The 42,189-nt window shown below is 59.3% G+C and carries 36 protein-coding genes, 1 rRNA gene and 2 pseudogenes; 25 read left to right on the top strand and 14 right to left on the bottom strand.

What is annotated here, in order from left to right; genetic code table 11:
• The first annotated feature begins 122 nt into the window (after nucleotides 1–122).
• Nucleotides 123–238, top strand: a 5S ribosomal RNA gene (gene rrf / locus IC37_RS25970).
• Nucleotides 239–303: 65 nt separating this feature from the next.
• On the opposite strand, the pseudogene IC37_RS25975 reads toward rrf, so the two are convergent.
• Nucleotides 304–975, bottom strand: a pseudogene (locus IC37_RS25975) (PepSY domain-containing protein); the annotation flags it as partial.
• Between the two features lie 253 nt (nucleotides 976–1,228).
• On the opposite strand from IC37_RS25975, the gene IC37_RS25980 reads away from it, so the two are divergent.
• Entirely contained in the window at nucleotides 1,229–3,109 is a 1,881-nt protein-coding gene (locus tag IC37_RS25980) for a methyl-accepting chemotaxis protein (protein ID WP_030128615.1), read from the top strand.
• Nucleotides 3,110–3,254: 145 nt separating this feature from the next.
• Here the strand turns inward: IC37_RS25980 and IC37_RS25985 are convergent, their stop codons facing one another.
• The 5 genes from IC37_RS25985 to IC37_RS26005 all read right to left on the bottom strand — a co-directional run bounded on the left by IC37_RS25985 (nucleotide 3,255) and on the right by IC37_RS26005 (nucleotide 10,354).
• Nucleotides 3,255–3,722: an SRPBCC family protein gene (locus IC37_RS25985; RefSeq protein WP_030128614.1), complete on the bottom strand. Its 468-nt coding sequence runs from the start codon at nucleotides 3,720–3,722 to the stop codon at nucleotides 3,255–3,257.
• 29 nt (nucleotides 3,723–3,751) lie between these two features.
• The gene (locus IC37_RS25990; protein ID WP_030128613.1) at nucleotides 3,752–7,168 is read right to left on the bottom strand and encodes a non-ribosomal peptide synthetase; all 3,417 of its coding nucleotides are present in this window, start codon (nucleotides 7,166–7,168) and stop codon (nucleotides 3,752–3,754) included.
• A 13-nt stretch (nucleotides 7,169–7,181) separates the two neighbouring features.
• A complete protein-coding gene (locus IC37_RS25995; protein ID WP_030128612.1) occupies nucleotides 7,182–8,111 on the bottom strand; it encodes a diiron oxygenase in 930 nt (309 codons plus the stop codon).
• On the bottom strand, nucleotides 8,108–8,884 hold the full coding sequence (locus IC37_RS26000; RefSeq protein WP_030128611.1) for a DUF3050 domain-containing protein: 777 nt from the start codon (nucleotides 8,882–8,884) through the stop codon (nucleotides 8,108–8,110). Before IC37_RS26000 ends, IC37_RS25995 begins: the two co-directional genes overlap by 4 nt.
• Before the next feature lie 759 nt (nucleotides 8,885–9,643).
• A complete protein-coding gene (locus IC37_RS26005) occupies nucleotides 9,644–10,354 on the bottom strand; it encodes a GntR family transcriptional regulator (protein WP_030128610.1) in 711 nt (236 codons plus the stop codon).
• Between the two features lie 198 nt (nucleotides 10,355–10,552).
• On the opposite strand from IC37_RS26005, the gene lapG reads away from it, so the two are divergent.
• The 3 genes from lapG to IC37_RS26020 all read left to right on the top strand — a co-directional run bounded on the left by lapG (nucleotide 10,553) and on the right by IC37_RS26020 (nucleotide 13,962).
• Nucleotides 10,553–11,245, top strand: coding sequence for a cysteine protease LapG (gene lapG / locus IC37_RS26010; RefSeq protein WP_030128609.1), 693 nt, complete (start codon nucleotides 10,553–10,555; stop codon nucleotides 11,243–11,245).
• A 14-nt stretch (nucleotides 11,246–11,259) separates the two neighbouring features.
• Nucleotides 11,260–13,206: a cyclic di-GMP receptor LapD gene (gene lapD, locus IC37_RS26015; RefSeq protein ID WP_030128608.1), complete on the top strand. Its 1,947-nt coding sequence runs from the start codon at nucleotides 11,260–11,262 to the stop codon at nucleotides 13,204–13,206.
• Between the two features lie 480 nt (nucleotides 13,207–13,686).
• Nucleotides 13,687–13,962 (top strand): DUF6124 family protein, encoded by a 276-nt coding sequence (locus IC37_RS26020; RefSeq protein ID WP_030128607.1) that lies wholly within the window; start codon nucleotides 13,687–13,689, stop codon nucleotides 13,960–13,962.
• Nucleotides 13,963–14,117: 155 nt separating this feature from the next.
• Here IC37_RS26020 and IC37_RS26025 read toward each other — a convergent pair whose 3' ends face one another.
• Both IC37_RS26025 and IC37_RS30140 read right to left on the bottom strand, forming a co-directional pair.
• A complete protein-coding gene (locus tag IC37_RS26025) occupies nucleotides 14,118–14,456 on the bottom strand; it encodes a hypothetical protein (RefSeq protein WP_019582912.1) in 339 nt (112 codons plus the stop codon).
• Between the two features lie 147 nt (nucleotides 14,457–14,603).
• Entirely contained in the window at nucleotides 14,604–14,789 is a 186-nt protein-coding gene (locus IC37_RS30140) for a hypothetical protein (RefSeq protein WP_030128606.1), read from the bottom strand.
• Here IC37_RS30140 and IC37_RS26030 point away from each other — a divergent pair.
• Nucleotides 14,758–15,170, top strand: a pseudogene (locus IC37_RS26030) (sulfotransferase family protein); the annotation flags it as partial. The gene IC37_RS30140 and the pseudogene IC37_RS26030 sit on opposite strands and share 32 nt — an antisense overlap.
• 119 nt (nucleotides 15,171–15,289) lie before the next feature.
• On the opposite strand, the gene IC37_RS26040 reads toward IC37_RS26030, so the two are convergent.
• Both IC37_RS26040 and IC37_RS26045 read right to left on the bottom strand, forming a co-directional pair.
• On the bottom strand, nucleotides 15,290–16,048 hold the full coding sequence (locus IC37_RS26040) for a slipin family protein (protein ID WP_030128605.1): 759 nt from the start codon (nucleotides 16,046–16,048) through the stop codon (nucleotides 15,290–15,292).
• 2 nt (nucleotides 16,049–16,050) lie between these two features.
• Nucleotides 16,051–16,599 carry an NfeD family protein gene (locus IC37_RS26045; protein WP_030128604.1) on the bottom strand — a complete coding sequence of 183 codons (549 nt, stop codon included), beginning with the start codon at nucleotides 16,597–16,599 and terminating at the stop codon, nucleotides 16,051–16,053.
• Between the two features lie 212 nt (nucleotides 16,600–16,811).
• Here IC37_RS26045 and IC37_RS26050 point away from each other — a divergent pair, with 212 nt between their 5' ends.
• Together IC37_RS26050 and IC37_RS26055 are read left to right on the top strand one after the other, a co-directional pair.
• Complete coding sequence (locus tag IC37_RS26050) at nucleotides 16,812–17,279, top strand: aminoacyl-tRNA deacylase (RefSeq protein ID WP_007899556.1); 468 nt, start codon at nucleotides 16,812–16,814, stop codon at nucleotides 17,277–17,279.
• Between the two features lie 135 nt (nucleotides 17,280–17,414).
• A complete protein-coding gene (locus IC37_RS26055) occupies nucleotides 17,415–17,660 on the top strand; it encodes a DUF2789 domain-containing protein (RefSeq protein ID WP_030128603.1) in 246 nt (81 codons plus the stop codon).
• A 3-nt stretch (nucleotides 17,661–17,663) separates the two neighbouring features.
• Here IC37_RS26055 and IC37_RS26060 read toward each other — a convergent pair whose 3' ends face one another.
• Nucleotides 17,664–17,945, bottom strand: a complete 282-nt coding sequence (locus IC37_RS26060; protein ID WP_030128602.1) for a type II toxin-antitoxin system RelE/ParE family toxin — start codon at nucleotides 17,943–17,945, stop codon at nucleotides 17,664–17,666.
• Nucleotides 17,942–18,220 (bottom strand): hypothetical protein, encoded by a 279-nt coding sequence (locus IC37_RS26065; RefSeq protein ID WP_030128601.1) that lies wholly within the window; start codon nucleotides 18,218–18,220, stop codon nucleotides 17,942–17,944. Before IC37_RS26065 ends, IC37_RS26060 begins: the two co-directional genes overlap by 4 nt.
• Before the next feature lie 197 nt (nucleotides 18,221–18,417).
• On the opposite strand from IC37_RS26065, the gene IC37_RS26070 reads away from it, so the two are divergent.
• The 11 genes from IC37_RS26070 (at nucleotide 18,418) to pgaD (ending at nucleotide 32,770) form a co-directional block, all read left to right on the top strand.
• Nucleotides 18,418–18,846 (top strand): MarR family winged helix-turn-helix transcriptional regulator, encoded by a 429-nt coding sequence (locus IC37_RS26070; RefSeq protein WP_030128600.1) that lies wholly within the window; start codon nucleotides 18,418–18,420, stop codon nucleotides 18,844–18,846.
• Nucleotides 18,843–20,915 carry an FUSC family protein gene (locus tag IC37_RS26075; protein ID WP_030128599.1) on the top strand — a complete coding sequence of 691 codons (2,073 nt, stop codon included), beginning with the start codon at nucleotides 18,843–18,845 and terminating at the stop codon, nucleotides 20,913–20,915. Before IC37_RS26070 ends, IC37_RS26075 begins: the two co-directional genes overlap by 4 nt.
• Nucleotides 20,912–21,121 carry a DUF1656 domain-containing protein gene (locus IC37_RS26080; protein ID WP_030128598.1) on the top strand — a complete coding sequence of 70 codons (210 nt, stop codon included), beginning with the start codon at nucleotides 20,912–20,914 and terminating at the stop codon, nucleotides 21,119–21,121. The genes IC37_RS26075 and IC37_RS26080 overlap by 4 nt, the downstream gene beginning before the upstream one ends.
• Nucleotides 21,118–22,005, top strand: coding sequence for an HlyD family secretion protein (locus IC37_RS26085; protein ID WP_030128597.1), 888 nt, complete (start codon nucleotides 21,118–21,120; stop codon nucleotides 22,003–22,005). The genes IC37_RS26080 and IC37_RS26085 overlap by 4 nt, the downstream gene beginning before the upstream one ends.
• Nucleotides 22,002–23,450 (top strand): efflux transporter outer membrane subunit, encoded by a 1,449-nt coding sequence (locus tag IC37_RS26090; protein ID WP_030128596.1) that lies wholly within the window; start codon nucleotides 22,002–22,004, stop codon nucleotides 23,448–23,450. The genes IC37_RS26085 and IC37_RS26090 overlap by 4 nt, the downstream gene beginning before the upstream one ends.
• 81 nt (nucleotides 23,451–23,531) lie before the next feature.
• A complete protein-coding gene (locus IC37_RS26095) occupies nucleotides 23,532–24,167 on the top strand; it encodes a hypothetical protein (RefSeq protein ID WP_030128595.1) in 636 nt (211 codons plus the stop codon).
• Between the two features lie 298 nt (nucleotides 24,168–24,465).
• The gene (locus IC37_RS26100) at nucleotides 24,466–25,977 is read left to right on the top strand and encodes a YdgA family protein (RefSeq protein WP_030128594.1); all 1,512 of its coding nucleotides are present in this window, start codon (nucleotides 24,466–24,468) and stop codon (nucleotides 25,975–25,977) included.
• Between the two features lie 421 nt (nucleotides 25,978–26,398).
• On the top strand, nucleotides 26,399–28,879 hold the full coding sequence (gene pgaA, locus IC37_RS26105) for a poly-beta-1,6 N-acetyl-D-glucosamine export porin PgaA (RefSeq protein ID WP_030128593.1): 2,481 nt from the start codon (nucleotides 26,399–26,401) through the stop codon (nucleotides 28,877–28,879).
• Between the two features lie 12 nt (nucleotides 28,880–28,891).
• A complete protein-coding gene (gene pgaB, locus IC37_RS26110) occupies nucleotides 28,892–30,889 on the top strand; it encodes a poly-beta-1,6-N-acetyl-D-glucosamine N-deacetylase PgaB (protein WP_030128592.1) in 1,998 nt (665 codons plus the stop codon).
• A gap of 1 nt (nucleotide 30,890) precedes the next feature.
• Nucleotides 30,891–32,246 (top strand): poly-beta-1,6-N-acetyl-D-glucosamine synthase, encoded by a 1,356-nt coding sequence (pgaC, locus tag IC37_RS26115; protein ID WP_030128591.1) that lies wholly within the window; start codon nucleotides 30,891–30,893, stop codon nucleotides 32,244–32,246.
• Complete coding sequence (gene pgaD, locus IC37_RS26120; RefSeq protein WP_030128590.1) at nucleotides 32,243–32,770, top strand: poly-beta-1,6-N-acetyl-D-glucosamine biosynthesis protein PgaD; 528 nt, start codon at nucleotides 32,243–32,245, stop codon at nucleotides 32,768–32,770. Before pgaC ends, pgaD begins: the two co-directional genes overlap by 4 nt.
• Nucleotides 32,771–32,925: 155 nt before the next feature.
• Here pgaD and IC37_RS26125 read toward each other — a convergent pair whose 3' ends face one another.
• Entirely contained in the window at nucleotides 32,926–34,455 is a 1,530-nt protein-coding gene (locus tag IC37_RS26125; protein ID WP_030128589.1) for an FAD-dependent oxidoreductase, read from the bottom strand.
• A gap of 138 nt (nucleotides 34,456–34,593) precedes the next feature.
• Between IC37_RS26125 and IC37_RS26130 the strand changes: the two genes are divergently transcribed.
• From IC37_RS26130 to IC37_RS26150, 5 genes are all read left to right on the top strand, one after another.
• Nucleotides 34,594–35,154 (top strand): YbhB/YbcL family Raf kinase inhibitor-like protein, encoded by a 561-nt coding sequence (locus tag IC37_RS26130; protein WP_030128588.1) that lies wholly within the window; start codon nucleotides 34,594–34,596, stop codon nucleotides 35,152–35,154.
• A gap of 87 nt (nucleotides 35,155–35,241) precedes the next feature.
• Nucleotides 35,242–36,990: a VWA domain-containing protein gene (locus IC37_RS26135; protein ID WP_030128587.1), complete on the top strand. Its 1,749-nt coding sequence runs from the start codon at nucleotides 35,242–35,244 to the stop codon at nucleotides 36,988–36,990.
• A gap of 17 nt (nucleotides 36,991–37,007) precedes the next feature.
• A complete protein-coding gene (locus IC37_RS26140) occupies nucleotides 37,008–37,589 on the top strand; it encodes an RNA polymerase sigma factor (protein ID WP_030128586.1) in 582 nt (193 codons plus the stop codon).
• The gene (locus IC37_RS26145; protein WP_030128585.1) at nucleotides 37,586–38,206 is read left to right on the top strand and encodes a hypothetical protein; all 621 of its coding nucleotides are present in this window, start codon (nucleotides 37,586–37,588) and stop codon (nucleotides 38,204–38,206) included. Before IC37_RS26140 ends, IC37_RS26145 begins: the two co-directional genes overlap by 4 nt.
• A gap of 21 nt (nucleotides 38,207–38,227) precedes the next feature.
• Complete coding sequence (locus tag IC37_RS26150; protein ID WP_256580793.1) at nucleotides 38,228–38,494, top strand: hypothetical protein; 267 nt, start codon at nucleotides 38,228–38,230, stop codon at nucleotides 38,492–38,494.
• Nucleotides 38,495–39,833: 1,339 nt separating this feature from the next.
• On the opposite strand, the gene IC37_RS26155 is transcribed toward IC37_RS26150, so the two are convergent.
• Entirely contained in the window at nucleotides 39,834–40,994 is a 1,161-nt protein-coding gene (locus IC37_RS26155) for a helix-turn-helix domain-containing protein (RefSeq protein ID WP_030128583.1), read from the bottom strand.
• Between the two features lie 483 nt (nucleotides 40,995–41,477).
• Here IC37_RS26155 and IC37_RS26160 point away from each other — a divergent pair, with 483 nt between their 5' ends.
• Nucleotides 41,478–42,023, top strand: a complete 546-nt coding sequence (locus IC37_RS26160; RefSeq protein WP_051414798.1) for a hypothetical protein — start codon at nucleotides 41,478–41,480, stop codon at nucleotides 42,021–42,023.
• Nucleotides 42,024–42,189: the final 166 nt, after the last annotated feature.

A 42,189-nucleotide genomic window follows, 5' to 3' on the forward strand; every position in this document is an offset into this window, starting at 1 on the left:
AGGTCATCGTCAAGATTGAATTCCGAAACCCCTATCTGCGTATGCAGGTAGGGGTTTTGTTTTAGTAGAAGTCACCGATTTTGCTGGCACGTTACCGCTGTAACGGGCTGGTCACAGAATTTCTTGACGACCATAGAGCATTGGAACCACCTGATCCCATCCCGAACTCAGCAGTGAAACGATGCATCGCCGATGGTAGTGTGGGGTTTCCCCATGTGAGAGTAGGTCATCGTCAAGATTGAATTCCGAAACCCCTGTCTGCTTATGCAGACAGGGGTTTTGTCTTTCTGGGCTATAGGAACTTCAATCCCGTATGGGGTACATCCCGCTCTTACGTGCCTTGCTACTCCTGAGAGCCAGCAACTTGCGCCACCAGATATAGATTCCCGTCACCGACAGTACTGCAAAAACACCCAACAACGCGATCATCACTTGCCCGGTGATTTCCTGCCCCAGTAAACGCCCGTCCGTGCCATGGAAGAGGCCTCGGTATCATGTAGCCCAAACCCTGCCCCATAAAAGTTGTACTCAAAGCTGTAATACAACTTTCCGATCGCAGCTGTCAGCCCCAGCCTTTGTCCTTCCTGCAATGCACGTTCATAAGCCTGTTGATAACTCAGCCGCGTAACTCCCAGCTCCTCGGCAGGCATGCGCCCGCGAGCCTCATAGACGCTCGGTTCAATCGGGGAAAACAGTGATACCGCAGGCTTGAAGACCTGGCTCGGCAGGTTCATGGCGACACTGCTGACAGCGATCGGCAACGGCAATAACCACAGCCACAAACCACCCGCCCGATGCAGATCGAAGTTCAGTCGGTAGGCATGCCCGCCTTTGATCTTCCAGGCCGTCGACCACTCTTCCAGAACGGTTGCCCTCGTGGAAGGGTCAGCCAAAGCGCAATGAAACAATCGACAACCAGGCGATCGCGACCAGTCCCATTAACAACAACCCCCAGTTATCCGGCAGGACCAGGTTGTTGTCATCAAGGGTCGCAAAATTTGCAACTGCCGTTCGAGCAACCACCAGCAACCACTGCTATTCGGGCGCTCTAGCACGCCGTTCAGCGGGTATCTGACGAAATCCCTAAGATTTCTCCCACTCGTGCCGACAGATTGGTGAGACATGTGTGCACCAAAGTAGAGCGGCTCCAGAATGCCGTCTGCGCGGTTACATGGAATGTTGCAAACCCGGAACGCATCCCCACTTTTTGCATAAGAAGTCCCATGAAATGAATCTCAAGTTCAGCCATAAAATCCTGCTGGCCGCTTCAGGCGTCGTGGTGCTGGCTTTTGCGTTGTTCACTTTGTACAACGACTATCTGCAGCGAAACACCATCCGACAAAACCTCGAGTCTTCCGTTGAGCAAGCCGGAGAGCTGACCGCCAGCAGCGTGCAGAACTGGATGAGCGGCCGCGTGCTGGTCCTGGAAAACCTCGCGCAGAACGTCGCTCATCAAGGCGCCAATGCCGATTTGCCGGGGCTGGTCGATCAACCCACCCTCACCTCGAACTTCCAGTTCACCTACGTCGGGCAGTCCAATGGTGTGTTCACCCAGCGCCCTGACGCGAAGATGCCGGACGGCTACGATCCGCGTCAGCGCCCCTGGTACAAACAAGCGGTGGTCGCCGACAAGACCATGCTGACTCCGCCCTACATGGCTGCGGTAGGCGGGTTGGTGGTGACCATCGCCATGCCGGTGAAAAAGCAAGGTGAACTGCTGGGCGTCGTCGGCGGCGACCTGAGTCTGGAAACCCTGGTGAAGATCATCAACTCGGTGGACTTCGGTGGCATCGGTCACGCATTCCTCGTCAGCGCCGACGGTCAGGTGATCGTCAGCCCGGACAAGGATCAGGTGATGAAGAACCTGAAAGACATCTATCCGGGTTCCAGCGTCCGAATCGGGAAAGGCATCCAGGAAGTAGAACTGAACAAGCAGGACCGCATCCTCTCGTTCACGCCGGTAAGTGGTTTGCCGAATGCCGAGTGGTACATCGGTCTGTCGATCGACAAGGCCAAGGCCTACGCACCACTGAGCCAGTTCCGCACCTCGGCGTTGATCGCGATGTTCATCGCCGTGACCGCCATTGCAGTGCTGCTGAGTCTGCTGATTAATGTGCTGATGCGTCCGCTGACCACGATGGGCCGTGCGATGCAGGACATCGCTCAGGGCGAGGGCGACCTGACCCGTCGTCTGATGGTAGAAAGCAAAGATGAGTTCGGCGAGTTGGGCGGTTCCTTCAACCAGTTCGTGGAGCGGATTCACGCGTCGATTTGCGAAGTGTCCTCGGCGACCCGTCAGGTGCATGACCTGTCGCAACGGGTAATGGCATCGTCCAACGCTTCGATCATCGGCTCCGACGAACAAAGCGCCCGCACCAACAGCGTGGCCGCGGCGATCAACCAATTGGGCGCCGCCACCCAGGAAATCGCCCGCAACGCGGCCGATGCTTCGCAACACGCCAGCGGCGCGAGCGAGCAGGCTGATGATGGTCGTCAGGTGGTGGAAAAAACCATCCTGGCCATGACTGAGCTGTCGCAAAAAATCAGCCTGTCCTGCACGCAGATCGAAACCCTGAACGCGAGTACCGACAACATCGGCCACATTCTCGATGTGATCAAAGGCATCTCCCAGCAGACCAATTTGCTGGCACTCAACGCGGCAATCGAAGCAGCCCGTGCCGGTGAGGCCGGTCGTGGTTTTGCGGTGGTGGCGGACGAGGTGCGTAACCTTGCTCATCGCACTCAGGAATCGGCGGAAGAGATCCACAAGATGATCAGCTCGCTGCAGATCGGTTCTCGCGAAGCGGTGACCACGATGAATGCCAGTCAGGTGTCCAGCGAACAGAGCGTCGAAGTGGCGAACCAGGCCGGCCTGCGACTGGTCAGCGTGACCCAGCGCATCGGCGAAATCGACGGCATGAACCAATCGGTGGCGGCGGCGACCGAAGAGCAGACTGCCGTGGTGGAAACTCTCAACGTCGACGTCAACCAGATCAACCTGCTGAACCAGCAGAGCGTGGCCAACCTCAATGAAACATTGAAGGATTGCGATGCTTTGTCCCAGCAGGCCAATCGGTTGAAGCAGTTGGTTGATAGTTTCAAGATCTGATTTCTGGTTAGTTGGACCGCGTTATCGTTCTTCGCGAGCAAGCCCGCTCCCACATTCGGCCGCATTTTCCCTGAGAAAACACGGTCATTTGTGGGAGCGGGCTTGCTCGCGAAAGCAGTGTAACAATCACCGCTCAACCGAAGCCTTACACAAACAGCTTCAACACATTCCCCATCGCATCATCGGCAAACCCCTGAACGAAATCCTTGAACCCCGGCAGGGCCTCGGCACCGCCCTGGGCCGGTTCGGCGATGATGGTCCAGGTCGCCCGCGACTTACCTGCACCCAAGGAGTCAACACTCATCGCCGCCCATAAATTGGCCACGCCCAAGGTGTTGTAGATCGTCGTCCAGGTCATGTTCAGCGCCTGGTCGTCCCGGGAGTTGAGTTGCTCGACCACCAGGTTGCCGTCCTTGAAGAATTTCTTGCGCAGCGACGACACGCCTTCGCCCGTCATCTCGATATGCGACAGCGCCGGAATGAATTGATCGAAGCCAGCAAAGTTACCGACCACCGCCCAGACTTGCGCCGCATCGGCCGGTACTTCCACCGAAGAAATGACGTGGCAGCCGTGAGGATTTTTGATCAGGGTATCGGGTTGCAGAGTGTTCATGGTTTTGCTCCGTGCAGGGTTAGGGTGAATCAGATGAAGTTGATTTCTTTGAGGTAGTCGCAGCCGCGTCGCAGCAGCGCCGGGGATTTTTCCGGGTAGTGCGCGCCCATTTGCCGTACGCCGGCCTGGGCGTTGTCATGGCCGATCATCGAGATGTCGCCGATGTCTTCTTCGAAGCCGTTGAGGTAGAAACCCAGCACGCCAAACAGTGCGTTGTCGCTGTCGACGCGGCCCAGTTGCTGCTGCCAGTCGGCGACGCTGACCATGGCGAACTCCCGACCGGCCTCGCGAAATGACGCCACGTAGCAATCCCAGCTAAGGGGCTCGGGGTTGTGCAGGTTGAACACGGCTTTTTCGGCGTGGTAACGGCTGGCATGGAAGGCGATGAAACGGGCGAGAAAATCCACTGGCATCAGGTCGAAATTCAGCGCGAACTCCGGCACCTGACCGAGCTGGATCGAGCCCTTGAGCATCAGCATCAAGCGATTCTTGTGGGGCTGGCAGACACCGGTGAGGCTGTTGAAACTGATGTTGCCGGGGCGATAAAGATTGACCCGCACCCCACGCTCCCGCGCCCGTTCGAGGATCCGCTCACCGACCCATTTCGACAGGTTGTAGCCGTTCTTGATGTAGATCGGCGGCGTCTGCGCGGCGGGCAACTCCAGCACCCGGCCATCGTCGGAAATCGTGCTGGACGCCGAGAGCGTCGAGACGAAATTGAAGATCTTCTTGCTGCGCCCTTCACACAGACGCAGGCACTCGAAAATCGGCTCGACGTTGTCCCGCGCCAACGACTCGTAATCGAGGACGTGATTGACGTTCGCGGCGTTGTGCACCAGCGCACCGAACTCGCGATCCAGCCGCTCGTAAACCTCTTCGCTGAGCCCCAGTTGCGGGCGGGTGATGTCCGCCGCGTAAACCCGCACCCGGCCCAGGTCCAGATGCTCCAGACGGTTTTCCCGCACGGCCTGAGCGAAGCGCTGCGCCGCCGATTGCCCGCCACCATCGCGCACCAGGCACGCTACTTCGCTGGCGCCCCAGGCCAGTAGCGCTTCGACGATATGTACACCGACAAAGCTGTTGGCGCCGGTGACGATCACCTTGTGCACATCGCCCATTCGGCTAACTGGTAACGGCTCGATGTCCAGTTCGCGGAAGGCATCGGCCAGGGCTTTTTCGCTCAGCACTTCTTCAGTCCCGGAGCCACGAACCAAGGTCGCCAGCTTCGCAATCGTCGGCAGTTCGATGAAACGGTTGATCGAGATACTGCGGCCGAACTCCTCACGCAAACGCAGCAACATGCGTGACAGCAGGATCGAGTGCCCACCTAGATTGAAGAAGCTTTCATCGGTAGAAATGTCACTGGCGGGCAGCTCCAGCAGCTCGGCCCAGATCTCCAGCAATAGCGCTTCATCGGCGCTGGCGGGCAAGCGCCGTGGGCTGTTTTCGGTCACGCTGACGGGCATTTCCAGCAGCGCTTTGCGGTCGACCTTACCGTTGCTGGCGAACGGCATGCTCGCCAGTTCGGTCCATGCGGTGGGCTGCATGTAGTCCGGCAGAAACTGCATCGCGTGGGCTTTCAAGGCTTCGCGAGCAGCGCCGGGTTGCTCTTCCTGAGGCTGCGCGAGAAAGGCCAGAATTCGTCGATGACGGTCGATGACCACCGCCACCTGACGGTACAGCTGACTGTCGCGCAGGCAGCGCTCGATCTCTTCCGGCTCCACCCGAAAGCCGCGAATCTTCACCTGATTGTCGCGCCGCCCGCACAGTTCGATACCGTCGCGGGTCCACTTGGCCATGTCGCCGGTGCGGTACGCGCGCAGGCTCTGGCCATTCGGCAGGCTCAGGTTCAGATAACGTTCGGCAGTCTGCTGCGGGTTGTTCAGGTAACCCAGGCACACCCCCGGACCGACGATGTACAACTCACCGACAGTCTGCTCGGTCACCGGTTGGAAGTCCTCATCGAGGATCAGCACCTGACTGTTGGCAATCGGTGCACCGAGGGTCCGGTTGCTGTCGCCGGTACGCAGTTGCCGCGCAGTGATCAGCACCGTGGCTTCGGTCGGGCCGTAGAGGTTGTAGAGGTTGCCTTGGCGGGTCAGTTGCTCGATCACGTAGGGTTCGCAAACATCGCCTCCGGTCATCACATGATCGAGGACCTGCAACTGTTCCAGCGGCAGGATGCTCAACAGCGCCGGTGGCAAAAAGGCGTGGCTCAACTGCTGGTGACGGATCAGCTCGACCAGTTGCAACGGGTCGCGACGTTGGTCATCGTTGGGCACGATCAGCTCGGCACCCTGAAGCAGGGTCGGGAAAATATCGATCAGCGACGAGTCGAAACTCAACGACGAAAACTGCAATGCCCGACTCTGTTCGGTCAGCTGCACGTAGTCGGCGTACCACGCGGTGAAGTGCGCGAGGTTGGCCTGGCTGAGCAACACGCCTTTGGGGTGCCCCGTGGTGCCCGAGGTATAGAGCGCCATGCACGGCGCATCGAGATCGGGGCGTTGGCGCATCAAGGGTTGATCGAGATTCACATCGCCGATGTCGATGCAGCTGATGTCCAGCCCAGGCATCGTCTCGCTGAGCGGGTGTTCTCCGTCATGCAGCAACAACACCGCGCCGGCGTTTTCCAGTATGTACTGCTGACGTTGCAACGGATGGCTTGGCTCCAGCGGCAGGTACACCGCGCCGCTGCCCAGGATTGCCAAAATCCCCGCATACAACGCGCTGCATTTTGGCAGGCAGATCCCGACCACCAACGGTCCCTGATGTTCATCCAGCAATGGTTGCAAACGCTGTTGGATAGCGCGGCTGTGGGCGTGTAATTGCCGATAGCTCAGCGACATGCCAGCGATATGCAGCGCCGGACGCCCGGCAGACTGGATGAAGCGCTGTTCAAGCCGCTCGATCATTGGGATCTGGCCGAGTTGAAGCAGCCATGGTTCAGCCGTGGTGTTGAGCTGATGGACGAAGGCCAGGTGCTCTAGAAACAGCAGGCTTTCCACTTGCTCGAAGTGCGCGGAAGCCGTCGGTTCGGCCTGCAGGAAATAATCGGCATCCCGGGAGAAGCGGCTGACCAGCAGCGCCACGTGATCGACCAGATCGGTCACCGCTCGCAGGCGCAATGCCTGGCCGTTACCGGACAGTTCTTCGGCGACTGGCACGCGACTTAGCTGCGTCGAGTTATATGCGCACAGCAGGTCCAATGCTGGCAGGCCCGAGGCGCCCGGCACGCCGATACCCAGCTGTAGCGTCAGGCGCGGTGCATCGCCGAAGTCCTGAAACGGCAGGCTCGCATCGTCGATCAGCAAATCAAACGTGCTTGGCGGCAGCGCTTCCAGATTCGCCAGCCGCGCCAGTGAATGACCGTGTTGTTCGAGTTCCAGCGCCAGGTCGGTCAGGGCCTGGCTTTGCCCAATGAGCAAAATATCGAGACGTCGCATGATGTTCTCCTCGTTAAACCAGGTAGTCGCTCAGGGCGCTTTGCACGCACGGTGAATCGAGCAGCGAACTGCTGCGGAAGAACCGCACGATGTTGGCGACCAGCGGGTGATGGCGATTGATCGGGAAGGCCAGCCCCGACACTTCGCTCTTGAGTGCCCGGCATGCTGCGTCGCTGATCTGCAAGGCGTCGATCAAGCGGAAGTCGAAAGACTTCTGGATGTCGTTGGTCAGGTAATGGCCGATGAACACCGGGAGGATTTGCGCGATGCACTGGCGATCGTCTTCGCTTGCGGTGTGCCAATAGATGCGCACCAACCGCGCCCAGAACCCGGAGTGACGGCCCTCGTCGAGCAAGTGGTCGGCCATCAGGCCCTTGATCGATTGCTTGACCGTGTCGTCCTTGGCGAACGCCGCGACATCGCCGGTCACGGTGTTCTCGGCGATGGCCACGCAGATCAGCTCCACGGCGCTGCGCAGGTGTTCGGGTGCGAGGGCCACGGCCGCGGGAATGGCACGGCTCAGTTCGATTTCATCCGGCAGTGCGATCGGCACGATGCCGGTCATGGCGACGGTTTGCTGCATGAAATCCATGGCCACCAAGGCGTGGTAATCCTCGTCCACCACCACGGTCATCGCGTCGTAACGACAGGCGAACGGAAACGCCACGCTGAAGCGGTTTTTGGCGATGCTGCGGGCGGTCTTGTCGACGATCTCGGTTTCGAAAATCACCACATCGTTGATGAATTTGTAGAGCGTCTGCACCAGGGCAAAGTCCCGTTGTTCCGGACATTCGCGCAGGAAGGTTTCGCTCAGCACCAGCGGCTGACGGCTCAGTGGATAGATCAGCTTGTCGTCGTTCTCCAACATGCGCCGGGGGCGAGTGCGAATGGTCGCGCGGCTCTCCCAGGCGTCGGCGAAGGATTGGTAGTCGGCGGCGTTCATGCGTTCACCTCCGCCACCGGTTCGCTCATGCTCAGGCGCAAACCGTCCCACAGGGCGATGCGACTTTCCACGGCGGCGATGGCGCTGGCGTAGACGTCTTCTTCACGCTGCGGATCGTCATCGACCAGACGGGCGAGAAGTCTTTCCGCAGCCGGGCCGTGGTCTTCGGAGTCGACTTCGATGTGCCGCTCCAGGTAGTAACGGAAGGTTGGCGCCTGTTCGATGCCGATGCCCCAATCGTCGAGAATCCGCTGAAACATCTGCGGGATCACACTTTCGCGGCCATGCAGAAACGCCGCCGCCACACTGTGCCCCGGTGCATGCATCGCGGTGTGCAAGGTGTGGCGCACGAACTGCGCGGCCGCCGGATCGACGTCGACGCTTTGCAGGGCCACGTCATAGCTCACGCCTTCTTTTTGCAGCGCGACGAAGCGTTCGACGGCGACCGTGCTGGCACCGACTTCGCGCATCGCATCCAGGTACAACTCGAAATGGCTGTAGTGACCTTGAGCCGGACGATCATCAGACTCTTCACCGAGCACGATCTCGTTGATCAACCGCGCAGCCTGAGGATCTCGCGGCGGCAGCCAGGGCAGCTGAACGCAGGTCAGTTCCTGTTGCAGGCGCTTGGTCAACGACATGAAATCCCACACCGCAAACACATGGGTTTCCATAAAGCGTTGAAGGACCGATAACGAATGTATTTCAGAGAAGATCGGGTGCGCACTAAGTTCTGCTTTCTTCTGATTGAGACGATCTTTAGTCGGTTTCATGAGCGAGCCTATAAGTGATCTGGAATACCGTTGAGGGTGGTGTTGATCAATAAGTGACGGTTGCTTGAAGTTTTTTATTGGCGAACAGGGGCCTCAATTGAATTGATGTTTTTCAGGTGTGTAATCACTAAGTAGTACGTAACGCCCAGTGCTTATGGGCGGCGGAGAAAAACTAATACACGATTAAAGTGTCGGGCAAGTCATTTTTGAATTAATTTAAAGTTTAACTTTTTCGGGCGCGACAAGTTTCAATAAGACTTTTGTATTAAGTTTTATTTTGGCGTAGTTGCTCCTTTCGGCTTATATAGGCCAAAATTTAAATAAGAGTGAATGCCTCACTCAAAGCAACTTTCTACTGGGTTCGTTGATGTGATCTGAGGGGGTGGAAGTTGGCTGGGAGCGACGCCGGTTCTTCCTTTCCCGTGGCAAGACTCCTTCCGTAGGTTCTTGGTGCGTCGACTGCTTCGTGGGTGCGATGCGTCGTCCGTCATTATTCGTTGGCAGCTCAAGAGTGAGCGTAATTCACGGCAGTCGCTATCACCCCTGCATGATCTGTCAGGTGCAGTTGTCGGGTTTGAGGGTGCGGGGGGCTTTGAGGAGCAGACATGAAATCGCTGCAGACCGGTCTGGGGTGCGAACGAAAGGAGGATTTGTGAGTAGATTTGTTCGTCGAGTAATCCAGGTGCGGATCAGCTCAATGTCGCGGCAAGCGAAAGCGAGCCGATCAATGGGCTCGCTCGGGGCTGTCGCTGCGGTTTTTTACTTCGAGGTTTTCCGGCGCTGCGGTTCAGAGCTTTCGAGGTAGCGCGTGATGACTTCGACACCCCGGTTGAGGTGGTTTTCGAGCAACGTCACCGAGCGCTCGACGTCCCGCTCTTCGGCGGCCCGCAATAATGCTCGGTGATCTTCCTGGGACAGTTTGCCCAGGCCCATGGCTTCCAGATTGAAACGCAGGAAGCGCTCCTCTTCGTTCAACCCGTCTTCGACCAGTCTCAGCAACCGCTGGTTGGGAGCCTTGTTGTAAAGCGCCATGTGGAACAGGCGATTGAGCCGGCCGATCTCGGTGTAGTCGTGTTCCGTTTCCAACTCGTCGATATAGCGCGCTGCCTGTTCGAAATCGGCGGCTTCAAGCAGGGGGATCGACCGACGCAGGGCTTCGGACTCCAGCAGGATCCGCAGCTCATAGGTTTCTGCCGCGTCGCCCTGGACCAACGGTGCAACCACCGCGCCTTTATGGGCGATCACGTTGAGCAGCGATTGCGCTTCGAGCTGGCGCAAGGCTTCGCGCACCGGCATGCGGCTGACGCCGAACAGGTCGGCGAGGTCTTGCTGACGCAGGGCAATGCCGCAAGGAATGCGACCGTCGAGAATCGCTGCACGTAGGGTTTCTTCGATCACCGAACGTGCCAGATGGGCGGGAATCGGTCCGTTGACCTTGATACTGCTGAGAGGGTTGGGCTTCTGTGTCACAACAAACGCACCCTGTTTGGCTGAAATATTTGGATCCAAATGGACACTAGTGACTGCTTGACTGGTTGTCAAACGGGCAAAGGATCGTATTACCTTAAAGTCTAGCGTGCCGACAGTGATCTCACCGTGCCATTGTCTTTTACCGGCCTAACCTGCACCATCAACCGACTTCCACCTGCCTACCCTGGATGCCTCGCATTGGCGGTGCGTTTCGCGATCCCTCGGACTTTGCGCTGGCTAGGCTGCGCACTGCTGCTGGCCGGCGTCATGCTGGGCGGGCTGCATGCCGACTGGGATTTTTCGCTGATCAGCCGCCGCGCGCAGGCATTGTACGGGCCTTTGGGTGAAGGGCAGCAGCGCATCGAGGCCTGGCAGCAATTGCTCGCCACGCAGAAGCAGATTGGCGAGCTGGAACAGCTCAACGTGGTCAACCGCTTCTTCAACAAGCAGATGCGTTACGAAGAAGACATCGACCTGTGGCACGAGGTCGATTATTGGGAAACGCCGATCGAAGCCTTGTGGAAAGGCGCCGGCGACTGCGAAGACTACGCTATCGCCAAGTATTTCAGCCTGCGCCATCTCGGTGTCTCCAGTGACAAGCTGCGCATCACCTACGTCAAGGCTTTGCGCCTGAACCGCGCGCACATGGTCCTGACCTACTACTCGAGCCCCGAGGCCATGCCTTTGGTGCTCGATAGCCTGATCGACGCGATCAAGCCCGCCAGCCAGCGAACCGATTTGCTGCCGGTCTACTCTTTCAATGCCGAAGGGTTGTGGTTGCCGGGTGCCAAGGGTAACAAGAAGGTCGGAGACACCAAGCGCCTGTCCCGCTGGCAGGATGTGTTGAAGAAAATGCAGGCCGAAGGTTTCCCGGTCGAGACGACTAACTAGGAGCACGCGCTCAGATGTCTTTGTTCAAACAGCTGTTGATCGCTATCTGTCTGTTCCTGGTGGTCGCCTTCACCGGCAGCTTCATGGTCAGTCTGGAAAGCTCGCGTACCCAGTACGTCAACCAGTTGCGCTCCCACGCCCAAGACGCCGCGACGGCATTGGCGCTGTCCCTGACGCCGAACATCGACGACCCGGCGATGGTCGAGTTGCTGGTCAGTTCTATCTTCGACAGCGGTTATTACGCGAGCATCCGTGTGGTCGATCTGTCCAACGACAAGACGATTGTCGAGCGCAGCGGCATCCCGGCGGTCACCAACGTGCCGGACTGGTTCGTCAAACTGATCGGCCTGGAACCGGCCGGTGGCGACGCCCTTGTCAGCCGTGGCTGGGAGCAGGCCGCGCGGGTCGAGGTGGTCAGCCATCCGATGTTCGCGTTGGCCAAGCTGTGGCAGAGCGCGTTGGGCAGCCTTGGTTGGTTGCTGATCTGCGGCGCGGTGAGTGCGGTGCTGGGCGCGCTGTTGCTGCGCCGGCAACTGAAGCCGCTGGATTACATGGTCAAGCAATCCCATGCCATTGCTCGCCGCGAATTCCTCAGCTTGCCGGAACTGCCGCGCACCCCGGAACTGCGCCGGGTGGTGCAGGCGATGAACCAGATGGTCGAGAAGCTCAAGGCGTTGTTCCAGGAGCAGGCCGAACGCAGTGAAAAACTGCGGGCCGAGTCCTATCAGGACAACCTGACCGGCCTGGCCAACCGGCGTTATTTCGAAATGCAATTGAACGCGCGAGTGAGTAATCCTGAGCAGGCCAGTTCCGGCTATTTGTTGCTGCTGCGGGTCAAGGATCTGGCCGGGTTGAACCAGCGGTTGGGCGGTCAGCGTACCGATGAATTGTTGAAAGCGGTGGGCGAGCAGTTGTCCCGCGAGTGCGCCAAGTACCCAGAAACCCAGAACCTCGTAACGCGCATTCGTGGCGGTGAATTCGCTGTGCTGGCGCCGGGGCTGGTGCGCGAAGAAGCGCTGCAACTGGCGAGTAACCTCGACAGTGCACTGGCGAGCCTGCACGCGACAGGCGCCACGGACGTGGCTTCGGTGGCTTCGATCGGGCTGGCACCGTTTGCCCATGGCGACTCGCCGCAAGCGGTGATCGGGTTGGCGGACCAGGCACTGGCCCAGGCGGAAAGTCAGGGCGAATCGAGCTGGGCGTGCCTCGATCACAGTGCATCGGCTCGGGTTGGCGATGACCACCATGCCTGGCACACCTTGCTGGATCAGGCGTTGGATCAGCAGCGTTTCGAGCTGTACTTCCAGCCGGTGGTGGCCAGCCACGACACGCAGGTGGTGCTGCATTACAAAGTGCTGTCGCGCCTGCTCGACGAGCAGGACCAGACCATTCCCGCCGGGCGTTTCTTGCCGTGGCTCGAGCGTTTTGGCTGGACCGCGCGGCTGGACCGTTTGATGCTGGAGCTGGTGCTTGAGCAGATGGCCGAGCATGAAGAGTCGCTGGCGCTGAACTTGTCTTCGGCAACGCTGGCGGACCCGCAGGCGTTGAACAAAGTGTTCGACATTCTGCGTCAGCATTCGAATCTGGGGGAACGATTGACCCTGGAAATCGGCGAAGCACAATTGCCTGAGCAGGCAGTGCTGGAACAACTGACGCGGCGGTTGCGCGAACTTGGGTTCTCGCTGAGTCTGCAGCGTTTTGGTGGGCGCTTCAGCATGATCGGCAATCTGGCACGGCTTGGGTTGGCGTATCTGAAAATCGACGGCAGTTACATCCGGGCGATTGATCAAGAGAGCGACAAGCGTCTGTTCATCGAGGCGATTCAACGGGCGGCGCACAGCATTGATTTACCGTTGATTGCCGAGCGGGTCGAGACCGAAGGGGAGTTGGCGGTGATTCGTGAGATGGGGTTGTATGGGGTTCAGGGGCAGTTGTTTGGTGAGCCTAAGCCTTGGCAGTAGGGTTTTAGTGCAGAGGTGCCAGTCAGTCCGTCTTCGCGAGCAAGCCCGCTCCCACATTGGACTTGTGTCGTACCACAATCCTGCGGTCACCCCCGATTAACTGTGGGAGCGGGCTTGCTCGCGAAGACGTCAGCACAGGCTCCGGAAAAATCTGATGGCAAGATCCTAGAGATTTCCTTCAAGTTGTAGCGGTGTTGGTGAAACTTGTTCCGGCCGAAGTCCAAGGCTAGTCTGGCCTTGTCACTGAATAATCGGTGACACGGACGTGCAAGTCCGACCAAACTGTTTAGGTAGCGTGCTGCCATTCCTCTCAATGAGCATTTCGATGTTCACTGCTTTATGGCGGCTGCGCGCAGGAGATCCTCGGATCTGCTGGGTGTCCTAAACAGTCCCGGTCTTGCACACCTGCGCACGGCCGCCACCCCATTCGCGTGCAAGCGAACGGTGACGGCTACAACTTACTGTTTAGGATGATTTCTTATGTTCAAAGTAACTCCGAATCCGCCCCCCAGCCCCCGCAAAGGCCACCTCTTCACCGTCTCCCCCGACATCGACACCGAAGCCCTTCTGGCCAACGCCTCCGAAGACTTGCTATCCATCAGCGCCATCGCCGCCGACCTGGCGGATGATGTGGAAGGTTCACGACGATCCGTAGCTTTGGCGCTCAGCCGAATGGCCGATGGCGTGCAATTGTTGGTGGAACGGGCGTGGGATCACCTTGAATCGCCGCAGATGCAGGCTCGAGCCGAGGTTTAGCAGGTTAGAGCAGTAGTGAGTTGAAGATCGCCTTCGCGAGCAAGCCCGCTCCCACACTGGATTTGTGTCGAACCGCAATCATGCGATCAACACAGAACCCATGTGGGAGCGGGCTTGCTCGCGAAGGCGCCAGTGCAGGCGCCGACGAAGGGGCGTTAGATCAACCCCGTCTCATCATCATCGATCAATTGGCTCAACCCGCCCAACGCTTCACGGGCCTGGGTCCGGTCCATCAGCTTGGCCTGCGCGGCCGGCGGCAGGTCGGTGACGCGGATCACGCCTTTTTGGGTCAGTACCTGAATCAAGTCGTCGAGTACCCGGATCATTTCCAGGTCGCTCTGCTTGAGCTGCTTGAGGCTGGTCTCCACCACTTCGTGGGCATACCAGGCCTGGATTTCATGGTGGTCGGCCGGCAGCGTTTCCGTGGCCTCGGCGTAGGCCGTGGCTTCCACGCGCACTAACTGACCTTGCGCATCGCGTTGCACGTAAAACATTGAGCATCCCTCGGAAATGGACCAGCGTCGTGCTGTCAGCAGCATAGGCCAACGCAAGCGAGTATGCGGAGCGAGCAAGAAATCGTCACCCGTGAGGTGGGCGCAAACGTGACGGCCGCCCGGTTTCGGCGGCCGTCAGCCTGCTGATCAGCTGTTGTTGTGATCGACCTTGATGGTCGGATCACTGCCGGCAATCAACGAGTTGATGCTGGCGTTGGACCAATTATTACCTTCCAGTTTGATCGTCACGTCCGGGGTGGCCGCTGCAGCATCGGCGCCGTTGAACTTGCCGGCAACGCCGTTGCCCGTCTCGCATCTGCGTCGCCCGGGCATGCACATGGTGCCGGGGATGATCGGGGCGAGCGTGTTGGATGAGAAATTTCCGTTCAGCAGCCGTGAGGATTACACCGCCCGACGATTGGGGCGGTTGCTGGCATCGGGATTGGCGCAATGCCGGGCGTTTGGCGGCTTGGCGGTGAACTACAGCGAACTGCCGCAGGCCATGGCGGGGCGGTTGACAGCGTTCTTTGCGTTGGATATCGAGCAGCGCAGGCAGGTGTTTACGGCGGTGGGGCAACATGCCAACAGCCGTCGCAGGTGTTTGTAGGTGACAGCGATGGCAAGCGTCGTGAAGCCTCGGTGCTTCTTAACGAACGCATACAACAATGGGCGCTAGAGCCTTATGAGGCTTTGGAGCAATTGCGCAAAATATGATTGGAATGGCTTTTGTGGCGAGGGAGCTTGCTCCCGCTCGGCTGCGAAGCAGTCGCAGGTTTTAGGGCCACTACGCGACCCAGCGGGAGCAAGCTTCCTCGCCACAGGTCATCAGTGCATCAAGGCTTCGACGACAAATCCGCCATCCCCTTGAGCAACTCGATCGGTAGCGGAAAGACGATGGTCGAACTCTTGTCCCCGGCAATCGAACTCAGCGTCTGCATGTAACGCAACTGCATCGCACCCGGTTGGCGGCCGAGCATTTCAGCAGCCTGCATGAGTTTTTCCGAGGCCTGCAATTCGCCTTCGGCGTGGATCACCTTGGCCCGGCGTTCGCGTTCCGCTTCGGCCTGCCTGGCGATGGCGCGAATCATCGATTCGTTGAGGTCCACGTGCTTGATCTCGACGTTGGCCACCTTGATGCCCCAGGCATCGGTCTGCGCATCGAGTACTTGCTGGATATCGACGTTCAACCGTTCCCGTTCTGCCAGCAATTCATCGAGTTCATGTTTACCGAGCACCGCCCGCAACGTGGTCTGCGCCAGTTGGCTGGTGGCCATGAGAAAGTCTTCGACCTGAATGATCGCCCGTTGCGGGTCGAGCACGCGGAAATACAGCACCGCATTGACCTTGACCGAGACGTTGTCGCGGGTGATCACGTCTTGCGGCGGTATGTCGAGCACCACGGTACGCAGGTCGACGCGAACCATTTGCTGGACCACCGGAATCAGCAGAATCAGCCCAGGACCCTTGACCTGCCAGAAACGTCCGAGCTGGAACACCACGCCGCGTTCATATTCACGCAGGATGCGGAAAGTCGACCCCGCCAGTGCAATCAGCAATAACAGCAGCGCGGCAAAACCCAGTTGCAGGCCCATGACTATTCTCCGCCATCATTGTTCATTGCGGGCGCCGCGTCAGCCGCAGCCACTTCCAGCAGTAGACCCTTGCGTGCCACCACCCGGACTTGTTGTCCCGGTTGCAGCGGTGTTTCGCTCAATACCTGCCATTGCTCGCCTTGCAGATGGACCCAGCCGATATACGCATCGCCAGCCTGCAACGACGTTACCGGCGTCACGCTGCCGAGTAATTCGTCATCGCCGCTGACGTTGCGGCGCGGTCGGGTTTTCAAGGCGTGGATCAGCAGGAAAATCAGCAGCAAGGCACTGATCAACCCCAGGCCGATCATCAAGGGAACAGGGACCTCGGTATTGGTCAGAATCACCGCGCCGATCACGAACATCACAATGCCGCCCAGACCGACCACGCCGTAATTGGGCAAGGCCGCCTCGGCGATCAGAAATGCAATGCCGAACGTGATCAGCCAGATCCCGATAGGGTTGGGAACCAGCAGGACGAGGGTGTCCGCTGCGAAAACCGATCCACTCAAGGCCAACAGCAGCGCAATTGCACAGCAACGAATGTTCACTTGACCCTCCGGGAGAGTCATCCGTCCGCGAGCCGTTCATGACTCTGTATACAAGTCTAGTTGAGCCTGCACTTGTATGAATTTTGACCAGTTGTCGACAGTGTCCGACGGGCGGATTTCCCGCCGGATCCCCTCGGCGGGCCTAGACTTTTAAGGAAGACAAAAAGTTAACTATCGTCCGCGATGCATTGCTACGGACACCGAGGTGCATCATGCGAATGGCAAAAACCGTGCAGAACAGCCTCGATAAGGCTCACTGCGAATATGACATCGTTTCTCACCCGCACTCGGCCAGCAGCCTTGAAACGGCTCGGCTCGCGGGCATCCCTGCCGAACGGGTCGCCAAATCGGTGATTCTCGATGACCGTCATGGCCACTACTTGATGGCTGTGCTGCCCGCCAGTCGTCACCTGGACCTGAGCAAAGTACGTGGCAGCAGCGAATGGCAAGTCACCCGTGAAAGCAACCTGCCGCACCTGTTCGACGATTGCGAACGCGGCGCCGTGCCTGCACTGGGCGAATCCTACGGGATGGATATGGTCATCGACCCACAGCTGACCCGGCAGAAAGACATCTACCTGGAAGCCGGCAACCACAACAATCTGGTACACATGAGCGTGCCGGAATTTCTGAAAATGGTGCCGCATGCCGAGGTGTGCGAGTTGAGTCTGTCGGCATAGCGTCGACATAACCGCTGTCATCGCGGGCAAGCCTCGTTCCTACGGGAATTGCGAAAACCCTGTGGGAGCGAGGCTTGCCCGCGAATAGCCGCGCCACGGTCACCCATCCAATACGCAATTACGAAGGAGCCAAACATGGAATCCCCTACCCACAGCCTCCCATCGCTCTTCAAACAACTCGGCCTGCCTGATGACGCCGAAAGCATCGATAAATTCATCGCTACCCATTCACCGCTCAAACCCGAACTGCACCTGGCGGACGCATTCTTCTGGAACGAGAGCCAGGCAGAGTTGCTGCGTGAGGAGATTCTGGATGATGCGGATTGGGCGGAGGTTGTGGATCAGCTGGATGTGCTGCTGAGGAAGGGGCGGGGGGTGTAACAATCATCTTTCTGGTGGCCACTGTCGGGATGTATGCGCTAGAGCGAGTATCCAGATCGCATCTGGCCCCAATTCATAAACGACGCGATAGCTCTGATGTGGAATTAACTCGCGGGTACCTGTGATGATTCCGACAGGGCCGCTTTCAGGGTATTGGGCAATGCGGGATATCGCGTCTTTGAAGCGGTTGTCCATGTCGATGGCGGCTTGCGGGTTGACGGCATGCAGGTAATCCCAAATGTCTGCACGATCCTGTGCTGCTGTTGGCGTCCAGATTATTTTCATTCTTGTATAGCTGCTCGCACTCGCCTGGCAGTGAATTCTGCTTCAACTTCTTCATTTGTCAGGCCATCCCCAGCGCGCATGGACACTCGGGCCTTGTCGACCTTACGTTGCAGGAATGCTTCGTACTCGCGCGATTCTCGTTGGGTTTGAACGAATTGACGCATCATTTCCCTGACGATTTGAGAGGCAGGACGATGAGAAGCTTCTGCTTCGGCCATGAACTGTTCACGCAATTCGAGTTCGAGTTTCATCGTAAAAACGGCTTGTTTTGACATGTCCAAGTCCTCGGAATATGTACTGACGAAGTATATACATCTTCACTACTTTCTTTGGTTCAAGCAGTGCTTGTCACGACAGACGGCGGTAAATTGTTTCAAAACTTGACCAACATTCCCCCCGAATGCCATATTGATAGTTAGCAAACTAACAGTATGTGCATCCCCTCGTGCCAAAGACCCTCGCCGCTCTCCAGATGAACATCAGCAGCTCCATGGTGGTAGCCGCCAGGCACTGGCGGAAGATTTGCCAGACCACGCTGGCCAACTATGGAATCTCCGAAGCCTGCGCCGTGCCGTTGTTGATGATCGGGCGTTTGGGCGAGGGTGTGCGACAGGTGACGGTCGCGCAGGCGGCGGGGATGGAGAGTCCTTCTCTGGTGCGTTTGCTGGATCAGCTGTGTCATGCCGGTTACGTTTGCCGTACCGAAGACCCCCATGACCGACGCGCCAAATGCCTGAGCCTGACCGCGACCGGTCGCGAACTGGTGCAGGCGGTCGAAATCGAGCTGGTGCGTTTGCGCCATGAAGTGCTCGATGGGATCGCCCCGAGTGATCTGGAAGCGGCGCTGCGGGTACTGAAAGCTTTCGAAGCGGCCAATCATTCAGCGGTGGCCTACCCTTGAACGGTTTTTTCACCGGCGTGCCCCCGGCGCGGGACTGGTTCTACGGTGTGCGCACGTTCGCGGCATCGATGATTGCGCTGTACATCGCCATGCTCATGCAAATGCCCCGTCCGTATTGGGCGATGGCCACGGTGTACATCGTTTCCAGCCCGTTCGTCGGCCCCACCAGTTCCAAGGCGTTGTACCGCGCCGTTGGCACTTTGCTCGGTGCGGCGGCGGCGGTTTTTTTCGTGCCGATGTTCGTCCAGAGCCCTTATGTGCTGGTGGTGGTCATCGCGCTGTGGACCGGGATTCTGTTGTTCCTGTCCTTGCACTTGCGCACTGCCAACAGCTACGCCTTGATGCTCGCCGGTTACACCTTGCCGCTGATCGCCCTGCCGGTGGTGGATAACCCGCTGGCGGTGTGGGACGTGGCCGAGGCGCGCACCGAAGAGATCTTTCTCGGCATCGCCTGCGCGGCGGTGGTCGGCGCCATGTTCTGGCCGCGGCGGCTGGCGCCGGTGTTCAACGATTCGGTGAATAAATGGTTCGCCGATGCCTCGACCTACAGTCTGCGCTTCCTCAGTCGCAACGTGCAGCCGGAGGAAGTCAGCGCCCTGCGTTCATCGATGGTGGCGAACTTCAACAGCCTGGAATTGATGATCGGTCAGTTGCCTCACGAGGGCGCGCGGCCGCAGACAGTGCGCAACACCAAGGAACTGCGCGGACGAATGATCCATCTGTTGCCGGTGATCGATGCCCTCGACGACGCGCTCTATGCCCTTGAGCGGCGCACACCGGAGCTTGTGGATAAGTTCGCGCCACTGCTGACCGCGACCACCGAATGGCTAGACCAGAAAGACGCGGACCTCGAGCGCTGGCAGGCCCTGAAAAACCGGCTCGAAGCGCTGCAACCGAGTGCCGAGGTGCTGGACGATCGCAAGCAGTTGTTGTTCTCCAATGCCTTGTATCGCCTCGGCGAATGGATCGATGTGTGGCAAGACTGCCGCAGTCTGCAATACGCCATTCAGTGCGAGAGCCAGGACAGTTGGCGCGCGGTGTATCGGCACTGGCGCCTTGGTCGGCTGTCGCCGTTTCTCGACCGTGGGTTGATGCTCTATTCGGCGGCTTCCACGGTCACCGCCATCATCGTCGCCTCGGTGCTGTGGATTCTGCTCGGCTGGACCGACGGCGGCAGCGCAGTGATTCTGGCGGCGGTGGCGTGCAGTTTTTTCGCTTCGATGGACGACCCGGCGCCGCAGATCTACCGGTTCTTTTTCTGGACCGCGATGTCGGTGTTGTTCGCCAGCCTTTATCTGTTTCTGATCCTGCCCAACCTGCATGATTTCCCGATGCTGGTGCTGGCGTTCGCCGTACCCTTTATCTGCATCGGCACCCTGACGGTAAAGCCGCAGTTCTACCTGGGCATGCTGCTGACCCTCGTCAATACCTCGTCTTTCATCAGTATTCAGGGTGCTTACGACGCGGATTTCCTCAGCTTCGCCAACTCTAACCTGGCCGGCCCCGTGGGCTTGCTGTTCGCGTTTGTCTGGACCCTGATTGCGCGGCCATTCGGTGCGGAACTGGCGGCCAAGCGCCTGACCCGTTTCAGCTGGCGCGACATCGTCGGCCTGACCGAGCCGGCCACGCTGGCCGAACACCGGCACATGGGCGTGCAGATGCTCGATCGCCTGATGCAGCATTTGCCGCGCCTGGCCATGACCGGCCAGGACACCGGCATCGCGCTGCGAGAAGTGCGCGTGGCCCTGAATCTGCTGGACCTGCTCGCCTATTCGCCGCGAGTGCCTGGTGCGCCGCAAGCGCTGCTGCGCCAGGTGGTGGCCGAAGTCGGCGAGTACTTCAAGGCCTGTCTCAACGCCGACGAACGCTTGCCAGCACCGAGCCCGTTACTGATGACCCTCGATCGCACCCGTCGCGCCCTTGGCGGTGCGGGTGATGATGAAACCCGTCTGCACCTGCTGCACGCCTTGAGCGGCCTGCGTTTGGCCCTGTTGCCGGGGGTCGAGTTTGTCGGCGCGGGTGAACTTGAAGAACCGCTTCCCCATGGCATCGATGGAGCGCCTTTATGATCGGTGATCTGGATATCAGCGGGGTGTTCCTGCCCACGCTGCTGGTGCTGATGGGCATTACCTACGTGTTGTACCTGTTGGTGCACGGGTTGCTGACGCGCCTGCACTTTTACCGTCTGGTCTGGCACCGGGCATTGTTCAACGTGGGTCTCTACGCCTTGCTGCTCGGCGCCGTGGACTCACTCAGTCGATACCTGATGACATGAAAAAACCTTTTTTGACCCTCGGCCGCGTGGTCCTGACGCTGTTGATCGTGACCTTCGCCGTTGTCGTGGTCTGGCGCATGGTCATGTACTACATGTTCGCGCCCTGGACCCGGGACGGGCACATCCGCGCCGACATCGTGCAGATCGCTCCGGACGTCTCGGGGCTGATTCAGCAAGTGGAGGTGCGCGACAACCAATGGGTGAAACGCGGCCAGGTGCTGTTCAGCATCGATCAGGACCGTTTCAAACTGGCGCTGCGCCAGGCGAAAGCGGCCGTCGCCGATCGTCAGGAAACCCTGGCCCAGGCCCAGCGCGAGACCAAGCGTAACCGTGGCCTCGGCAACCTGGTCCCGGCCGAGCAACTGGAAGAAAGCCAGTCCCGTGTGGCCCGCGCCGAAGTGGCGTTAACGGAGGCGCAGGTGGCGGTGGACAGCGCCCAGCTCAACCTCGACCGCTCGCTGATCCGCAGCCCGGTGGATGGCTACGTCAACGACCGTGCGCCGCGTTCCCAGGAGTTCGTCACCGCCGGGCGGCCGGTATTGTCGGTGGTGGACAGCAACTCGTTCCACATCGACGGTTATTTCGAAGAAACCAAACTGGACGGCATTCATGTCGGCCAGAGCGTCGATATTCGCGTGGTCGGCGACCGCGCTCGGCTGCGCGGGCACGTGGAAAGCATCGTCGCCGGCATCGAAGATCGCGACCGCAGCAGTGGCAGCAATCTGTTGCCCAACGTCAATCCGGCGTTCAGTTGGGTGCGGCTTGCGCAGCGTATTCCGGTGCGAATCGCTTTCGACGAGGTGCCAGCGGACTTCCGGATGATTGCCGGTCGAACGGCCACGGTGTCGATCATTGACGAGCAAACCCGGGAGCCAGCGAAATGAGTAAGGCCTCAGGTTTGGCGGTTGCCGGATTAGGCTTGCTGCTGTCGGCCTGTCAGGTAGTCGGGCCGGATTATCACCTGCCGGACGAGGCCGCCGTGCACCGTGAAGACTTTCAGGGCGATCTGGCGGTGAATGGCAAACATGTCGTCTCGGCACCGGTGCCCAGTGATTGGTGGCGGTTGTATCAGGATCCGCGTCTGGACCAATTGGTGCAGCAGGCCATGGCCTCCAACACCGATTTGCGGGTGGCGGCGGCGAATCTTTCGCGGGCTCGCGCTCAAGTCGACGAAGCGCAGGCGGCGGGCGGTTGGAGCGGCGGCGTGAAAGTTGGCGCCCAGCGTTTGCAGGAGTCTGGCGAGGCGTTCTTGCTGGCGGATAAAGTGCCGGTGGCCAACGTGGGCGATATCGGCATCACCACGTCGTATCAGTTCGACTTGTTCGGCACGTTGCAGCGCGGCATCGAAGCGGCCAAAGCCAATGCCGATGCGACCCAAGCGGCAGCGGACACCGCGCGGATTACCCTGGTGGCCGATGTGGTGCGGGCTTACACCCAGGTCTGCGCGGCCAACGAAGAGCGGGAGATCGCCCAGCATTCCCTCGACCTGCAAGCCCAGAGCACCACGCTGACCCAGCGCTTGCGTGATGCCGGGCGCGGGGATGAAACCCAGGTCACTCGCTCGCAAACCCAATTCAAATCCTTGCGCGCCGAATTGCCGCGTTATGAAGCCGCACGTCAGGCCGGACTGTTCCGCTTATCGATGCTGCTGGCCAAACCGGTCGAGCAATTGCCTGCGGGCACCAGCGACTGCGCCGAGCTGCCGAAAATTGCGCAGTTGTTGCCGGTGGGTGACGGCGCCACGCTGCTCAAGCGTCGACCCGACGTGCGGCAAGCCGAGCGCAGATTGGCGGCCGCGACCGCCGGGATCGGCATTGCAACCGGCGAGTTGTACCCGGACATCAGCATCGGCGCGACCGTCGGCACGGTCGGTATTCTGGAGAACCTCGGCAAACCGGCGACCAATCGCTGGGGCTTCGGCCCGTTGCTGAGCTGGACCGTGCCGTCCAATGGCTCTCGCGCGCGAATCCGCGAGGCCGAAGCCGCGACCCAAAGCGCACTGGCGCATTTCGATGGCGTGGTGCTCAACGCCATTCGCGAAACTCAGACCGGCCTGGCGCAATATTCCGCGCAACTTCAGCGTCGCGATGCGTTAGCAGATGCCGAGCAATCGGCACAACTGGCGGCAGACCAGACCCACCGCTTCTTTCAGGCCGGCCGGGCGTCGTTTTTGGCGGACCTGCAAGCCACCCGCACCTACACCGACGTACGGGCGCAACTGGCCTCGGCCAACACCCAAGTCGCCATGAGCCAGATCGATTTGTTCCTTGCTTTGGGCGGCGGCTGGGAAAGCGGACGAACGCAAGGGTCACAACCCGGCAAACCCTGAGGCCGTTGCTATGCTTTGATTTGATGGGGGCGCGCGGCGAACCCGTCGATCAAGGCTTGCGTTGGTCATGGGGATCTAATAATGAAAAACCCTTACGCTCCCGGTTTCTGGTGCGCCATTGCAGCATTGGTTTTGCTGTCGGCCACCTATTTCTACGGCATCATGCTGGCCCACCAGCTCGACACGGCGCTGATATTCCTCGACAGCGCGGCGGCGTTGATCGCCGTGATGGCTATCGTGGTGGTCGCCTGGGCTTCATTACAGGGCCAGCGCATCAAGAAAAAACACCTCGAACAAGGCAAGATCCTGGTACAGATCTGGGACACCAAGGTGGCTTTGCGTCGCGTCGAAACAGTGTTCGACCGGTATTTCTGGGGCAGTTACTGGCAACCGGGGCGTACGTTCCAGGAAGTCATGGGGGAACTCACCGGCACGCCATTGGAAAAAAGCCTCGAAACCTTGAAAAAACAATGCCTGGCGCTGGACAAGCAAGTGGCTGACGAGGGGTGGCACTGGCTCAACAATGCGCGAGAGCTGTCCGATGTCGCCACTGCCATGGCCCGCGAGCGCTATCAACTGGACTTCTGCGACCCACGCGGGGAAGTGACCGGCGGGGCGGTGATCAATCGGGATTTTGAAGTGCTGGTGTATACGTGGACTGCGCGGCTCAAGAGCTTCGATCATCAATTGGATGAGATTGAGGTTCAGTATTCATAAAGTTGTATTGGCAGGGCTGACGCCTTCGCGAGCAAGCCCGCTCCCACATTGGAATGCGTTCCCCTGTGGGAGCGGGCTTGCTCGCGAAGGCGATTGCATGACCGCCGAAACTCTCAACCCTTGCCAGTTGTCCACAAGCAGCAATATCCCATAGACACTCTTTAACCTTTAATCATTGGGCCGCTTTGCGGCGCAAATGCTAATCTCCATCCCACTTTTAGCGAAGTCGAGCCGCAACCCGTCATGGGTTCAGGGAAGACGACCACACTTCCAACAACGGACATTGATCGGGTACTTCATGAATAAATCAGCAGGCGTGCTTCTAGGAATTGTCGTGGCCATCGGTGCAATCAGTGCCGGCGGTGCGTGGTACACCGGCAGCAAACTCGATGGGGTGCTGAACACCTCGATCGCCGACGCCAACAAAGAGCTGCAAGCCGCACTGGCAGGTTCCAACGGCACGGCGTCTCTTGAGCTGGTGTCGCTGGACCGCCATGTGTTCAGCAGCACCGCGCACTACCGCCTCAAGGGCGAAGGCGAGATGTTTGGTGAAGCACCGGTCGAGTTGCTGTTCGTCGACCGCATTGAACACGGCCCGCTGCCGTTCTCGCGCCTGGTGTCGCTGAAGTGGTTGCCGGTCCTGGCCACCAGTCACTACGAGCTGGAAAAGACCCCGCTGACCGAGAAGTGGTTCGCTGCCGCGAAGGACAAATCCCCGGTCAAAGGCGTGGTCAATATTGGCTACGACAATTCCACCAAGGGCACCCTCGAGTTTTTGCCGCTGGAAACAGCACTGGATGACAAATCCAATCTGACTTTCTCCGGCATGAAACTCGATGTAGCCGCCAGTGCCCAGGCGCAAAAGGTCAAGGCCGACGGTTACATGGACAGTCTGAAACTGACCACCGTGGCCGAAGACCAGACCCCGGTGCAGGTCGAGCTCAATGGCTTGACCGTGGCCAGTAACCTGAACAAAAGCACCTACGGTTATTACACCGGCGAAAACACCATCGAGCTGACCAACAGCAAGACCACCTTCGGCGCCAAGCAGTCGGTACTCGGCGTCAAGAACTTTGAAATGAAGAACAAGACCGAGGAATCGGGCACCAACGCTTCGGGGCGTGCCGATTACAAGGTCGGTGAAGTGTCCTTGAACGGCAAGGTTATCGGCTCTGCGCAAATGGCCATGAGCCTGAAAAACCTCGACATCCCGTCAACGATGTCGCTGATGCAGATCTACCAGACCAAACTGCAACCGTACGAGAAGGCCGCCGCTGAAGCCGCTGCCGCCGGGCAACCGGCACCGGAGCTGAACCTGACCCCGGCCGAAGAGGCGCAGGTCAAGACCGGCCTGGAAAAACTGCTGGCCGCCGGCCCGCAGGTGGCTCTGGAAAACCTGTCGTTTAACACCAGCAACGGCGAAAGTCGCGCCAACCTGGTGCTGGACCTGACCAAACCGCAGTCCATGGACCTGCCGCCAGATCAGTTGGTCAAGCAATTGATCGCGTTGCTGGATTTCAACGTATTGGTGTCCAAGCCAATGCTCGTTGACGTGCTCACCGTGCAGTCGCAAATCGACGGCCAGACCGACGCCAAGCTCATTTCCGATCAGGCGAGCGCAACCGCTGACATGTTTGGCAGCATGGCGGTCGGTACACAACTGGCGAAACTGGACGGCAACAACGTCGTCACCAAGCTGCACTACGCCAACAATCAAGTGGACTTCAACGGCCAAAAAATGACCCTCGAAGAATTTGTCGGCTTCGTGATGAGCAAACTCGGCGGCGCTGGCAACGTCACCATCCAGTAAATCGCAGGCTTCAGCGCAACGCCCGGCCTCTGCAACGCGCAGACGCCGGGCGTTTTGCTGTCTGGGGTTTCGAAGCGGGGGAGAGGGGGAGAGGGGGAGGAGGTTCCAATGCCAGTCAGTCAAGCGCAATCCATGTGGGAGCAGGCTTGCTCGCGTAGGCGTCGTGTCAGTCAATATCAATGTCTACTGACAGACCGCCTTCGCGAGCAAGCCCGCTCCCACAGATTCCGCACCTTGACTGACGGGCACCAGAGGAGGCCAGAACATCACGAATCTGAACAATTATTGTGCTCTGAATAGTTGACTTCGCTTGCATGCAAAACTGCGTCGATAAAGCCTGGCTGGGTCTTTCGATCCAGCTTTCCGCTACGAATGGGCAAGGGACATTGCGACCCGGCTGGCCATGTAAGGATGCTGACGAATGCCGTGTATTGCTGGTCCCTTTATTCATCGTGGTTTGCGCCCCTTGTTTCGCGTTGCGCTGTGCAGCCAATTACTTTGGCCGGCGCTGGCGTTCGCCGATACGCCTTACGACCAAATGGTTCGCGATGCACGGGCCGGCAACTACTCGCCTGCGCTGACGGTGTTGCGCCAGGTGCCGGTAAACCAGGCCACCACCGGCCAGATCAGCGATCACTTGCAGATCGCCAGCTGGGCGGGCCTGGATGCTGAAGTGGTCCAGGTCTATGAAACCCAAGGGCACAATCGGGCGTTGCCGGTTCAGGCCCTGACCGCTACCGCACGTGCCTATCGCAACCTCAAGCGCTGGGATTCGGCGACCCAGGTCTACAACAAAGCTTTGGCCCTTGCGCCACAAAATCCTGATCTTCAACTGGGCCTGGCAATGACCCAGGCCGACGCCGGTAAACCTGATGAGGCCGTTGCCCGCGCCAGGGCACTGGTGGCGGCGAAACCGGATGATCCTTCCCGCCGTCTGGCCCTGGCCTACGCCTTGACCCGCGCCGGAGCCACCTACGATGCACTGTTTGAATACGACCAGGCTTTCATCCGCGCTGGCAGCAAACCCGACGTCGCTCGGGAATACGTGGTTGCCCTGCAACGCGCCCGCCTGCCGGAGCCGGCCTTGCGTCTGGCGCATCAGCGGCCGGGGTTGATTGACCCGGTCACGCTACGACGCCTTGAAGGTGATCTTGCCGCTGAACGCGTGCGCCTGGCCGAGCTAGCCACTCGAAGCGAAAAAGAACGTTATGTAATCGCTGATCGGGCTCTGGCCGATTACGACCAGTTACTGACGACCTGGACGCCGGATCCTCAGGCCCACGATGACGTCATCCGCTGGCGAATCGATCGCATGGGCGCCCTCAAGGCTCGTGCGCGCACGGCCGATGTGATCGCCGAATACCAGAAGCTGCTCGCCGAAGGCGTGAAGATTCCGACCTACGCCCTGCGTTGGGTGGCGTCGTCCTATCTGGACCTGCGACAGCCGGAAATTGCCACCGATCTGTATCGCCAAGCGCTGATCACGCCGGATGCCGATGTCGGCGACCGCCCGCAAGGCAGCGCCGCGCTCTATTACGCCTTGCTCGAAAGCGACAAGGCCGATGAAGCGCGCCAGGTCGCCGAGGACCTGGCCAAGAACCAGAAACCGCGGATCGAGCTCAAGGGCTTGCCGGGCGGCATTCCCAACGATGAATGGATGGCCGCGCAGCAACTCGCCGCCCAGGCCGGCATCTACGGCGCCGATCTTCCGTCGGGCGAGCAACGTTTGCAGACGTTGGTAGATCAGGCGCCCGGTAACACCGGCCTGCGTCTGGCCCAGGCCGATCTGTACCTGGCCCGGGGCTGGCCACGGCGCGCCGAGAGTCAGCTCAAGGAGACCGAGAGCATGGCCCCCCGAGACGTCGTGCTGGAAATCGCTCAGGGCCACACCGCCATGGATCTGCAGGAATGGCGGCAGCTGGATGCGCTGACCGACGATGTGGTCGCGCGTTTTCCTGACAACCGGCAGGTGCAGCGTTTGCAGCGTCAGCGTGCGGTCCATGACATGGCCGAGCTGCGGGTGGAGGCCTATGGCGGCAAGAGTTATGGCGGGAGCAACGGCGACGCCGGGGCGGTCAACGGCAGTCGCGATTTCGGTATCGAAACCACGCTGTACAGCCCACCTATCGATGAAGACTGGCGTCTGTTCGCCAGTGCCGGTTATGCCACCGGCGACTTCAAGGAAGGCACTGGCCACCATCGCTTTCAGCGCGTCGGGCTTGAACGTCGAACCCGCGACATGACCTTGGAGGCGGAAGTATCCAACCACTCCTACGGCTTCGGTGACAAACAGGGCGCGCGCCTGGCGATTGCCCGAGACATCGACGATCACTGGCAGTACGGCGGCAGTCTCCAATACCTGTCGGCGCAAACGCCGTTGCGGGCCCTGAACAGCGACATCACCGCCAATGGCGGCAGCGGTTTCATCCGTTGGCGCGCCAATGAAAGCCGTGAATGGAAACTTTCGGTCAGCCCCTCGCATTTCAGTGATGGCAACAACCGTGTCGAAGCCTTGCTCACCGGTCGCGAAGGTGTTTACCGCGCGCCGGGGTTGCAGGTCGACCTCGGTCTGGAGGTCGGCACCAGCCATAACTCCAAATCCGGCGACGTGCCGTACTTCAACCCCAAATCCGACTTCAGCGTGTTGCCCACGGTGAACGTCAATCACGTGCTCTATCACCGCTACGAAACCTCCTGGAGCCAGCGGTTCCAGGCCGGTGCGGGCACCTATAGCCAGCGCGATCAGGGAACCGGCGGTGTCGGCCTGCTGGGTTACGGCCAGCGCTACAGCTGGAATGACGTATTCGAGGTGGGCGGTCTGTTGAGCGTGATCAACCGGCCTTACGACGGCGACCGCGAAACCGATCTGCGCTTGCTCGTCGACCTCACTTACCGCTTCTAGAAGAGTTTGAAGATGCCATTTATTTCGCGTTTCATCCTTTTGCTGGGAGTGCTGTTGATCAGCGCCTGCGCCCAGCAAGCCCCGGCCTTCGCACCGCCGTCCGAACGCCCGGTGTCGGCCAATGAAAAGCCGTGGCCGAAAAACCACGTACTCGGGATCGCTTACCACGATGTCGAAGACCGCGACCCCGACCAGGCGGTGGTGGCCGTGCGCACCGAGCGCATGATCGAGCAACTGGCGTGGCTGCGGGAGAACAACTACAAACCGGTCAGCGTCGACCAGATCATGGCGGCTCGCAACGGTGGCCCCGAGCTGCCGCCCCGGGCGATTCTGCTGAGCTTCGACGACGGCTACGCAAGCTTCTACACCCGCGTGTTGCCGGTGCTGCGCGCCTATAACTGGCATGCCTTGCTGGCGCCGGTCGGGGTGTGGATCGATACGCCGCTGAACCAGCCGGTGGATTTCGCCGGTACGCCGCGCCAGCGTTCGGACTTCCTGACCTGGGAGCAGATCCGCGAGATTTCCCGATCCGGCCTGGTGGAAATCGCCGCCCACACCGATGCCAGCCACAAAGGCGTGTTGGCCAACCCGCAAGGCAACCTGCAACCGGCCGCCGCGACGCGGCGCTATGACGCCGCTACCGGGCGCTACGAAACCGAAGCCCAATTTCAGGCCCGGATGCGCGCCGACGTGGCGACCATCTCGGAAAAGATCCGCAAGGTCACTGGCTACAAACCGCGTGTCTGGGTCTGGCCATACGGCGTGGCGGATGGCACCTCGCTGCAAGTGATCGACGATCAGGGTTATCAGATGGCCCTGACCCTGGATGACGGCCTCGATGCCCTCGACAACCTGATGAGCAGCCCGCGCTTTTTGGTGGCCTCGGACCCGAATGGCGAACGTTTCGCCAACAGCATCGTCTCGGTGCAGTCCAAATCGCCGATGCGCGTGGTGCATGTGGACCTGGACAACGTCTACGACCCGGACCCGGCCCAACAGGACATCAACCTTGGCAAACTGATCCAGCGTATGGCCGACATGGGCGCCAACACGGTGTTCCTGCAAGCCTTCGCCGACCCTGCGGGCGATGGCCTGGTGCGCTCGCTGTACTTCCCTAACCGGCACCTGCCGATGCGCGCCGATATCTTCGACCGCGTAGCCTGGCAGTTGCGCACCCGGGCTCAGGTGAAAGTCTATGCCTGGATGCCGGTGCTGAGTTTCGCCCTGGATTCGAAGCTGCCACGCATCACCCGCTGGGACCCGAAAACCGCTACCACGTCGATCGATCCGGACCAGTACAAGCGCTTGTCGCCATTCGATCCGAACGTGCGGCGCATCATCGGTGAAATCTACGAAGACGTGGCACGCCTGACCTCGGTCGACGGCATCCTCTATCACGATGACGCGGTGCTCTCGGACTTCGAAGACGCCTGCCCCGAAGCCCTGAAGGTCTATGCCGCCAACGGTTTGCCCGGTTCGATTGCCGCCCTGCGCGCCGACCCGGCCACCCTGCAGCGCTGGACACGATTCAAGAGCCGCTACCTGATCGATTTCACTCACGAGCTGACGGCCAAGGTCCACGCGATTCGTGGCCCGCAAGTGAAAACGGCGCGCAATATTTTCGCCGAACCGATGCTCAACCCCGAGAGCGAAGCGTGGTTCGCGCAGAACCTCGACGACTTCCTGGGTGCCTACGACTGGACGGCACCGATGGCCATGCCGCTCATGGAAAAACAGAGCCGCCAGCAATCCGGCCCTTGGCTCGAAAAGCTGGTGGCGACAGTGAAATCGCGCCCCGGCGCACTCGACCGCACGGTGTTCGAATTGCAGGCCCGGGACTGGACGAAAAACGCCGGCGCCGACATCAACAGTGCGCAATTGACCGACTGGATGGGTCGCCTCAAGCGTCAGGGCGCCACCAGTTTCGGCTACTACCCGGACAACTTTCTCGAGAACCAGCCGGACCTGAAAACCGTGCGGCCCGCGCTCTCCAACAAGTGGAATCCATAACATGCTGGACAGACTTTTAGCCCTGCTGGTTCTGGCGATCGTCCTTGGGGTTCCCCTCGGGCTGATCTTTCTGCTCACCGGGCAATTCCTGATGGACTTCGTGTTCTTCTATCCACTGTTCATGTCAGGACTATGGATTGCCGGCGGCCTGTATTTCTGGCTGCACTGGGAGCGGCATTGGCCGTGGCAGGACGACACCTTGCCGCCACCGCTGGCCGGCGAGCCGCTGATCTCGATCCTGATCCCTTGCTACAACGAAGGCGACAACGCGGCCGATACCATCCACGCGGCGCTGGCGCAGCATTACCCGAACATCGAAGTGATCGCGATCAACGACGGCTCCAAGGACAACACCGCCGCGGTGCTCGACGCACTGGCAGCGCAGGATCCGCGCCTGCGGGTGCTGCACCTGGCAGAAAACCAGGGCAAGGCCGTGGCCCTGCGCATGGGCGCCATCGCGGCGCGCAGCGAGTATCTGGTGTGCATCGACGGTGACGCGCTGCTGGCGCCGAACACCGCGGCGTATCTGGTGGCGCCAATGCTCGACAATGCGCGACTGGGCGCCGTGACCGGCAACCCGCGAATCCGCACCCGTTCGACCCTGATCGGTCGCGTGCAGGTTGGTGAGTTCTCGTCGATCATCGGCCTGATCAAGCGCACCCAACGGGTATTCGGGCGGATCTTTACCGTTTCCGGAGTGATCGTCGCCTTCCGTCGCACAGCGCTGAACCGGGTCGGTTACTGGAGCCCGGACATGATCACCGAAGACATCGACATCAGCTGGAAGCTGCAACTGGATCACTGGAGCATTTTCTACGAGCCCCGCGCGTTGTGCTGGATCCTCATGCCGGAAACCCTCGGCGGCCTGTGGAAGCAGCGTCTGCGCTGGGCCCAGGGCGGCGCCGAAGTGCTGTTCAAGAACATCCGTGGCATCTGGCAATACCGCCATCGTTACCTCTGGCCGTTGTTGTTCGAATACTGCCTGTCCACCGGTTGGGCCTTCACCTTCCTGCTGGCGGTGATCTTCTGGGGCGTCGGCAAATTCATTGATATGCCGCCAGCCATTGCCGTCGATCACCTGTTGCCTCCAGCCTTTACCGGGCTGCTGTTGGCAGTAGTCTGCCTGGTGCAATTCGCGGTCAGTATCCTGATCGACCGCCGTTATGAAAAAGGACTTGGGAAGACCATGTTCTGGGTGGTCTGGTATCCGCTGGTGTTCTGGTTCATCAGCCTGCTCACCACCCTGGTCAGCTTCCCCAAAGTGCTGTTCGGCCAACATCAGAAGCGCGCGCGCTGGGTTAGCCCGGACCGGGGCATCAAGCCGCTGAATGACGATGAAGAGGAAGTCATCAAATGAGAATCATCAGAACCCGGCAGCGGCCCTTTCTGGTCGTGATCGATGTTTTTTTCACCGTACTGGCCTGGGTCGGGCTGCTGTATTTGCTGGCGCGGGGTTTGTGGCCGTTGATCGATACTCATGACGGCCCGCGCATCGATGCGTCATTTTTCGACGCCCTCGGCACGTTGCAGATTTACCTGTGGGTGGCGCTGCTGAACGCGGCGGTCCTGATCGGCTGGGCGCGTTATCAACAGCGCAAAAGCAAGCGTTTCGCCCAGCGCCGTTTGCCGGCTCCGGTGGTGGATGATCAGGGGCTAAGCAAAAGCTTCAAGCTGACCGGCGACCGACTGGAGAAGCTGCGCACGCCGGGCTCAATGACCATTCACAACGATCAGGATGGCGATGTCAGTCATGTGGTTACGCACTACTTCCTGGTTGAGCCGGCGGACCTGCGGCCACCATTGGCGCCGCTGGAGCATCCGTTCGTGATTCGCTTACCGGCCGAAGATGACGACAATCGAGAGCTGGTGAGCCATCTCTAGGCGTGTGTTCATCTGTGGCGAGGGAGCTTGCTCCCGCTGGAGGCCGAAGGACTCCTGATGCCATTAACCGCGCTGTATCTGATAGCGCGTTGTCACCGATTTTGCGTCTGCTTCGCAGACGAACGGGAGCAAGCTCCCTCGCCACAAAGTCGCCGTCAGCTCAGGTCACGAATCAGACGCCAAGCCTCATCCACCGACAGCGGCTGTTTCATCCGTTCAGCGAGCATCGCCATGGCCCGCTCCTGATCGCAGGCAACAGCGGCCGCCACCACGCCATTCTTGCCGAACAAGCCAATAAACGGTGGATGGTCAGGATCGCCCTTGAACTCGACCTCGTCCCAGGCTTCGGCGTGGCCGAGGTAATCGTAGTTTTTGCCAAAGTGCCAGGTCCAGAAATACGGCACATCGAGGTAGCGCTCGTCGCCGCCGAGCATATTCGCCGCTGCAATTCGCGCCTGTTGCTGGGCCAGGCGCCAGTGCTCGATCCGTTGGGGCTGGCCGTTGAGCGGGAAGGTCACGATGTCGCCGACGGCCCAGAGCCCGTCGGTCACACGCATCCCGCCATCGACCTTCAACGACTGATCTTTTTCTTTTGGCAGATCGGCAAACGGGGTGGTTGCCGGGGTGACGCCAATACCGACCAACACCAGATCCGCCGGCAAGCGCTGACCATTGTCCAGCAGCACCGCTTCGACCTTGCCTGCGCCTTCGATCTGCGTGGCTTCGCCATCGGTATGAAACACCACGCCGTTGGCCTCGTGCAGGGCGCGAATCGCTTTGCCGACAGCTTCGCCGAACTGCGCCTCGAAGGGGATGGCATGGCGCGCCAGGACGGTGACGTCCAGGCCGTATTGACGCAGGGATGACGCGGACTCCAGGGCAATGAAACTGTCGCCGACGATCACTGCCCGTTGCCCGGGTTTTGCGGTCGTCAGAATCTGCTGCGCTTGCACCTTCGAACGCAGCACGAACACCTGCGGCAGATCGGCGCCGGGCAGCGACAGAGACTTGGGTATGCCGCCGGTGGCGATCACGGCGGCGTCATAGCTCAACGATTGGCCATCGGCCAGGCGCAGGGCCCGGATCGGTGCATCCAGGCCGATCACATCGCTGTTTATCCGTTCAATGCGCTGTTCGCTATAAAAACCTTCATCCCGCAGTGGGGGAACTTCATCCGGCGACATCTCCCCGGCAATCACGAATTTGCTCAATACCGTCCGGTCGTAACCGGCCTCGGGCTCACGGTCGATCAGCATCACCCGGCCGCCGAAACCTTTCTCCCGCAATGCCGCCGCACAAGCCGTACCCGCAGCGCCAGCACCGATGATCACAAAGGTTCGCTTATCGTCCGCCGGCGGGATGCTGGGGGTGGGCATCGGTTGGTCGTCGACCCAGACCTCATCGTCGCGGACTTCAAGCGGATAGCGCAGCAGACTGTCCAGGGAGGGTGGTTCGCACAGCGCGCCGTCTTCGAGCCGATAAGCCGCCTTGTGCCATGGGCAGATCAATCGTCCCTCACACAGCGCACCTTTGGCCAAGGGAGCCCCGGTGTGGGGACATTTGCCCTGATAGGCGCGCAATTGATCGCCGACCCGCAGCAAGACGATTTTCGTCTTATCGATCCGGACTTCAAGGCCACGGTCTTGGGGCACATCGGCGAAACGGGCGACGCGATGCAGTGCCATGGTCGATCTCCAGGCAGGTGTTCACTTAGGAGTTTGGCGCCTATTCCGAGGTTCAGCCAATTCCCGCTGCCACCGCACGAACGGTCCGGCTATAGTTTGCCAGCCGACGACGGCCCCACCCGCACAAGGTGCTCCGGTATGACCCGATTGACCTCTCTGAACCCTTGGCTGGCGGCCGTTGCAGTCGCCCTTTGCGTGCAATTTCCAGCACAGGCCCAGGAGCGTTTCACCCTCAGCATTCCCGGTGTTTCGGACAATCGCCTGTTCACCTCGGCGGCGGCCAGCGATGCCAGCGGTTGTGGCGGCAAGAACCAATCCCCGGCCCTGAGCTGGAACGCCGGCCCCCCGGGCACTCTCAGTTACGCCATCGTCATGCACGACCCGGACGGCCAGAAAGGCCTCGGCGTCGATCACTGGATTCATTACGGCATCAAGGCCGCGACGCGTCAGATCCCGGCCGGCGTCGGCGCCAAGTCCGCCCTCGAAGGCGTAGGCGGCAGCAACAGCAAAGGCACCACCGGTTACATCGGCCCTTGCCCGCCCGTCGGGGACAGCTCCCATCACTACCTCATTCAGCTTTACGCCCTGGACCTGGCGCCAGACGCCTTGCCCGCCGGCCTGACTCGCGCGCAGTTGATGGAGCAGATCAAAGGCCATGTGCTGAAAAACAGCAGTGTGGTGCGGCGTTATCACCGCTGAAGATTTTTCACTTCGGCTTAACCCGAACCGATCGGGCTGCCCGTCTCAGAGGATGAATGAGTCAATTTCCTCCTGAGGTCAGCCCCCATGTCCCTCCCTCTGCATTTTCTCCGCCCGGCCGCCCAGGGTTTCGCCGCCGGGTTGTTGCTGGCCGTTGCCGGTTGCGGCGCTTCATCCACGCCAGATTCTGAGACGAACAGCCCGGCAGCGGTTGCGCCTCCGGTTCAAGGCGCGCTGAAAACTGAAGCATTGGTGCGTAGCGAAGCGGTCATGGAGGACACCGCGTTGGCCAAGCGCAGCGCGCGACCGGCACCGTTGGCTGCTTTCGCGCCCATGCCGACCGGTGAAGCTTATCCACAGGGCTATCGAGATGAGCAGCGGGAGCAATATCAGACGCTGGCCGATAACCCGATTCACAGCGTGGCCGAGGCGCCGGTCTCGACCTTCAGTGCCGACGTCGATACCGGCGCTTACGCCAATGTCCGACGCTTGCTCAACCAGGGGCGTTTGCCTCCCGAAGGGGCAGTGCGGCTGGAAGAAATGGTCAATTACTTCCCCTACGATTACGCCTTGCCCACCGATGGCTCGCCGTTCGGCGTGACCACCGAGCTGGCACCGTCGCCCTGGAACCCGCATACCCGATTGCTGCGCATCGGCATCAAGGCCTCTGATCGCGCGGTGGCGGAATTGGCCCCGGCGAATCTGGTGTTTCTGGTGGACGTGTCCGGCTCGATGGATCGTCGCGAAGGCTTGCCCATGGTCAAAAGCACGCTGAAATTGCTGGTCGATCAATTGCGCGAGCAGGACCGGGTTTCGCTGGTGGTGTATGCCGGACAATCTCGTGTGGTGCTGGAGCCGACGTCCGGACGGGAAAAAGCGAAAATTCGTACCGCCATCGATCAATTGACTGCGGGCGGCTCGACCGCCGGCGCCTCGGGTATCGAACTGGCTTACCAAATGGCGCAACAGGCGTTTATCCCCAAAGGCATCAACCGCATCCTGCTGGCCACCGACGGTGACTTCAACGTCGGCATCAGCGACTTCGACAGCCTCAAACAAATGGCTGTGGATAAACGCAAAACCGGCGTCTCTCTGACCACCTTGGGTTTTGGTGTGGATAACTACAATGAACACCTGATGGAACAACTGGCCGATGCTGGCGACGGCAACTACGCCTACATCGACAACCTGCGCGAGGCGCGCAAAGTGCTGGTGGATCAGCTCGGCTCGACCCTCGCGGTAGTGGCGAAGAATGTGAAGCTGCAGGTGGAGTTCAACCCGGCGCAGGTCAGCGAATATCGGCTGTTGGGTTATGAGAATCGCGCCTTGAAGCGTGAGGATTTCAGCAACGACAAAGTCGACGCCGGAGAAATCGGCGCAGGGCATACGGTGACGGCGTTGTATGAAATTGTGCCCAAGGGCGAGAAGGGCTGGCTGGAACCGCTGCGCTATGGCAATCCCGCAGCGGATGCTTCCGCAAAGAACGGAGAATTGGCGATGCTGCGAGTGCGTTATCAGTTGCCGGAAGGTGGGAATAGTCGCTTGATCGAGCGGCCAATCCTGAATGGAGAGCTGAGTGGTGAGGCCGGCAAACTGTCGGCAGCCAGCAATGATCTGCGCTTTGCTGCCGCCGTCGCTGCCTTTTCCCAGCAACTCAAGGACGGGCGTTATACCGGTAATTTCAGCCTCAAGGACACCGAAGCCCTGGCCCGTGGCGCCCGGGGTGATGATCAATTCGGCCTGCGCAGTGAATTCGTGCAATTGGTGGAGTTGGCGCAGAGCCTGCGAACCCCGACCGCCGCGAATCAACAGCCCAACGACAACCGGATAGAGTGAAAGAGGCCAGCGCTGACATGTCCGATCCTGAAATCAGCTCCGCCGCCGGCAGCGACGAATCGCTGCTGGCGCGCTACCGCTCCGGCGACGGGCCGGCGTTCGAAGTTTTGTACGCCCGTCATCGCCAGGGCCTTTATCGATTCCTCCTCAGCCTCAGCGGCAAGCCCGAACTGGCCGAAGAGGTGTATCAGGAAACCTGGCTGAGCCTGATCCGCAGCACCAGTCAGCCACAAGGCCGGGCGAACTTTCGTACCTGGCTCTACCAGATTGCCCGCAACCGATTGATCGATCACTGGCGCAAACATGGCATCCACAACCCCTTGCACGACAGCTACGACGAACAGGCTCACGCCCTGATCGATAACGCCGCCGACCCGGAACAACTGCTGAGTCTGAGCCGCGACAGCCAGCGTCTCGAAGCCGCCCTGCAAACCCTGCCCGCCGACCAGCGCGAAGTGTTCCTGCTGCGAGCCCACGGCGATCTCGACCTGCCGCAGATCGCCACCCTCACCGAAACACCGCTGGAAACCGTCAAAAGTCGCTTGCGCTACGCCCAGCAAAAACTGCGTCGGCTGCTGGCCGAGGAGGTACTGACATGACTGACGCCCCAAAAACACCGTCATCGCCTGACGATGAAGTGCTCAAGCATTTCCGCGACCACGCAACCGGCGAACCACCAGCGCATCTCGACGCCTTCATCCTGGCCGCCGCACACCGCGAAGCCCCCGCACCGAAGCCGAACCCGTGGCAACGCTGGCTCCGCGCCTGCCAGCAACCCCGCTGGCAAGTCGCTTTCGCCAGCCTCGTCGGCGTCGCCCTGATGCTAGCGTTGGTGCAACGCACGCCGGAACAACTGCCGAGCTATGACTTCGCGCCTGCGCCCAAAGCGTCCGCCCCGGCCGCGAAACCGGAAGCCGCTGCCCGTTCCAAGGCTGCACCGACCGGCGCTTTAACTGCCCCCGCCCCGGCTGCGCCCATGGCGGAGTTCTCGGCACCGTTGCAACGCGAGTCGATCAATAGCGAAATAGCTGATGAAGCAAAAGTCAGCAAACGCTTAGCCGCGCCGGCCAAGTCATTGGATGATCAATTACGTGAAGTGATACGTCTGCAAGACACCGGTCAAACTCAAGCCGCCGAGGCGTTGATGACCACATTGCACAAGCGCTTTCCCAAGGAAAACCTCACGGCCCGACTCAAGGATTTGCAGAAGAAATGAGGTGAACAGCGGTCGGCAAATTTGGCATCGACACCCGAAAGCGCGCACTATCGGCCTATAGCCGATGCGTTGGAGGATGCCGTGGCACAAAAAATCGACCGCATCGCCCAAATGCTCAACTGCCCGGTGAAGGGTGAGGAATTACGGCGAGCAGTGACTGAGAGTCGCAAGGAGTTTCTTCTGGCGAAGCAGGCAGAAGATGATCTTGAGGAAGACGTTCTTGATGATGAAGTGATCGAGGACGAAGAGGATGATGATTACGACGAGTTTGACTGGACGACAGAATGAAAAAACCGCTTCGGCGGTTTTTTTGTACCCACAAAAAAGCCCCAGACCCTGCGGTCTGAGGCTTTCTCGCTTCTACGTGTGGTGCCAGGCGTCGTTTGAACTGAGCTCTGCGGGCCCCGTTATATAAGGGTTTGGTTGGTGGCGTTTCGGTTAGGCATACACGTGGGCATACACGGTCCCGGCTACTGCTAGGCCACGAACCGTATCCATAGCGCTTTTCCTAACCGTGACAGCCAACCGACTTGGTAGCTTGGCTTCAGATACCAGCCGATGAGGCGTACCTCGGCGCCTTGCTGTTGGCGAAAGCGCAAAGCCGTGTAACCAAGCCCAGAAAACCGCCGGGGACCCTGAGGCTTTCCTCACGGTACGGGGTCGGAAACCCGCGGCATCGTGTTAGGGACAGGCTGCGCAGCTTACTGAAATTTCAAACGTTGAAATTGAAAGGATCTTGAAGAAAAAGGGCACCGTTACCGTGTCGGTAATGATGCCCCTTTGTGTTGCTGATAACGCACGCTTGGCGTTGGTCAACTGAGTCAACTCCGTCAACCTGTCAACCAACTTAAAAAATCCAGCCGCTAACACGAACGCGCGGGTTCTCTGCCCCGTGTCTATCCGAAATGCCCAGGGTCCCCAGCGACGTTCCAGTTCATAGTGCAAATGCACTGGTGAACAGCAGTTCACCCGGTTCACCTGTTCACTAAGCTGGGCAATTTTCCGCTAACAAGATCGGGCGGGTTACTCGCCCCGTGTCGAGAGGTATTTCTCAGGGGCCCCGGCGCATTTGGGTGTTTTTTGAACTGAGTTAACCATTAACCGATTTTTTTCTCCGGACAGTCAGGAGCTCGCGGGTTTCCGACCCCGTACTACCGAACCCTCCCAGGGGACGCGGCGATTCCGAGATCTCGGTTGATGTTTTTCCCTATTAGTTGTGGGCAGATGGCAGCCTCAAGCGTCTTGGCGTTCTGCGACCCTGCGTTCGAATTCTGCTTCAGTCGATACCGAGTCAGTATTCCACTCGCTGGCGGGTTTATCATCCACGGGGTGTGGGGGGCGCGAAAAGACGTGTTACAGGTGTTACAGGTGTTACGAGTAACATTAACCTATTGAATTTGTTGGGTTTTATCGCCGTTACACGCCTCTAACCCATTACGAGCATTGGGTGTTACAAGCCAAATAGGTGTTACAAACGTAGGCCGCAATCGGCCATTAGCGGACATAATCACTGGCAGTAATCTGCACTGTCAGCGCCATGTCCTGATCGCTTATCTAATCGTCACCGCTTTAAAAAGATCTGCTGCGGATAAGATTGCGAATCGGGACAGGGTACGTCGCATTGTTCTTATCTACCCTTGGCTCTCTCCGCAAAGAAGAATTTCTTGTAGCCCTCGAAGTCCATCGAGAGAACTTCGCCTGTTGTCTCTATCAGGTGCTCCTCCTCAATCGGTGTAGCCAGCTCACCCCCTAGGACGCGCACACGTAGGAGCAATCTGCTCGGGGCCTGTGGGAGGATCGCTAGTAACTCTGATCTGGCCTGCTCTCCTGGTAGTAAAGACCCAAGGCGAATGTGACATATTGGAGTTCGGCCACTTTCATCTACCTTCAGCTTCACATCCTTTTTAGCCAATACCTCTTGTACTGATAAGTGACTGGTAATGTTCCATGTAGGCTCAGGCTCGTCAGGTAAATCGGATCCGGCGATCAACTGAACCGCCTGGGAGTCTAGTGCCTCTACAGTTACCTCAAGCTTGGAGTTGGACAGCTGTACGCCGGATCGATTGATCAAAACCAATCGTAGAGCGATGAGTGCTTGGTTCACGCGTGTGTATTCGCCGTACTCCCGCCAAAAATCACTGTTGTCCCTATCGAGGCCTATAAACTCGGGCGGATCAAAAGGGCCACGAGGTTTGCGTTCTCTCACGAAGTCCGGAAACTCCTCGGTGAACTGCAAGTAGGTGTGAGCAAAGCTATTGGGAAGTTCTTCGTTCTCGGGAGTCAGTAGGGACAACTCGATTTTCAAATTGCCACGACCGGTATCCTCATTTGCCATCGCGATGGTTTCGACCGGCTCGGCTTCGTCAGTGCTGCTACCTCGGCGGACATACACCACATTGCTTTTGAGTTTGCCGTAAGCAGTTGCGAGGTAAAACGGACGCTTCTGTCTGGGAATGATGATGATGCCCACCGTTTTCTCTTCATACAGGTGCTCCTCGTAGCGGAACGTCAGCTTCGGTTTCACCTTGCCGTTCACGAACTGCTGTATCCGAGAGTCATCGATGCTCTCTTGTATACCGACGACTTCAGCGGGGTGGGGGCGCTGATCCTTAAAACCTAGAAGGATGTAGCCAGTGCCATCCCGCCAGGAGTTGGCGATTGCGAGAATGTCCTTGAGCAGCTCTGATTTGTCGGCCTCAGTGCCGCTATTGAAGCGGTACTGGGCAGACTTGAAGTCAATATCAGTGCCCTCGCTCTTGTAGCGAAGCATGTTCAACAGATCTATCATTTTCGCGCTCACGCCTTGATTTGGTATGGACCCGATTTGAACATGATGGCTCCCAACGCGGTAGGTGGCGTTAGTCGCCTGGAAAGGGAGAGGTTGACCTTCAGCTTAGGGGGGGAGCAAGAGTGCGAGCTATCGGCCGATTGTGTTGAAAAAGTCGAGTTCGCTTTCCCCGGCAGAAAAGTACGCGTCTGAGCTTGAAATCTATGCTTTGCGCAGAAGACTCATTACGCAGATTTGACATAGCAGCGTGCAAAAATGGCGCTTCCATTAGTCAATGTGCGGGTAGCCATGCCGGGGCGACTTTTTCAACAGAATCGGCCGACAGCAGACGCTAGGCGGTTAGCCATGGTGAAATCCGATATGGATGCCAGCCCGTACGGCTGTATCTTCGCAACGCCGTCAGAGTGGATAGCAGCGCATCCGAGTTTTCCAAGCTCTTTCGGCGAACCGTGGAGACGCAAAACAATTTTCTAAGGAGTTTTTATGCCTATCCCTTCCGCAGTTTGGAACACCATCGAATCCGACATGCGTGCCGTAACAGTCCTGACTCAGAGCGGCTGTGACACGCACGCGCTGGCCCTGGTGTTCAGTTCAATTGATAAAATGGCTTGGCTTAGCAGCGCAAATATCGACCACACCCGTAGTGACTTCATACGTTGGGTCGACGATTACCTTCTACCAGCAGGCTCAATCTCTCTTGACGCAATTGACCTTTACGCAGCGAGATGCGGATTTCTCCATACTGGCTCCTCAGAGTCAAAACTGTTTCGCGACGGAAAAGCGAAGCAAATCTTTTATTCCGTCGGACCTCGTAGGCCACAGGGAGAGATACTGGCCGAGGTCCACGCGAAGCTACCAAAATTAGGTCTCACACCAGACGACGTGGTCATAGTTCAGTGCATCGAGCTGTTGGAGCAGTGGGTGGCAGCTATGGAGCGATTCACCGACGCCATAAAGGCAGACACCTCCCTTGAGGCCCACACAAAAGAACGGGCTGAACTTCAATTGGCCGTTTTCCCAGTAGCTTGAGGCCACCTACGGCCTGTCCGCAGCCTCTAGAATTCCCTCACAACCGAATCGCCTCAGCGCAAGCCCGCTTCGGGTCGATAGCTGCCCTTTGTGACCGGCAGAAATCGGCCAGAAGCGGACGTTCATAGCGGTCCACTTCTGACCGACAGCTGACTGTCCGAGAGGG

Origin of the sequence: Pseudomonas sp. QTF5, from assembly GCF_000512695.2 — a bacterium.
Classification (GTDB): Bacteria; Pseudomonadota; Gammaproteobacteria; order Pseudomonadales; family Pseudomonadaceae; genus Aquipseudomonas.

Coding starts and splice junctions, on each gene's coding strand:
- IC37_RS25980 (WP_030128615.1), top strand. CDS start 1,229: ATGAATCTCAAGTTCAGCCATAAAATCCTGCTGGCCGCTTCAGGCGTC.
- IC37_RS25985 (WP_030128614.1), bottom strand. CDS start 3,722: ATGAACACTCTGCAACCCGATACCCTGATCAAAAATCCTCACGGCTGC.
- IC37_RS25990 (WP_030128613.1), bottom strand. CDS start 7,168: ATGCGACGTCTCGATATTTTGCTCATTGGGCAAAGCCAGGCCCTGACC.
- IC37_RS25995 (WP_030128612.1), bottom strand. CDS start 8,111: ATGAACGCCGCCGACTACCAATCCTTCGCCGACGCCTGGGAGAGCCGC.
- IC37_RS26000 (WP_030128611.1), bottom strand. CDS start 8,884: ATGAAACCGACTAAAGATCGTCTCAATCAGAAGAAAGCAGAACTTAGT.
- lapD (WP_030128608.1), top strand. CDS start 11,260: ATGTCTTTGTTCAAACAGCTGTTGATCGCTATCTGTCTGTTCCTGGTG.
- IC37_RS26020 (WP_030128607.1), top strand. CDS start 13,687: ATGTTCAAAGTAACTCCGAATCCGCCCCCCAGCCCCCGCAAAGGCCAC.
- IC37_RS26025 (WP_019582912.1), bottom strand. CDS start 14,456: ATGTTTTACGTGCAACGCGATGCGCAAGGTCAGTTAGTGCGCGTGGAA.
- IC37_RS30140 (WP_030128606.1), bottom strand. CDS start 14,789: ATGCCCGGGCGACGCAGATGCGAGACGGGCAACGGCGTTGCCGGCAAG.
- IC37_RS26040 (WP_030128605.1), bottom strand. CDS start 16,048: ATGGGCCTGCAACTGGGTTTTGCCGCGCTGCTGTTATTGCTGATTGCA.
- IC37_RS26050 (WP_007899556.1), top strand. CDS start 16,812: ATGCGAATGGCAAAAACCGTGCAGAACAGCCTCGATAAGGCTCACTGC.
- IC37_RS26055 (WP_030128603.1), top strand. CDS start 17,415: ATGGAATCCCCTACCCACAGCCTCCCATCGCTCTTCAAACAACTCGGC.
- IC37_RS26060 (WP_030128602.1), bottom strand. CDS start 17,945: ATGAAAATAATCTGGACGCCAACAGCAGCACAGGATCGTGCAGACATT.
- IC37_RS26065 (WP_030128601.1), bottom strand. CDS start 18,220: ATGTCAAAACAAGCCGTTTTTACGATGAAACTCGAACTCGAATTGCGT.
- IC37_RS26070 (WP_030128600.1), top strand. CDS start 18,418: ATGAACATCAGCAGCTCCATGGTGGTAGCCGCCAGGCACTGGCGGAAG.
- IC37_RS26080 (WP_030128598.1), top strand. CDS start 20,912: ATGATCGGTGATCTGGATATCAGCGGGGTGTTCCTGCCCACGCTGCTG.
- IC37_RS26085 (WP_030128597.1), top strand. CDS start 21,118: ATGAAAAAACCTTTTTTGACCCTCGGCCGCGTGGTCCTGACGCTGTTG.
- IC37_RS26090 (WP_030128596.1), top strand. CDS start 22,002: ATGAGTAAGGCCTCAGGTTTGGCGGTTGCCGGATTAGGCTTGCTGCTG.
- IC37_RS26095 (WP_030128595.1), top strand. CDS start 23,532: ATGAAAAACCCTTACGCTCCCGGTTTCTGGTGCGCCATTGCAGCATTG.
- IC37_RS26100 (WP_030128594.1), top strand. CDS start 24,466: ATGAATAAATCAGCAGGCGTGCTTCTAGGAATTGTCGTGGCCATCGGT.
- pgaA (WP_030128593.1), top strand. CDS start 26,399: ATGCCGTGTATTGCTGGTCCCTTTATTCATCGTGGTTTGCGCCCCTTG.
- pgaB (WP_030128592.1), top strand. CDS start 28,892: ATGCCATTTATTTCGCGTTTCATCCTTTTGCTGGGAGTGCTGTTGATC.
- pgaC (WP_030128591.1), top strand. CDS start 30,891: ATGCTGGACAGACTTTTAGCCCTGCTGGTTCTGGCGATCGTCCTTGGG.
- pgaD (WP_030128590.1), top strand. CDS start 32,243: ATGAGAATCATCAGAACCCGGCAGCGGCCCTTTCTGGTCGTGATCGAT.
- IC37_RS26125 (WP_030128589.1), bottom strand. CDS start 34,455: ATGGCACTGCATCGCGTCGCCCGTTTCGCCGATGTGCCCCAAGACCGT.
- IC37_RS26130 (WP_030128588.1), top strand. CDS start 34,594: ATGACCCGATTGACCTCTCTGAACCCTTGGCTGGCGGCCGTTGCAGTC.
- IC37_RS26135 (WP_030128587.1), top strand. CDS start 35,242: ATGTCCCTCCCTCTGCATTTTCTCCGCCCGGCCGCCCAGGGTTTCGCC.
- IC37_RS26140 (WP_030128586.1), top strand. CDS start 37,008: ATGTCCGATCCTGAAATCAGCTCCGCCGCCGGCAGCGACGAATCGCTG.
- IC37_RS26145 (WP_030128585.1), top strand. CDS start 37,586: ATGACTGACGCCCCAAAAACACCGTCATCGCCTGACGATGAAGTGCTC.
- IC37_RS26155 (WP_030128583.1), bottom strand. CDS start 40,994: ATGATAGATCTGTTGAACATGCTTCGCTACAAGAGCGAGGGCACTGAT.
- IC37_RS26160 (WP_051414798.1), top strand. CDS start 41,478: ATGCCTATCCCTTCCGCAGTTTGGAACACCATCGAATCCGACATGCGT.